This window comes from Mariniluteicoccus flavus (assembly GCF_054776655.1).
The window spans coordinates 1-55893 of the sequence record NZ_BAAHBN010000016.1; the positions used below are offsets into that span (position 1 = coordinate 1).

At 71.2% G+C, this 55893-nt stretch carries 51 protein-coding genes, 4 tRNA genes and 1 pseudogene; 23 read left to right on the forward strand and 33 right to left on the reverse strand.

Annotated elements, in window-relative coordinates:
- Positions 1 to 193: 193 nt before the first annotated feature.
- Both ACYVAG_RS16640 and ACYVAG_RS16645 read left to right on the forward strand, forming a co-directional pair.
- Positions 194 to 784, forward strand: a complete 591-nt coding sequence (locus tag ACYVAG_RS16640) for an NlpC/P60 family protein (protein ID WP_460771529.1) — start codon at positions 194 to 196, stop codon at positions 782 to 784.
- Positions 785 to 983: 199 nt separating this feature from the next.
- The gene (locus tag ACYVAG_RS16645; protein ID WP_460771531.1) at positions 984 to 1757 is read left to right on the forward strand and encodes a C40 family peptidase; all 774 of its coding nucleotides are present in this window, start codon (positions 984 to 986) and stop codon (positions 1755 to 1757) included.
- A gap of 118 nt (positions 1758 to 1875) precedes the next feature.
- On the opposite strand, the gene rplA is transcribed toward ACYVAG_RS16645, so the two are convergent.
- The 5 genes from rplA to ACYVAG_RS16670 all read right to left on the reverse strand — a co-directional run bounded on the left by rplA (position 1876) and on the right by ACYVAG_RS16670 (position 5103).
- Complete coding sequence (gene rplA, locus ACYVAG_RS16650) at positions 1876 to 2577, reverse strand: 50S ribosomal protein L1 (protein ID WP_460771533.1); 702 nt, start codon at positions 2575 to 2577, stop codon at positions 1876 to 1878.
- A gap of 104 nt (positions 2578 to 2681) precedes the next feature.
- Positions 2682 to 3113, reverse strand: a complete 432-nt coding sequence (rplK, locus tag ACYVAG_RS16655; protein ID WP_460771535.1) for a 50S ribosomal protein L11 — start codon at positions 3111 to 3113, stop codon at positions 2682 to 2684.
- A 150-nt stretch (positions 3114 to 3263) separates the two neighbouring features.
- Positions 3264 to 4298: a transcription termination/antitermination protein NusG gene (gene nusG / locus ACYVAG_RS16660; RefSeq protein WP_460771537.1), complete on the reverse strand. Its 1035-nt coding sequence runs from the start codon at positions 4296 to 4298 to the stop codon at positions 3264 to 3266.
- The gene (gene secE / locus ACYVAG_RS16665; protein ID WP_460771539.1) at positions 4298 to 4948 is read right to left on the reverse strand and encodes a preprotein translocase subunit SecE; all 651 of its coding nucleotides are present in this window, start codon (positions 4946 to 4948) and stop codon (positions 4298 to 4300) included. Before secE ends, nusG begins: the two co-directional genes overlap by 1 nt.
- 82 nt (positions 4949 to 5030) lie before the next feature.
- Positions 5031 to 5103, reverse strand: a tRNA-Trp gene (locus tag ACYVAG_RS16670).
- A gap of 308 nt (positions 5104 to 5411) precedes the next feature.
- On the opposite strand from ACYVAG_RS16670, the gene ACYVAG_RS16675 reads away from it, so the two are divergent.
- Complete coding sequence (locus tag ACYVAG_RS16675) at positions 5412 to 6965, forward strand: serine/threonine-protein kinase (RefSeq protein ID WP_460771541.1); 1554 nt, start codon at positions 5412 to 5414, stop codon at positions 6963 to 6965.
- An 18-nt stretch (positions 6966 to 6983) separates the two neighbouring features.
- On the opposite strand, the gene ACYVAG_RS16680 is transcribed toward ACYVAG_RS16675, so the two are convergent.
- The 5 genes from ACYVAG_RS16680 to ACYVAG_RS16700 form a co-directional block, all read right to left on the reverse strand.
- Positions 6984 to 9062, reverse strand: coding sequence for a transglutaminase-like domain-containing protein (locus ACYVAG_RS16680; protein ID WP_460771543.1), 2079 nt, complete (start codon positions 9060 to 9062; stop codon positions 6984 to 6986).
- Positions 9059 to 10339, reverse strand: a complete 1281-nt coding sequence (locus ACYVAG_RS16685; protein WP_460771545.1) for a DUF58 domain-containing protein — start codon at positions 10337 to 10339, stop codon at positions 9059 to 9061. Before ACYVAG_RS16685 ends, ACYVAG_RS16680 begins: the two co-directional genes overlap by 4 nt.
- A gap of 5 nt (positions 10340 to 10344) precedes the next feature.
- Positions 10345 to 11325: an AAA family ATPase gene (locus ACYVAG_RS16690; protein WP_460771547.1), complete on the reverse strand. Its 981-nt coding sequence runs from the start codon at positions 11323 to 11325 to the stop codon at positions 10345 to 10347.
- Positions 11326 to 11358: 33 nt separating this feature from the next.
- Positions 11359 to 14160 (reverse strand): NHL repeat-containing protein, encoded by a 2802-nt coding sequence (locus ACYVAG_RS16695; RefSeq protein WP_460771549.1) that lies wholly within the window; start codon positions 14158 to 14160, stop codon positions 11359 to 11361.
- A gap of 123 nt (positions 14161 to 14283) precedes the next feature.
- The gene (locus ACYVAG_RS16700; RefSeq protein ID WP_460771551.1) at positions 14284 to 15105 is read right to left on the reverse strand and encodes a hypothetical protein; all 822 of its coding nucleotides are present in this window, start codon (positions 15103 to 15105) and stop codon (positions 14284 to 14286) included.
- 168 nt (positions 15106 to 15273) lie between these two features.
- Between ACYVAG_RS16700 and ACYVAG_RS16705 the strand changes: the two genes are divergently transcribed.
- Positions 15274 to 16761 (forward strand): long-chain-fatty-acid--CoA ligase, encoded by a 1488-nt coding sequence (locus ACYVAG_RS16705; RefSeq protein ID WP_460771553.1) that lies wholly within the window; start codon positions 15274 to 15276, stop codon positions 16759 to 16761.
- 24 nt (positions 16762 to 16785) lie between these two features.
- Here the strand turns inward: ACYVAG_RS16705 and treZ are convergent, their stop codons facing one another.
- The 8 genes from treZ to ACYVAG_RS16745 form a co-directional block, all read right to left on the reverse strand.
- Positions 16786 to 18618 carry a malto-oligosyltrehalose trehalohydrolase gene (gene treZ / locus ACYVAG_RS16710; protein WP_460771555.1) on the reverse strand — a complete coding sequence of 611 codons (1833 nt, stop codon included), beginning with the start codon at positions 18616 to 18618 and terminating at the stop codon, positions 16786 to 16788.
- Between the two features lie 18 nt (positions 18619 to 18636).
- Positions 18637 to 19695 (reverse strand): UDP-N-acetylmuramate dehydrogenase, encoded by a 1059-nt coding sequence (locus ACYVAG_RS16715; RefSeq protein WP_460771557.1) that lies wholly within the window; start codon positions 19693 to 19695, stop codon positions 18637 to 18639.
- Positions 19688 to 20065 carry a MaoC/PaaZ C-terminal domain-containing protein gene (locus ACYVAG_RS16720; protein ID WP_460771558.1) on the reverse strand — a complete coding sequence of 126 codons (378 nt, stop codon included), beginning with the start codon at positions 20063 to 20065 and terminating at the stop codon, positions 19688 to 19690. Before ACYVAG_RS16720 ends, ACYVAG_RS16715 begins: the two co-directional genes overlap by 8 nt.
- Complete coding sequence (locus tag ACYVAG_RS16725; protein WP_460771560.1) at positions 20062 to 20487, reverse strand: FAS1-like dehydratase domain-containing protein; 426 nt, start codon at positions 20485 to 20487, stop codon at positions 20062 to 20064. The genes ACYVAG_RS16720 and ACYVAG_RS16725 overlap by 4 nt, the downstream gene beginning before the upstream one ends.
- Positions 20488 to 20497: 10 nt before the next feature.
- Positions 20498 to 22378, reverse strand: a complete 1881-nt coding sequence (locus ACYVAG_RS16730) for a BCCT family transporter (RefSeq protein ID WP_460771561.1) — start codon at positions 22376 to 22378, stop codon at positions 20498 to 20500.
- 163 nt (positions 22379 to 22541) lie between these two features.
- A complete protein-coding gene (rpmG, locus tag ACYVAG_RS16735) occupies positions 22542 to 22709 on the reverse strand; it encodes a 50S ribosomal protein L33 (protein WP_460771563.1) in 168 nt (55 codons plus the stop codon).
- 67 nt (positions 22710 to 22776) lie between these two features.
- Positions 22777 to 22850: transfer RNA gene (locus ACYVAG_RS16740), tRNA-Met, on the reverse strand.
- 38 nt (positions 22851 to 22888) lie between these two features.
- Positions 22889 to 22961, reverse strand: a tRNA-Thr gene (locus tag ACYVAG_RS16745).
- 103 nt (positions 22962 to 23064) lie between these two features.
- Here ACYVAG_RS16745 and ACYVAG_RS16750 point away from each other — a divergent pair.
- Complete coding sequence (locus tag ACYVAG_RS16750) at positions 23065 to 23943, forward strand: alpha/beta hydrolase (RefSeq protein WP_460771565.1); 879 nt, start codon at positions 23065 to 23067, stop codon at positions 23941 to 23943.
- 216 nt (positions 23944 to 24159) lie between these two features.
- On the opposite strand, the gene ACYVAG_RS16755 is transcribed toward ACYVAG_RS16750, so the two are convergent.
- Positions 24160 to 24242, reverse strand: a tRNA-Tyr gene (locus tag ACYVAG_RS16755).
- Between the two features lie 55 nt (positions 24243 to 24297).
- The gene (locus tag ACYVAG_RS16760; RefSeq protein WP_460771566.1) at positions 24298 to 24807 is read right to left on the reverse strand and encodes a helix-turn-helix domain-containing protein; all 510 of its coding nucleotides are present in this window, start codon (positions 24805 to 24807) and stop codon (positions 24298 to 24300) included.
- A gap of 160 nt (positions 24808 to 24967) precedes the next feature.
- Between ACYVAG_RS16760 and ACYVAG_RS16765 the strand changes: the two are divergent.
- The 4 genes and pseudogenes from ACYVAG_RS16765 to ACYVAG_RS16780 form a co-directional block, all read left to right on the forward strand.
- Positions 24968 to 25375 (forward strand): annotated as a pseudogene (locus ACYVAG_RS16765) (ATP-binding cassette domain-containing protein); the annotation flags it as partial.
- A gap of 83 nt (positions 25376 to 25458) precedes the next feature.
- Entirely contained in the window at positions 25459 to 25590 is a 132-nt protein-coding gene (locus tag ACYVAG_RS16770; protein WP_460771569.1) for a hypothetical protein, read from the forward strand.
- Positions 25587 to 26381: an ABC transporter permease gene (locus ACYVAG_RS16775; RefSeq protein ID WP_460771571.1), complete on the forward strand. Its 795-nt coding sequence runs from the start codon at positions 25587 to 25589 to the stop codon at positions 26379 to 26381. The genes ACYVAG_RS16770 and ACYVAG_RS16775 overlap by 4 nt, the downstream gene beginning before the upstream one ends.
- A gap of 42 nt (positions 26382 to 26423) precedes the next feature.
- Complete coding sequence (locus ACYVAG_RS16780) at positions 26424 to 26915, forward strand: YajQ family cyclic di-GMP-binding protein (RefSeq protein ID WP_460771572.1); 492 nt, start codon at positions 26424 to 26426, stop codon at positions 26913 to 26915.
- A 46-nt stretch (positions 26916 to 26961) separates the two neighbouring features.
- Here the strand turns inward: ACYVAG_RS16780 and ACYVAG_RS16785 are convergent, their stop codons facing one another.
- The gene (locus ACYVAG_RS16785; RefSeq protein WP_460771574.1) at positions 26962 to 27732 is read right to left on the reverse strand and encodes an SDR family NAD(P)-dependent oxidoreductase; all 771 of its coding nucleotides are present in this window, start codon (positions 27730 to 27732) and stop codon (positions 26962 to 26964) included.
- Positions 27733 to 27860: 128 nt separating this feature from the next.
- On the opposite strand from ACYVAG_RS16785, the gene ACYVAG_RS16790 reads away from it, so the two are divergent.
- The 3 genes from ACYVAG_RS16790 to ACYVAG_RS16800 all read left to right on the forward strand — a co-directional run bounded on the left by ACYVAG_RS16790 (position 27861) and on the right by ACYVAG_RS16800 (position 31276).
- A complete protein-coding gene (locus ACYVAG_RS16790) occupies positions 27861 to 29306 on the forward strand; it encodes a carboxyl transferase domain-containing protein (RefSeq protein ID WP_460771576.1) in 1446 nt (481 codons plus the stop codon).
- A 112-nt stretch (positions 29307 to 29418) separates the two neighbouring features.
- Positions 29419 to 30255: an exodeoxyribonuclease III gene (locus ACYVAG_RS16795; RefSeq protein ID WP_460771577.1), complete on the forward strand. Its 837-nt coding sequence runs from the start codon at positions 29419 to 29421 to the stop codon at positions 30253 to 30255.
- A 7-nt stretch (positions 30256 to 30262) separates the two neighbouring features.
- Entirely contained in the window at positions 30263 to 31276 is a 1014-nt protein-coding gene (locus ACYVAG_RS16800) for an enoyl-CoA hydratase/isomerase family protein (RefSeq protein WP_460771579.1), read from the forward strand.
- A gap of 92 nt (positions 31277 to 31368) precedes the next feature.
- Here ACYVAG_RS16800 and mptB read toward each other — a convergent pair whose 3' ends face one another.
- Together mptB and ACYVAG_RS16810 are read right to left on the reverse strand one after the other, a co-directional pair.
- Positions 31369 to 32889 (reverse strand): polyprenol phosphomannose-dependent alpha 1,6 mannosyltransferase MptB, encoded by a 1521-nt coding sequence (gene mptB / locus ACYVAG_RS16805; RefSeq protein WP_460771580.1) that lies wholly within the window; start codon positions 32887 to 32889, stop codon positions 31369 to 31371.
- 125 nt (positions 32890 to 33014) lie between these two features.
- A complete protein-coding gene (locus tag ACYVAG_RS16810) occupies positions 33015 to 33581 on the reverse strand; it encodes a GNAT family N-acetyltransferase (protein ID WP_460771582.1) in 567 nt (188 codons plus the stop codon).
- A gap of 51 nt (positions 33582 to 33632) precedes the next feature.
- Here ACYVAG_RS16810 and ACYVAG_RS16815 point away from each other — a divergent pair, with 51 nt between their 5' ends.
- Positions 33633 to 35561: an amylosucrase gene (locus ACYVAG_RS16815; RefSeq protein WP_460771584.1), complete on the forward strand. Its 1929-nt coding sequence runs from the start codon at positions 33633 to 33635 to the stop codon at positions 35559 to 35561.
- Positions 35562 to 35577: 16 nt separating this feature from the next.
- On the opposite strand, the gene ACYVAG_RS16820 is transcribed toward ACYVAG_RS16815, so the two are convergent.
- The 3 genes from ACYVAG_RS16820 to ACYVAG_RS16830 form a co-directional block, all read right to left on the reverse strand.
- Positions 35578 to 35937: a 4Fe-4S binding protein gene (locus ACYVAG_RS16820; RefSeq protein WP_460771620.1), complete on the reverse strand. Its 360-nt coding sequence runs from the start codon at positions 35935 to 35937 to the stop codon at positions 35578 to 35580.
- Between the two features lie 122 nt (positions 35938 to 36059).
- Positions 36060 to 36656 (reverse strand): NADH-quinone oxidoreductase subunit C, encoded by a 597-nt coding sequence (locus ACYVAG_RS16825; RefSeq protein WP_460771586.1) that lies wholly within the window; start codon positions 36654 to 36656, stop codon positions 36060 to 36062.
- Positions 36653 to 37039 carry an NADH-quinone oxidoreductase subunit B gene (locus ACYVAG_RS16830; protein WP_460771588.1) on the reverse strand — a complete coding sequence of 129 codons (387 nt, stop codon included), beginning with the start codon at positions 37037 to 37039 and terminating at the stop codon, positions 36653 to 36655. The genes ACYVAG_RS16825 and ACYVAG_RS16830 overlap by 4 nt, the downstream gene beginning before the upstream one ends.
- Positions 37040 to 37129: 90 nt before the next feature.
- Here ACYVAG_RS16830 and ACYVAG_RS16835 point away from each other — a divergent pair, with 90 nt between their 5' ends.
- The 4 genes from ACYVAG_RS16835 to ACYVAG_RS16850 are packed head-to-tail and all read left to right on the forward strand — an operon-like array spanning position 37130 to position 42450.
- Positions 37130 to 39232 (forward strand): 2-oxoacid:acceptor oxidoreductase subunit alpha, encoded by a 2103-nt coding sequence (locus tag ACYVAG_RS16835; RefSeq protein ID WP_460771590.1) that lies wholly within the window; start codon positions 37130 to 37132, stop codon positions 39230 to 39232.
- Entirely contained in the window at positions 39229 to 40320 is a 1092-nt protein-coding gene (locus ACYVAG_RS16840; RefSeq protein WP_460771592.1) for a 2-oxoacid:ferredoxin oxidoreductase subunit beta, read from the forward strand. Before ACYVAG_RS16835 ends, ACYVAG_RS16840 begins: the two co-directional genes overlap by 4 nt.
- A 20-nt stretch (positions 40321 to 40340) precedes the next feature.
- Positions 40341 to 41258 carry an EamA family transporter RarD gene (gene rarD, locus ACYVAG_RS16845; RefSeq protein ID WP_460771594.1) on the forward strand — a complete coding sequence of 306 codons (918 nt, stop codon included), beginning with the start codon at positions 40341 to 40343 and terminating at the stop codon, positions 41256 to 41258.
- Positions 41259 to 41307: 49 nt separating this feature from the next.
- A complete protein-coding gene (locus ACYVAG_RS16850; protein WP_460771596.1) occupies positions 41308 to 42450 on the forward strand; it encodes a hypothetical protein in 1143 nt (380 codons plus the stop codon).
- Between the two features lie 72 nt (positions 42451 to 42522).
- Here ACYVAG_RS16850 and ACYVAG_RS16855 read toward each other — a convergent pair whose 3' ends face one another.
- From ACYVAG_RS16855 to ACYVAG_RS16870, 4 genes are all read right to left on the reverse strand, one after another.
- Entirely contained in the window at positions 42523 to 42891 is a 369-nt protein-coding gene (locus ACYVAG_RS16855; RefSeq protein WP_460771598.1) for a DoxX family protein, read from the reverse strand.
- Entirely contained in the window at positions 42888 to 44312 is a 1425-nt protein-coding gene (locus ACYVAG_RS16860; RefSeq protein ID WP_460771600.1) for an MFS transporter, read from the reverse strand. The genes ACYVAG_RS16855 and ACYVAG_RS16860 overlap by 4 nt, the downstream gene beginning before the upstream one ends.
- Before the next feature lie 117 nt (positions 44313 to 44429).
- Positions 44430 to 44768: an ArsR/SmtB family transcription factor gene (locus ACYVAG_RS16865; protein WP_460771602.1), complete on the reverse strand. Its 339-nt coding sequence runs from the start codon at positions 44766 to 44768 to the stop codon at positions 44430 to 44432.
- Entirely contained in the window at positions 44765 to 45211 is a 447-nt protein-coding gene (locus ACYVAG_RS16870) for an SRPBCC domain-containing protein (RefSeq protein WP_460771603.1), read from the reverse strand. Before ACYVAG_RS16870 ends, ACYVAG_RS16865 begins: the two co-directional genes overlap by 4 nt.
- 196 nt (positions 45212 to 45407) lie before the next feature.
- On the opposite strand from ACYVAG_RS16870, the gene ACYVAG_RS16875 reads away from it, so the two are divergent.
- The 4 genes from ACYVAG_RS16875 to ACYVAG_RS16890 all read left to right on the forward strand — a co-directional run bounded on the left by ACYVAG_RS16875 (position 45408) and on the right by ACYVAG_RS16890 (position 49700).
- Complete coding sequence (locus tag ACYVAG_RS16875) at positions 45408 to 46442, forward strand: hypothetical protein (RefSeq protein WP_460771605.1); 1035 nt, start codon at positions 45408 to 45410, stop codon at positions 46440 to 46442.
- A gap of 30 nt (positions 46443 to 46472) precedes the next feature.
- On the forward strand, positions 46473 to 48449 hold the full coding sequence (locus ACYVAG_RS16880; RefSeq protein WP_460771606.1) for a M13 family metallopeptidase: 1977 nt from the start codon (positions 46473 to 46475) through the stop codon (positions 48447 to 48449).
- Between the two features lie 64 nt (positions 48450 to 48513).
- Complete coding sequence (locus tag ACYVAG_RS16885) at positions 48514 to 49092, forward strand: hypothetical protein (RefSeq protein ID WP_460771608.1); 579 nt, start codon at positions 48514 to 48516, stop codon at positions 49090 to 49092.
- Positions 49089 to 49700 (forward strand): TetR/AcrR family transcriptional regulator, encoded by a 612-nt coding sequence (locus ACYVAG_RS16890; RefSeq protein ID WP_460771610.1) that lies wholly within the window; start codon positions 49089 to 49091, stop codon positions 49698 to 49700. Before ACYVAG_RS16885 ends, ACYVAG_RS16890 begins: the two co-directional genes overlap by 4 nt.
- Positions 49701 to 49788: 88 nt before the next feature.
- Here ACYVAG_RS16890 and ACYVAG_RS16895 read toward each other — a convergent pair whose 3' ends face one another.
- On the reverse strand, positions 49789 to 50730 hold the full coding sequence (locus ACYVAG_RS16895; RefSeq protein WP_460771612.1) for an NADP-dependent oxidoreductase: 942 nt from the start codon (positions 50728 to 50730) through the stop codon (positions 49789 to 49791).
- A gap of 165 nt (positions 50731 to 50895) precedes the next feature.
- Between ACYVAG_RS16895 and ACYVAG_RS16900 the strand changes: the two genes are divergently transcribed.
- Positions 50896 to 52821, forward strand: a complete 1926-nt coding sequence (locus tag ACYVAG_RS16900) for a PHP domain-containing protein (RefSeq protein WP_460771613.1) — start codon at positions 50896 to 50898, stop codon at positions 52819 to 52821.
- 45 nt (positions 52822 to 52866) lie between these two features.
- Here ACYVAG_RS16900 and ACYVAG_RS16905 read toward each other — a convergent pair whose 3' ends face one another.
- The gene (locus ACYVAG_RS16905; RefSeq protein ID WP_460771615.1) at positions 52867 to 53238 is read right to left on the reverse strand and encodes a hypothetical protein; all 372 of its coding nucleotides are present in this window, start codon (positions 53236 to 53238) and stop codon (positions 52867 to 52869) included.
- A complete protein-coding gene (locus tag ACYVAG_RS16910) occupies positions 53235 to 54611 on the reverse strand; it encodes an amidase (RefSeq protein WP_460771616.1) in 1377 nt (458 codons plus the stop codon). Before ACYVAG_RS16910 ends, ACYVAG_RS16905 begins: the two co-directional genes overlap by 4 nt.
- Positions 54612 to 54815: 204 nt before the next feature.
- On the opposite strand from ACYVAG_RS16910, the gene ACYVAG_RS16915 reads away from it, so the two are divergent.
- Entirely contained in the window at positions 54816 to 55808 is a 993-nt protein-coding gene (locus ACYVAG_RS16915; protein ID WP_460771618.1) for a DUF222 domain-containing protein, read from the forward strand.
- The last annotated feature ends 85 nt before the right edge of the window (positions 55809 to 55893 follow it).

The following is a 55893-nucleotide window of genomic DNA, read 5'->3' on the forward strand; positions in this document are numbered from 1 at the left end:
CCGCATGCCCCCTCGGCATGCATCCCCGGACGGGGCGCTTCGCACGCGGTGCGCGGCGCCCCGTTCTGCGTCTCCCTCCGTACGCCGACCCGGCCGAGACGGAACCTTCCCGGTCCCCAGCCCCTGACACAGGTCCCCGGCGCCCCTAGCGTCGGGCACGTCGACCCACCACCGTCAGCATCACCGTCAGGGAGTGCCCCATGAACCGCAAGATCGCCGCCCTCGTCCTCGCCACGGCCACCGCAGCAAGGGATTGGTCGTCGACGGCATCGTCGGTCCCAGGACCTGGGCGGCGCTGAAGAAGGCCGGCCCCACCAACCCGACGCCGAGGCCGACCAACCCCACCCCCGGCACCATCTCCGAGGCCCGTCAGCGCGTCCTGAACCGCGCGGCGACCTGGCTCACCGCGAACAACGGGAAGCCCGTCCCCTACAGCCAGTCCCGCTATTTCCAGGGCTACCGCACCGATTGCTCCGGCTACACGGCCATGGCCCTCGAACTCAGCAGGCCCGGCACGAACACCGTGGGCCTGGCCTCGTCCAGCGTCTCGCGCCGCATCGCCATGAAGGACCTCAGGCCCGGTGACCTCGTCATCGATGCCGACGGCACCAACAACACCCGCCACGTCGTCATCTTCGAGAAGTGGAACGACGCCGCGAAGACGAGCTACACGGCCTACGAGCAGACCGGCGACGGCGACCGTACGCGCCACCGCACCCTCCGCTATGGGCTCGAGTCGAACTCGCAATACCACGCCTATCGCCCCAACAAGTTCAAGGACTGACCCCGGATCAGCACCAGCGCAAGGGCCCCGCTTCGGCGGGGCCCTTTCCATGCCATCTCCCGCAATCCCTTCCTCGCAAGGAATGTTCCGGCCGCGGACAAGGAAGATTCCGCACGTTTCCGCTGGCTCCGACGGCCCCGGATTCCCTACGTTGAAGGCAATCCCGCAGCACCCAACTGCCACGAGCCAGGAGCCCCCCATGACCGAGATCGCCCCCACCACCACCCGCCGCTTCTCCAAGTCTGCCCGCCTCCTCATCGCCGGCGCCGTTGCCGCCGCCTCGCTCACCGGCGTCGGCGTCACCGCGGCCACCGCCGCCAGCAGCTACAACGGCTGCAGCGTCGCCTCCACGCCGGTGGTGGCGCAGCACACCAACCAGGGCCGCTACAACGCCAACGTGAAGTCGGCCCAGTGCCTGATCAACAAGCACGCGGGTCGCAAGATCATCGCCGAAGACGGCTATTTCGGTCCCGCCACGCGCGGCGCCGTCCTCGACTTCCAGAAGCGCAAGGGTCTCGCGGTCGACGGCGTCGTCGGCCCGAACACCTGGGGAGCGCTCAAGGCCAAGGTCGGCTCCACGCCCAAGCCCCCGACCCAGCCCGGCAACCCGAGCAGCGCCCGCCAGAAGGCCGTCGCGTACGCCGAATCGAAGATCGGCAAGCAGTATGTCTGGGGGGCGACCGGTCCGAACACCTTCGACTGCTCCGGCCTCACCTTCGCCGCCCACAGGGCCGCTGGCAAGACCATCCCCCGCGGATCGGACGCCCAGGGACAGCAGGCGCCCCGCCGCGTGAGCCGCGCCAACCTGCAGCCGGGCGACCTCATCGTCAAGAGCGCAGGCGGCCATGTCGGGATCTACGTCGGCAACGGCATGATGGTTCATGCGACCAACCCCCGCACCGACGTGGTCAAGGAGAAGCTCGACGGCAGCTGGTTCCAGCGCGGCGGCGTGTATTACGTCTCCTACTTCTGATCGATGACGTCGCCTGACCCTCCGGGCTGGTGACACACGAAGGCCCCCGCGCATCGCGCGGGGGCCTTCGTCATGTCCGTGCCCGGTCAGGTGACTGACGTCAGGGCAGGCGTACGCCTCATTCGGCCTCGGGCTTGACCTTCGCCGGGTCGACCGAGAAGCCGGGGCCCATGGTGGAGGACACCGTGATCTTCCTGATGTAGCGACCCTTCGACGAGGCCGGCTTGAGGCGCAGGATCTCGTCGAGGGCGGCGAAGTAGTTCTGCTCGAGCTGCTCGGGCGAGAACGACGCCTTGCCGATGATGAAGTGGAGGTTGGCGTGACGATCGACGCGGAACTCGATCTTGCCGCCCTTGATGTCGGTCACGGCCTTCGCCACGTCGGGCGTCACGGTGCCGGTCTTGGGGTTCGGCATGAGACCACGCGGGCCGAGCACACGGCCCAGGCGGCCGACCTTGCCCATCAGGTCGGGGGTCGCGACGACGGCGTCGAAGTCGAGGTAGCCCTTCATGACCTTCTCGATGAGCTCGTCGGAACCGACCTCGTCGGCGCCAGCGGCCTCGGCGGCGGCAGCCTTCTCACCGGTGGCGAAGACGAGGACCCGAGCCGTCTTGCCAGTGCCGTTGGGAAGGTTGACCGTGCCGCGGACCATCTGGTCGGCCTTGCGGGGGTCGACGCCGAGTCGCATGGCGACATCGATCGTCTCGTCGAACTTGCGCGACGCGCCGTTCTTCACGCTGGTGAACGCCTCGGCCGGCACGTAGAGTTGGTCGAGGTCGCGATCCTGGGCTGCTGCCCGATAAGCCTTGCTGCGCTGCATGTCTGACTCCTGTGTGAGTGTGTGTGTGTCAGTGTGGTGCGCCCCAGCGCGGGGCTCCCACGTGTTTCATTGCCGAGGGGAACGACCCCCTCGAACCACCGGGCTCAGCCCTCGACGGTGATGCCCATCGAGCGCGCGGTGCCCTCGACGATCTTCATGGCCGCGTCGACGTCGTTCGCGTTCAGGTCGGGCATCTTGGTCTCGGCGATCTCCTTGACCTGGGCCTTCGAGATCTTGCCGACCTTCTCCTTGTGGGGAACGCCCGAGCCCGACTTCACGCCGGCGGCCTTCTTGATGAGTTCCGCGGCGGGCGGGGTCTTCGTGATGAACGAGAACGAGCGGTCCTCGTAGATCGTGATCTCGACGGGAACGACGTTCCCGCGCATGGCCTCGGTCGCAGCGTTGTACTGCTTGCAGAAGTCCATGATGTTGACGCCGTGCGGGCCGAGCGCGGTGCCCACGGGGGGCGCCGGGGTGGCCGAGCCGGCCTGGAGGGCGACCTTGACGAGCGCCGCTACCTTCTTCTTGGGAGGCATGTTCGGGTCCTCAGTGTTCGGTGGCCGGGCGCGTGTCGCACGACCTTGGTGGATGCGGCCCCGCGTACGCGGAGCCAAACAGTGATTATCCGCCGCAGGGGGTGCCCGCGACAAATTGTGTGCCTCCCCGCTCGCGCGGGGAGGCGGCTGTCAGACGACCTTCTCGACCTGCGAGAAGGTGAGGTCGACAGGGGTCTCTCGGCCGAGGATCTCGACCATCGCCTTGATGCGCTGGCTGTTGGCGTTGATCTCGGTGATCGTGGCGTGGACGCCCGCGAACGGGCCATCGGTGATCATCACCGAGTCGCCCGCGTCGAAGTCGGCGACCTCGATCTTCTTCTTGCGACCGGCCTTCGGCTTGCCGGCGGCCGCGGCCTCGGCGTTGGCCGCAGCGATGACCGACGGGGTCAACATCTTCTCGACCTCGTCGAGGCTCAGCGGCACCGGCGAGGTGGCGTGGCCGACGAAGCCCGTCACCGACGGCGTGTGGCGCACGGTGGCCCACGACTCGTCGGTCAGCTCCATGCAGACCAGGACATAGCCCGGAAGCACGGTGCGGGTGACGTTCTTCTTGTTGCCGTTGCGGATCTCGGTGACCTCTTCGGTGGGCACGCGGACCTCGAAGATGTAGTCCTCCATGTTCAGCGACTGGGCGCGCTGCTCGAGGTTCTGCTTGACCCGCTTCTCCATGCCGGAATAGGTGTGCACCACATACCAGTCACCCAGCTTGGCGCGGAGTTCGGCGCGGAGGTCCTCGAGCCGCTTCTCGACGAGGTCGGCATGTTCGTCGGTCTCGTCGTCACCCTCGTCGGACTCGTCGTCGGACGCGGTGACCTCACCGGTGGCGGGGTCGACGGAGTCGTCACCGAACGCGAGGTCGATGTCGTCGTCCTCGGTCGGCTCCGATTCGTCATCGGCATCGAAGTTGAGGTTGATCGCGACGTCGTCGTCGTCGCTCGCCGCGGGCTCGTCGTCACCGAACGACAGCTCGACGTCCTCGTCGGCGCTGGCCGAATCGGGCGAGGCCGGCGAGTCGGGAGAGTCCGGCGAGTCGGGAGAGTCCGGCGAATCGGGCGAATCCTTGCCCTCGGCGCTCGACGCGGCCGGAAGCACCGGCTCGCGCTCGTCGAGGGAGTCGTTCTCGAAATCAGTCACGGGGTTGTTGCCTCCAGAGCTAGCGGTCATCAGCCGAACACCTTGAGCAGCGCCCAACCCAGTCCGAGGTCGAGGAGGCTGACGAAGAAGATGATGAAGAGCACGAAGACCAGGACCACCACGAAATATTGCTGGACCTGGTTGGCCGTCGGCCACACGACCTTGCGGAGCTCGCCGACCGCCTCGTTGACGAAGGCCGCCGGCGTCGTGCGACGCTCGGTGTCGGCGCCCCGGCTCGGCGTGGCGTGTCCCTTCTTCTCCACGGTGCGGCGGCGCGAGACGGCGGGCGTCGGCTCGAGTTCGTCGGCCTCGTCAGCCTCCCGCAGCTCCGCCGGCTCCTCGACGTCGGTCTCGACCCGCGAGGCGCGACGGACGGGACGGGAGGAACGCGGGCGGCGCGAGGCGACCGAGGCACCGGACGCGGCGGACGCCGCCGTCCCCTCGGACACCGCGTCGGCGTCACCCACCGGCAGGTCGTCGTGATCGTGGTCGGACACCTCGTCGGTGGCGCGGTCGAGTTTGGCCTCGTTGATGTCGTCGGTCTCGGGGTCGTCGACGTAGCCGTCGCCGGTCTCGCGGTCGTCGATGGGGGCCGTTTCGCTCAGCTCGGGCGCCAGCGGGGTCGACTCGTCCGATTCGTCATGGTTGCCATGGGAATCGGAGAGTTTGTCGTCAGCCACTGTGGGTCCTTCGGTGTCGGCGCCTCGGTCTTTCGGTCGCCGCGGGGGCGTCTTTCGTCTCGTGCAGGGGGCCCCTGCGTCGCACGGCAAGAGGGACTTGAACCCCCAACCTTCGGTTTTGGAGACCGATGCTCTGCCAGTTGAGCTATTGCCGTTCGATGGCCGTCCGACGGGCACGCCCGAAGACTGGTGACAGCCACCAAGACGATGAGTGTACGCGAGCCCCTCGAACGTGTCGAACCGAGACCCCCCGAGGTCCCGGGGGGGCGTCAGCGCGCGGGTCGGGTGAATCCCTGCATGCCGACGAAGGCGATCACGTGGAGCGAAACCATCACGAGGACGAAGATCAGATCGGTCATCATGGCGGTGTGACGTGGGTCGCACCGTCGACGTTCCCACGCCGCTGCGGTCACACCGCGGCGTGATAGAAACGTCCAGACGATCCCCGAGTGAGGAAGCAGGCGTGAACGGCCCCTACGACACCTCCGACGGCACCGAGACCCTCGAGGGCTTCTCGGACTGGTCGGAGATCGGCCGAGGAGGCGACGCCACCGTCTACCGCGCGATCCAGGATGCCCTGCAGCGCGAGGTCGCCATCAAGGTGCTGATGGTCGACGACGAGGAGTCCGTCCGCCGCTTCACCCGCGAGGTCCAGCTCATGGTCTCGCTGGGGCGCCAGCACCCCAACATCGCGAAGGTGCTGCAGATCGGCACCTCGAGTCGGGGACGTCCCTGCATCGTCATGGACTTCTATGAGCTGGGATCGCTCGACCAACGGCTGGCTGCGTACGGCCAGCTGGCCGCCGACGAGGTGGTGCAGGTCGGCACCGTCGTCGCCGACGCCCTGGCCTTCGCCCACGGCAAGGGCGTCCTCCACCGCGACGTGAAGCCGCAGAACATCCTGATCCTGCCCACGTCGTACGTGTTGTCCGACTTCGGCATCGCCCGCCTGATCGACTCGGCCCACACGGCCTCCACCGATCGGTTCTCCTATCGGCATGCCTCGCCGCAGGTGCTGGAAGGCGCCCCGCCGTCCGAGGCCGACGACGTGTTCTCGCTCGGTGCGACCCTGTTCCACCTGCTCGACGGCAAGCCCCCATTCACCCTGTTGTCGGACGAACCCGACTCGGCGCTGGCCTACATCAGGCGGGTCCAGACCCAGGCACCCCGCCAGCTGCGGCGCACCGACCTGCCCCCCGGCCTGGTCGCGATCATCGACACGGCCCTGCAGAAGGATCCCGCGTACCGCTTCCAGAGCGCCGCCGACCTGCGCGACGCGCTGGCCGACGTCCGCACGGAGGCGCGCGCCTGGGCGTCGGGAGGGCCAAGCATGCCCCACCTGCCCGCGAACCCCACCCCGACCAGCGCGAACACCGGGTCCTGGGGTGGCGTGCCGGGGCGTACGCATGACCCGGTGGACCTGACCTCCATGAGGTTGATGGGCAGCGCCGCCGAACCCACCAACGCCGGGTACGCCCCCACCGGGTACGCGGCCGCACTCCCGGGTCACGGCCATGCGGGCGTCTCGGCCCGATCGGCCCTGTCGGCGAGCGCTCCCCCGGCGGGCTCGCACCCCTACGGGGCCGAGCCGGACCAGCCCAGGGGGATGCCGCTGCTCGCCTTCGCCCTGGCCGGCACGACCGTGGGCGTGATCGTCGTCCTGGTCTGGTTCGTGCTGCAGCGCACCGCCACGCAGGCGACCCCGCCCCCGACCGCGACGCCGACCGCCGTCGCCGCGAGACACGACCCCAACCTCACGCCCCGCAACATCAGCGTCACCGACCGCGGCTCGTCGGTGGAGGTCAAGTGGGACTTCCCGATCAAGACGCCGGAGTGGTATTCGGTCGGCAGGGGCAGGTCGCGCGCCCAGATCCAGCCGGTGGGAAAGGTCAGTCACCCGGAGCGGTCGCGGGTCGTCGCCGTGGACCCCAAGGAGCGCAACCTCTGCTTCTCGGTCACCGGGGTGGGCAGCGACGGCGGGTTGGGCCCGTCGGCGCCCACCTGCATCCGCGAGTGAGCGCCGGACGGCCCGGCCTCAGCGCCCGCGGCCCCCGAACGCCCGCCAGAACACCACGGGGCTGAGGAACCACAGCGTCCGCCGCCACCACGGCGCCCCTCGACGCAGGTCGCGCGCGGCGAGCACGGCGTCATCCCAGACCTCGCCGGCGGCCGGAGACCCCGGGGGCGCGAAGGTCGCGCGTTCGGCCGCGGCGGCCACCGTCGATGCGGGCGTCGATCCGGTCTCGGCCGCCGCACTGACCGCGGCCTGGTGGGGGTGCGTACGCCGGCCCGCGAGCCGGAGCGCATCGGCCACGTGCCGCCACGCCCCGAGCGCGCCGTCGCGGGCCTGGGCGCGCGTGCGCGCCAGACGGGCCAGGGCGAGGCCGCCGACCAGCGCGACCGCGAGGACGGCACCGATGATGGGGCCCCACGGGACCTCGTCGCGGCGCGCCGGGGGCGGCTCGACCCGAGGCGGCACCGGCGGCTCCGCCGTCGGGGTGGGACGCGGGCTGGGGGCCGTACGCGGCGCGTTCTGACTGGCCGCGCTGACCTCCTCGACCGCCGGGGTCGGGTTGAACGGCACCCAGCCGAACCCCTCGAAATAGACCTCGGGCCACGCCAGCGCGTCGCGGCCGCGGACGACGTGGGTGCCGCTCGCCGGGTCGAGCGGCTGACCGGACCCGAAGCCCACCGCGAGGCGCGTGGGCATGCCGAGCGAGCGCGCCAAGACGACGAACGACGCGGCGAACTGCTCGGACGTCCCCTGGCGTCCCCCCTTGTCGACCGGGTCGAACAGGAAGGCCCGGAGCCGGCCGATCGAGGTGCCGGAGATCGAGGTCGCGGTGAACTGCCGGTCGGCCTTCAGCGCCCGTTCGAGGCCCTGGGCCTGTTCGAGATAGGTCGCCGTCCCGCGGGTGACCTCCTCGGCGTACGCCCTGAACTGATCGGGCAGTTCCGGGACCTGGGTGTAGCGGCCGCTCGGCCCGACGTTCGCGCCGGCGATCTCGTGGAGGCGCGGCGCATCGATCGTGCCGGTGACGGTGTAGCTGAAGATGCCCTTAGGATATTCGGGGAGCACGAGGGTGCCCGTCTCCGGGTCGAGTTGGGCATCGGGCACCGAGACCGTCTTCGGCAGCCCGGGGGCGGGCAGCCACCGCGACATCGGCTGCCAGGTGACGGTCACCGTCTGGTCGACCTGGAAGCGTCCGCCCGGGAGCGAGGGCTGCTGGGTGCCGCCGAGCGGGAAGTACCGGCTCGACGAATAGAACCCGCGCCCGTCGTATTCGGGCAGGACGGCGAGGTGGAGCGCAAAGGGGTCGCCCCGGCGACGCAGGATCTCACGATCGGGTTGTTCGGCCCATTCCGAGAGGTGTTGCAACGGGTTGGGCTCCACGCTGGGGCGCACCTCGGGTCGCACCAGGTCGCGCGGCTGGAACGGCAGGCCGAGCGGCACGAACCCGACCGCCAGGGCCACGGCCCCGAGCAGCGCCGCGGCCCCCAGCCCGCGCGGCGTCTCCCCGGGCTGACGGCCCCAGGTCGCCCAGTAGGCCAGCACCACCGCCACGATGCCGAACGAGAGCCACCCCCGCATGTCGGACCCGCCGCGCGTGAGGAGGTCACCCACGACGATGAGTGAGACCCCCGCCAGGAGCGGCTCGGCCCAGAAGTCCTTGCGGTGGAGGCCCAGCCCGATGATGGCCCCGGCGGCCCAGGCCACCACCAGGCCCGGGATGAGCAGCGGCAACGTGATGGGGGCGCGATAGGTGGTTGTCAGCAGCACCGGGAGCGGCCGGGTGATGGACTCGAGCGGACTGAGCTGGGTCTGGGCGCCGATCGCGACCATCGCGGCGAGGGGGACCGCCGCCGCGACCAGCACCACCACGAAGAACGCGCCCCCGATGCGTCGGAGGAACGCCACCAGGAGCATGGCCCCCAGGGCCGCGACCGAGAAGGGCCACCAGGCGAGCGAGCCCACCCAGGCCTGGCTCAGCGCGCCGCACCCCAGGAGGAGCACGGCGGTGCCGACCGCAAGTCTGGCCCACGGGTCGGGCGCCGTTGTGAGCCACGACAGCGGCCCCCGCGCGGGCGCGGCGGGACTGGTCGCCGTCGTCATGAGACCGCCCGGTCCCACAGCTGGGTGAGGTCGATCGACCGGGGGCCGCGCAGGATCGTGGCGGAACCACCCGACGGAGGTGACACCGACGTCGTGTGATCGACGATGAGGATGACGCCGGTGGCACCACGGGACGCCGACATCTCCAGCGAGTTCAGCGTCGCCTCGGAGCCGGAGACCACGGCGACACAGTCCAGGGCCCGCTTGGGCAGCCGCATCGACCCGCTGCCACCCTCGGAGGCCTGGACCTCGGCGAGGGCCGCGTACAGCCGTTGGGCGTCGACCTCGGCGGCGCCGATGCGCTCGCTGACCACGACGTCGACGGCCCCCGAGGTCGAGAGCAGGTGGACGGGCTGGTTCTGGCGCAGGGCGGCGCGGCAGAGGGCGAACGCCACCTCGACGGCGTCCTCGAAGTCGGTGTCGGTGGTTCCGTGATCCGCATAGCTGGCGCCGGCGTCGTCCAGGACGACGGTCAGGTGAGGTGTCGACGGCTCGGCGTCATCGCGGACCATGAGGATGCCGGAACGCGCCGAGGTCGCCCAGTGGAGGCGACGGAGGTCGTCGCCGGGGACATATTCGTGCAGCCCGACCAGGTCGGTCCCGCCGTGCTCGAGCGACTCGTCGGCCCCGACGGCGGATCGTCGACGGCCCCGCATCACTCCACGCGCGGGCACCGACCGGGGCAGCACCCGGACGTGGGTGATCCCGCCGCGCTCGCCGCTGCGCGCGGCGAGGCCGAAGGTTCCGGCCAGGTTGACGCTGAGGGGGCCCACCTCCATCAATCCGCGCCGGAGCGTCGGCACGCGATAGCGGACGGTGGGCTCATCCATCGAGACCACGATGCGATGCCGGCCGACGCGGTCGTTCACGGTCGAGCGGACGAGCCGCGGAGGGCGGCCGCTGAGCGTGACCGTGGCCATGCACTCGGCGTGGCGCTCGACGACCGGAGGGGTCACGACGCGCTCGGCGGTCAGGCGTACGCGCCGGGAGACCAGGACGACCTCCACCACCAGGGCCAGCAGGAGGGCCACAGCGATGCCGAGCAGGGTCGAATAGCGCCAGACCAGACCGAGCACCAGCAGCACCACACCCACGACGAGGGCGCCGATGCCGCGCGGGGTGAGGACCCACCAGACGGGGCGTACGCCGGGTTCCTCGCGGGCGGCGCGGACAGGCGTCGGCCGCGGCGGGGGCGGGACCGCCGGAGCGGTCCCGGTCGCCGACGGCACCGGTCCCGGCGTCCCCGTGGGCCGGACGGAGGTCGCGTCGATCGACACGTCGGTCAGCGCTCTCCGGGCTGGGGCACCTCGACCCGCTGCAGCAGGTCACCGATCACGCGGTCGCCGCTCTCGCCCGCGAGGTCGGCCTCGCGCGTGGTGATGAGGCGGTGGGCCAGCACCGGGCCGGCGAGGGTCTGGACGTCGGTGGGGATGACGAAGTTGCGGCCCTGGGCCGCGGCCTGGACCTGGCAGGCCCGCACGAGCGCGCGCAGGCCGCGCGTCGAGGCGCCGAGGCGGAGCCGCGGGTCGTTGCGGGCAGCGTCACCCAGGCGGTGGACGTAGCGCAGGATGGGGTCGGCGATGTGGACCTGCGCCAGGGCGCGCTGGAGCGCGGCGACCTGCTCGGGCGTGGTCACCGGCTGGATCTCGTCGGTGCGGCCCGCCCGCGAACCGGGGCGAAGGATGTTCATCTCGTGGTCGGCCGCCGGATAGCCGATCGCGATGCGGATGAGGAAGCGGTCGAGCTGCGCCTCGGGCAGGCGATAGGTGCCGTCCAGGTCGACCGGGTTCTGGGTGGCGACGACGAGGAACGGCGCGGGCACGTGGTGGCCCACGCCGTCGACGGTCACGGTGTGCTCCTCCATGACCTCGAGCAGCGCCGACTGGGTCTTGGCGGCGGCGCGGTTGATCTCGTCGGCCAGGAGGACGTTGGTGAACACCGGCCCGGAGCGGAAGCGCACCTGTCCGTCACCGGGGTTGAACACCGAGGTGCCGGTGACGTCGGCGGGCAGCAGGTCCGGCGTGAACTGGATGCGCCGCGAATCGCCGCCGAGCGCCCTCGCGAGGGCGCGGGCGAGGGTGGTCTTGCCGGTGCCGGGGACGTCCTCCAGCAGCACGTGGCCGCCCGCGAACATCGCGACCAGCACGAGGTCGATGACGTCGCGCTTGCCGTGAAGCACCGACTCGACGGCGTCACCCACCCGGCTGTGCAGGACGCGGAACTCGGCGATCGCCTGGTCGGGCACGGTCATGACGTCAGCCATCGTCAGGGACTCCTCGGGTCGGCGCACGGTCGGTCAGCTGGCACTCAGCCTGCCGAACTGTACGCCAGAGTCCTGCGACCCCTTGACCGCCTTCACGCCGACCTGGACCCAGCCGTCGTTGCTGGAGCTGGTGCCGCAGCTGACGGACCCGGATCGTGCGGCGCCGCCGAGCGTCCTCGTGCCGACGTCGTTGCAGTAGATGATGAAGTTGTCCGGGGTGGCCCCCGAATAGCTCCAGCTGAATGTCGCCGTCGTGCCCTTCCACGTGCCGCCCTTGACGCTGGGCGTCCCGATCTTGGCGGGGGCGGTGGTCGCGGGCCTGGTGGTCGCGGGCCTGGTGGTGGTGGGCGCCTTCGTGGTCGGCGACACCCTGCTGACCACCGTCACCTGAGTGGCCGCACTGGCCTGCGCCGACCCCTTGACCGCGGTCACGGTGACCGTATGGGTGCCTGCGGCCAGGGAGTTGATCGTCGCGGTCCGGCCCGTCACCGTCGTCGACTTGGCGCCGACCTTGACCAGGAACCTGTCGGCGCCGGGGTGGGACCAGGTGACGGTGACGCTCATGCCGTCGGCCGCGTTCTGCTTGGCCGAGAGGTTCGTGGGCTTCACGACGGTCGCCGGCGGGGTGGGCGTCTGCGACGGCCTCGGGGTCTGTGACGGCGTGCGCGTCGGGGTCGGCGCCTTGGTCGTCGTGGGCGGCTTGCTGGTCGTCGGCGCCTTGGTCGGCGTCGCGGACCTCGTGGGGGTCGCCGACCTGGTCGTCGGGGTGTCGGTCCACGGCGCCGGCGTGACCGACGGCCCACGGTTGGTGGGCGGCCGGGACGTGGTGGGTGCCGGGGTCGACGACGGGGTGGTGGTCGGCGCCGTCGTCGTCGGCGGCTTGGTGGTGGGCGCCGCGGTGGTCGGCGGAATGGGCTGCGTCGCGAACCTGGTGGGTCGCGGCGTGTTCGTGCCACCCGGGTCGGTCGGGCCGTTGGTCGGCTGGCCGGTCGGGACCGGCGCCGTGGGCAGGCCTGTGGGCGCCGGAGCGGTGGGCTGGCCGGTGGGGACAGGAGCCGTTGGCTGACCCGTCGGGACCGGCACCGTGGGCTGACCCGTGGGGACCGGCGCCGTGGGCTGGTCGGTCGGGACGGGCGCCGGCACGTCGGTGGGCACCGGATTGGTGGGCTGGTCGGTCGGCACGGGAGCCGGCGGCACGTCGGTCGGCCCCGGGTTCTCCGGCCGCCCCGGATCGTCGGGGCGCCCGGGCCTGTCGGGGTTGCCCGGATCGGAGGGCTGGGCCTCCGGGGCACGCGTCTCGCGGGGGTCGGCCGGAACCGGCACGGGCGGCTGCTCCGAAGGGACCGGTGCGGCGCCGCCCTCGTTGCCGCGGTCGCTGCCCCCTCGCGGGGCGGTGGTGTTCTCGTCGGCCTTCGGAGCGGGCGTCGCCCACGGATTCGTGTCGCGGTTCTGCGCCTCCTCGGTGGGGCGCGGACGGTGCTGCGGCGCGGGCTGGGGTCGCTGGCCGACATCGGAGTGTTCTGGTCGGTCGGGCGCGGCCTCGGTGACCGTCGTCTCCTGACGACTGCCGCCGCCGTTGACGACCTCATTTCGGCCGGGGACGTTGTTCAGGTCGAGGCTGGGACCGCCCGAGCCACCGCCGGAGTTGGGGTTCTGGCCCTGGCCCTCGGCCGCGGGACCGTTGCCGATGGTCATCTCGTCGCCCGCATCGCCCAGGTCCTGGGTCTCGCGGGGAGCCCGCCGATCGAACGGCACCTCCTCGCCGGAGCGGTCGATCTCCACGCCCTTGTCGGAGCCGGGGACGTTGAGGATGAGGCGCCCCTCGTCGACCACGGGCTGGGCGTCCTCGGCCCCGGGCATCGCGATGGCAGGCCCGGCGGGACGGCCGTCACGGTTGAACCGCATGACCTTGTTCTCGCCCCTGCAGATCACGAAGATCTGGTTGTTGAAGACGGTCGGATCGATCGGGACGCGGCAGCCGTGCTGAGCGGCCGGGATGTGGCGTACGCGACCCTGGTCCATCACCACCAGTCCACCGCGGCCCGGGACGGTCGCGGGCACGAGGTCGGACGGGGCGGCGGTCGCCGGATCGAGCCCGATCAGGTCGTTGCTCTGCTGGTAGCCCTCGACCGGTGTCCCGATCTGGGCGATGACGCCGGCCGACGGGCTGAAGACGGTCACCCCTTCTCGGTGGGGGGTGAGCACTCCGTCGTCACCGAGCTTCTCGACGTGCTTGGTGCGGCCGACCGTGAACGCGCTCGTGCGCGAGTCCCACTCGAGCTGTTTCACCGCCCCGGTGCGGTCGACGATCCACACGTTGCCGCGCTCGTCGGCGGCGACGTCGATGATGCCGTCGGGGTTCGTGTAGGGGGCGCCGAGGTCGATGGCCTGCACCGGGTCGACCGCCGAGACGCGGCCGTCCCCCAGGTCGGCCACGAACATGCGCCCGCCCGCCATCACGACCTTGGAACGGCTGCCCTCCCGCTTGCCGCCGCGGGTCATGGTGGACATGTCGATGGTCGTCACCTGGCCGGTGCGCTCGTCGGTGACGGCGACCATGCCGTTGTCCTGGGTGACCTTGACCGGGGAGCCCGGCGACGCGACGCGGAAGGCCTGCTCGATCTTGCGGGTCGCGGGGTTGTAGACGAGGAGTTCACCCTTGGCGGCATCGGCCAGCCAGGTGACGCCGTCCGTCACGCCGATGGCGGTCGAGGCCACACCGGTTCCCAGCATCACACCAGCCACGCCCAGCGCCACGGCGGACAGCGCCGACGCGTTGGCGACCGTCTGGCGCTTCGGCGCCTGACGGATGGTGCGGGTCAGTCGGGAGCTCACGCGTTCTCCTCAGATCAGTGCGGCTGGGGGCGGCCTTGTCCCATGCTCGCAAATCGCGGGGTCGAGCTCAACCAAGCCCCCGGCCAGATCGACCGGAAACTTCCACATCGTGCCGCCACGCCGTCAGTCCCGCTTGCGCGCCTTCGCGTACACCTCGGCCAGGTCCTCGGCCGTGACGATGCGCACCTCCGCCGCCCGGCGGCCGATGGCGAACCGGACGTTCTGGACCCGTTTGGTGCCGGACCCGGCGAACGGGTCGTCACGCGGGCCGAACGCGATGCGGGAGATCGTGCGGATCGAGTCGTCCACGCGCTGCGGACGATCCAGGTTCCAGGCGTAGCCGTGCCAGCCGAGCACGCGCTCGTAGATCTCGCGGTTCGACGGGGGGCGCGGATAGGAGTCGTCGCCCACGAGCCAGGGCTCGGCCAGCGCGAGCGCGACGAACCACTCCTTGGTGCCCTTCGCCAGGTTGGGCGCGGGCGCCGTCATGTCTTCGGAGTCCTCGGCCTGCGGGGAGTTGTACGCCGCCGTCTCGGCGCTCTCCACGTTGACCTCGAGGGTCAGGTCGTCAAACTGGTTCGCGGCGGCCCCCTGGCGACCGCGCAGCACCGTGATCGCGTTCTCGCCCTCGTCGAGCAGCGCGGTCATGCCCTTGACCAGGGTCACGCGGCGCGCGCCGCCGGGCGCCTCGAACAGGCTCGCGAGCTGGGCCTCGGTCGAGCCGTGCCACCTCAGCCGCACGATGTCCTCCCCCACGACGAGCTCGCCGAGGATGCGGGACGTGTGCGGCGTGCTCTGGTCGAGCGCGAGCGTGGTGACCTGGAGCGTGGAGTCGGCCTCCTCCTCCGGCAGGGTCGCGTGGGGGGCGCGCCCGAAGACGAGCGACTCCCGCGATCCGAGGACGACGGTCGGCTGACCAGCGGTGCGCAATTCGACGCGAAGCACAGGTGACCTCCTGATCGGTGGCACAGGCCCGGGCGGCCGTGATCCCGGCACACGTTAGCGGCTGCCCGGTCCGGTTCGAGGCGCGGCCCTCGCTGCGGAGTGGACCGATTGACCCAATCGTGACCGAGAGCCATTCCCCTGGGGCCGATCGCTCACTACGCTTCGCCCATGACGAACATCGCCGTTTGGCTGACCGACCGCGCCGCGTCCAATCCCGAGGACATCGCCGTGAAGCAGGGGGACACGACCCTCACCTACGCCGCCCTGAACCACGCCGCCGGCTGTGTCGCGGCACTGCTGGCGGAGAAGGGCGTACGCGCGGGCGACCACGTCGCCCTCACCATGCCCAACGTGGCGTACTTCCCCGTCGTCTACTACGGCATCCTGCGCCTGGGCGCCGTCGTCGTGCCGATGAACCCGCTGCTGGTGGGGCGCGAGATCGCCTACACCTGGACCGACGCGCAGGCGAAGGTCGCCGTCGTGTTCGCGCTGTTCGCCGAGGAGGCCGCGAAGGCCGCCGCCGAGACCGGCACCGAGGTCGTGGTGGTCGTGCCGGGCGAGTTCGAACGCACGCTCGGCGCGCAGGACCCGGTCTCCGAGGTCGCCGGCCGGACCGACGACGACACCGCGGTGATCCTCTACACCTCCGGCACGACGGGTCGCCCGAAGGGGGCCGAACTCACGCACGCCAACCTGCGTACCAACGTGATGACGACGCGCGAGACGCTGTTCACCATGGGCCCGGGCGACGTGGTCTTCGGCGGACTGCCGCTGTTCCACTCGTTCGGCCAGACCTGCGCGATGAACGCGTCGATCGCCTCCGGCGCCACCCTGGACCTCCTTCCCCGCTTCGACGCCGCCGAGGCCCTGCGCATGGTGCAGGACGACAAGGTGACGCTGTTCATGGGCGTGCCGACCATGTACATGGGGCTGCTGGGGGCCCCGGACCGCGAGAAGTACGACACGTCGTCGGTGCGCCTGGGCGCCTCCGGTGGCGCGTCGCTGCCCGTGGAGGTGCTCCGTGGGGTCGAGGAGGCGTTCGGGTTCCCGGTGCTCGAGGGCTATGGCCTGTCGGAGACCTCACCGGTCGCCTCCTTCAACCACCCCGACGTGCCCACCAAGCCGGGCTCGGTCGGCACGCCGGTCCGCGGCGTCGAGTTCTGCCTGATGAACCTCGACGGGAACGTGGTCGACGAGGTCGACACGATCGGCGAGATCTGCATCCGCGGCGAGAACGTCATGAAGGGCTATTGGCAGAAGCCCGACGCGACGGCCGAGGCCATGGCGGGCGGCTGGTTCCACTCCGGCGACCTCGCCACGCGCGACGCCGACGGCTTCTATTTCATCGTCGACCGCAAGAAGGACCTCATCATCCGCAACGGGTTCAACGTCTATCCGCGCGATGTCGAGGAGGTGCTGTACAGCCACCCCGACGTCGCCGAGGCCGCCGTGCTCGGCGTCAAGGACCCGGCCGTCGGCGAGGAGATCGCGGCGCTGGTGAAGCTGAAGGACGGCGCGACCACGACGCCCGACGAGCTCCGCGACTGGGTCAAGGAGCGGGTGGCCGCGTACAAATATCCGCGGAAGGTGCGCTTCGGCGAGCTGCCGAAGGGACCGACCGGCAAGATCCTGAAGCGGGAGATCGCCTTCGACTGAGGCGCTCGCGACCCGCGAGTCGGATCAGCGGTCGGCGCCGACCGCCTCGAGCAGAGCGAAGGCGTGGGGGCCCAGGGTGAGGGCGGTCGCACCCTGGGTCCCCTCGTCGTTCCCGTGGTCGCCGTCCTTCGCCGCGAAGTCGAGCTGACCGCGGCCGAACAGCACCGCGTGGTCGCCCTCGAGCGGCACCGTCGCGCCGTCGGCGCCGAAGTTGACCACGATCGTCAGCGCCTCGCCGCGCTGGACCATGAACCACTGGTCGTCGGCGTCGTGCTCGACCGACGTCCAGTCGAAGCGCGGGTCGGTGAGCTCGGGGTGGGTGCGGCGGAGGGTGAGCAGCTCCTTGTAGAGCCCGAACAGCTCGCCGTGGGAGTCGGTCTCGACCTCGCGCCAGTCGAGCATCGAGCCGGTGAACGTCGCCGGGTCCTGGGGGTCAGGGACCTCGACGTCGCCCCACTCCATCTTCGCGAACTCCTCGCGCCGGCCCTTCGAGACGGCCTCGCCGAGCTCCTTCTCGGGATGGGACGTGAAGAACGCCCACGGCGTCGACGCGCCCCACTCCTCGCCCATGAAGATCATCGGCGTGCAGGGACCCAGCAGGATCAGGGCCGCCGCGATGGCGAGCTGGTCGGTCGAGAGCGTCGCCGACAGGCGGCGACCGTCGGCGCGGTTGCCGATCTGGTCGTGGTTGTCGGAGCACACGACGAGGCGCCAGGTCGGCGTACGCGAGGTGTCCACGCGGCGGCCGTGGCGGCGGCCGCGGAAGGTCGACAGCGTGCCGTCGTGGAAGAAGCCCGTCTCGAACACCTTGCCGAGGGCCTCCATCGACGCGAAGTCGGCGTAGTAGCCCGTAGAGTCGCCCGTGAGGTTGGCCAGCAGCGCGTGGTGGAAGTCGTCGGACCACTGGCCGGTCAGGCCATAGCCGCCGGCCTCGCGCGGCATGATCAGCCGCGGGTCGTTGAGGTCGGACTCGGCGATCAGCGACAGCGGACGCCCCAGGAACGTTGACAGCGCGTCGACCTCCTCGGCAAGTTCCTCGAGGACGTGCAGCGCGCGGGTGTCGACCAGGGCGTGGACGGCGTCGAGGCGGAGGCCGTCGACGTGGAAGTCGCGCAGCCACGACAGGACGTTGTCGATGATGAACCGGCGTACTTCGTCGGACTCCTCGCCGTCGAGGTTGATCGCCGAGCCCCAGGGGTTGTTGACGCCCTCCTGGAGGTAGGGCCCGAAGGCGGGCAGGTAATTGCCGGACGGGCCCAGGTGGTTGTAGACGACGTCCTGGATGACGCCGAGGCCGCGCGCGTGGCACGCGTCGACGAAGCGCTGGTAGGCCGCGGGACCGCCGTAGGCGTGGTGGACGGCGAACCAGTGGACGCCGTCATAGCCCCAGCCATGTTCGCCGTTGAACTCGTTGACCGGCATCAGCTCGACGAGGTCGACGCCGAGGTCGACGAGGTGGTCGAGCCGCTCGATGGCGGAGTCGAGGGTGCCGCCCGTGCCGTCCGGGCCCGGGGTGAACGTGCCGACGTGGAGCTCGTAGATCACGCCGCCGGCGAGCTGGCGGCCGGTCCAGGCGTCGTCGCCCCAGGCGTACGCGGAGCGGTCGAACGTCCGCGACAGCCCGTGGACGCCTGCAGGCTGCCATCGCGTACGCGGGTCGGGCAGCGGCTCGTCGGCACCGTCGAGCAGGTAGCCGTAGTCGACGCCGGACGTGAGCAGGCGCTCGGGCAGGTCACCCGCGGGGCGCCACCAGCCGTGGTCGACGCGCTCCATGGCGTGGCGCTCACCGTCGGCGAGCAGGACCACGTCGTCGGCGCGGGGGGCCCAGACGTCGAAGCGGATCTCGGGAGTGGTCATGGTTCCTCCGGGGTGGGGTCAGAGATCGATGCCGACGAAGACCGGCTCGGGGACGAGGGTGATCGCGAACTTCTCGCGGACGCCGTCGCGCACCTCGCGCGCCAGGGCGACCACGTCGGCCGCCGTCGCGTCGCCGCGGTTGGTCAGGGCGAGCGTGTGCTTGGTCGACAGGGTGGCCGGGCGGCCGGCGCCGTGGCCCTTGGCGAACCCGGCGTGGTCGATGAGCCAGGCGGCGCTGGTCTTGACCAGCCCCTCGCCCGCCGGATAGCGGGGCGCGCCCTCGGGGAGCGCGTCGGCCACCGCGGCCGGCACGATGGGGTTGGTGAAGAACGAGCCGGCGCTCCAGGTGTCGTGGTCGGCCTCGTCGAGGACCATGCCCTTGCCGGCGCGCAGCCCGAGGACGGCCTCGCGGACAGCGGTCGCCGGGGCTCGCTCGCCGATCTCGACGCCGAGGGTTCGGGCCAGCTCCGCGTACCGGATGGGGGCGGACAGGTCGCCCAGCGGCAGCTGGAACTCGACCGACAGCACCACGTGGCGGCCCGGCTCGGCCTTGAAGCGCGAGTGGCGGTACGCGAACCCGCACTCGGCCGCGGTGAAGGTCTGGACGCGGGCCTCGGCGCGGTCGAACGTGCGGACGCGGGCGATCGTGTCGGCGACCTCCGCACCGTAGGCCCCCACGTTCTGGATGGGTGAGGCACCAACCAGGCCCGGGATGCCGGACAACGACTCGAGCCCCACCCACCCCTGCTCGACGGTGTGGGCGACGAACGGGTCCCACGGCTCGCCGGCGGCGACGGTCACCGTGGCGCCGGAGCACGACGAGACGTCGGCGACGATGCCGCGGGTGGCGATCAGGACGACCGTGCCGTCGAAGCCGGCGTCGCCGATCACGACGTTGGAACCGCCGCCGAGGACGAGGACGGGCTCGCCGGCGTCATCGGCCTCGCGGACGGCGTCGACCAGGGCCTGCTCGGACTCCGCCACGACGAGCCTCCGGGCGGGTCCGCCGACGCGGAGGGTGGTGTGGGGGGCGAGGAGGGTCTCGGTGTCGTGGTTCGGGCCGGGCGCCTCAGGCATCGCGGACCTCGGCCTTCCCCCTGCCGACCACGACGTCGCCGCAGCGGGCGACGATCGTCAGCGGGGTCACCCCATCGGCCGGCTCCCCCGCCTCCGCGGTGGCGACGACCTCGGCACCCTCGGCGTCGTCGGGCACCGGCACCGGCTTGCTGAACCGGAACGAGCACGACACCACGCGTGCGGGGTCGCCCGCGTACGCCGTCGCCGCCCGCATCGCCACGCCCATCGTCAGCATGCCGTGGGCGATCACCGAGTCGAGGCCGAGCGCGGCCGCGTAGTGGTCGGAGAAGTGGATGGGGTTGAAGTCGCCGGACGCGCCGGCGTACTTCACCAGTTGCTGGCGGGTGAACCGCATCGTCACTTCGGTCATCGCCCCTCCTCGCGGGTGTGGAAGACGAGCGACGTCACGGTGCAGACCGGCTCGCCCGCCGTCGTCGCGATGTCGACGCCCAGGGTGACCATGTCGACCTGGCCGCGGACGCGGACGCCGGTGATCGTCAACGTCGCGGTCACCTCGTCGCCGGCCCACAGGGGCCGGGCGTGGGCGAACGACTGGTCGACGTGGATCGTGCGGCTCAGCTCGAGGCCGAGCTCGGCGTCGGCGAAGACCTGTTCCCAGGCCTTCGACGACACCACGATCGCGAAGGTCGGCGGCGCGATCGGGTCGGCCCCCGCGTACGCCGGGTCGTCGTCGCCGAGCGCCGCCGCGAACTCCTGGATCTTGCCGCGCGTGACGGCGTACGCCGGCGTGGCCGGGTAGGTCCGGCCGACGTGGTCGCTGCTGATGGGCATGGCGCCCAACCTATCGCGGGTCGGTGACAGTCTTCGCGGCGTCTGTGGGCTGACGCCTGCTGTCGGCGGGCGTCGACACCGGCACCACGCCGGTGACAGTCGGCGCGCGCGGGTCGTCCGTCGTCGGCACCACCGCGATCTCGAACTCGTCGCCGTGCTCCAGCAGGCCCGTCACCACCGCGCTGCGGACGGCGTCGAGCGCCATGTCGCGCCGGATCATCAGGGGGTCCTGGCCGAGGTCGCGCACGAGGGCGACGGCCAGGCCGATGAGGACGAGCGCGAACGGCGCGGCCGCGATGATGGTGATGGTCTGGAGACCCTGGAGCGCGTCGTCCCCGCCGGACAGCAGGGCGACGATGGCGACCAGACCGGTCGCGACGCCCCAGAAGATGACCGTCTGCTTGCGCGGGTGGATGGCGCCACGCTCCGTCATCGATCCCATGACGATGGAGGCCGCGTCGGCACCGGAGACGAAGAAGATCGCCACGAGCACCATGACCAGCACGCCCGTCACCGAGGCCAGCGGCATCGTCTGCAGGAGGCCGAAGAACTGGGCCTCCACCCCGTCGGCGCCGGCGAGGTCGGTGCCGGCGCGCTGGGCCGCGATGCCGGCGCCGCCGAAGATCGCGAACCAGACCAGGGACACGAGGCTGGGGACCAGCAGCACGCCGCTGACGAACTGGCGGATCGTGCGCCCGCGCGAGATCTGGGCGATGAAGTGGCCGACGAACGGCGTCCAGGAGAGCCACCAGGCCCAATAGAAGATGGTCCACGAGCCGAGCCACTCGGCGACCGCCGGGCCGGCGACGCCGGTGCGGGCCGCCATGGTCGGCAGGTCTGCGAGGTAGGTGCCGAGCGTCACCGGCAGCAGGTTGAGGATGAACACCGTCGGGCCGAAGACGAAGACGAAGACGGCGAGGGCCAGCGCGAGATACATGTTGATGTTCGACAGCAGCTGGATGCCCCTGGCGATGCCGGAGACGGCGCTCAGCACGAAGGCGACGGTGAGCGTGGCGATGATGATGACGAGCATCGTGTTGCCGGGCTTGCCGATGCCGGCGACGATCTCGAGCCCGGAGGCGATCTGGAGGGCGCCGAGCCCGAGCGAGGTGGCGGAGCCGAACAGGGTGGCGAACACGGCGAGGGTGTCGATCAGCCTGCCTCCCACGCCCTCGGACGCGCGGCGGCCGATCAGCGGCACGAAGGCGGCGGAGAACAGGGAGCGGCGGCCCTTGCGATACATGCCGTAGGCCAGGGAGACGCCGACCAGGGCGTACATGGCCCAGGGGTGGAGCGCCCAGTGGAACATCGTGGTGGCCATGGCCTTGTTGATGGCCGGGCCGGACATGGCCTCGGCGGTGCCGGACAGCGGCTTCGCGAAGTGGGACAGGGGCTCGCTGACGCCGAAGAACATGAGGCCGATGCCCATGCCGGCGGAGAACATCATGGCGATCCACGAGGCGGTGGAATATTCGGGCTTCTCCCCGTCCTGGCCCAGCGGGATGCTGCCGTAGCGGCTGGCCGCCAGCCACAGCACGAAGACCACGAAGCCGGAGGCGACCAGGACGAACAGCCACCCGGCGTACTTCACGACCTCGGTGAGGCCGGCCGTCGCGGCCGAACCGAGCCCCTTGGGGCTGACCAGACCCCATGTCACGAAGGCCAGGGAGACCACGGCGGCGATGCCGAAGACCACCCAGTCGAGGCGGGGCTGGTCGTGGCGGTCCCTCCCCCGCGCGACCACATCGGCCAGGGCGGGGTGGGCCACGCCGGACGGATTCGCCCGTCGGAGCCGGCGCCGCTGTCGGGCGGCGGTCTCGTCGGCCGAGGTCTTGTCGGCCGAGGTCTTCTCGGCCGAAGTCTTCTCGGCCGTCGTCGATTCATCTGTCATCGGTCATCACCACATTCACACGAGTTTCGTTCGTTGCACGAGACATCGTCGTCCCTTGAAGGGGGCCGACTTTACCGATGCCTGGGTCGCGTGTCCCAATCCGGGAACGACGAAGGCCGCCCCGAGGGGGCGGCCTTCGTGTGGTTCTCGGTCGTGCGCGAGGTCAGCGGGTCTCGCGGTGAGCCGTGTGGGAGTGGCACTTGGGGCAGAACTTCTTCATCTCCAGACGATCCGGGTCGTTGCGCCGGTTCTTCTTGGTGATGTAGTTGCGGTCCTTGCACTCGGTGCACGCCAGCGTGATCTTGGGGCGTACGTCAGAGCTCTTGGCCATCTCGGAATCCTTGTTCGTCGGTTGTCATCGGGTCGTGCCTGTCAGCTGGGTACGCAGCGCACCGTTGTAGCGAGAGAGGGATTCGAACCCTCGACCTCACGATTATGAGTCGTGCGCTCTCACCAACTGAGCTACCTCGCCATGATCTCTCGCCGGACAAAACGTCCGACAAAGATCAGAGCCCCCAAGCAGAATCGAACTGCTGACCTTCTCCTTACCATGGAGACGCTCTACCTACTGAGCTATAGGGGCCCGGCACCCGGGGTGCCGACGGTCAAAGATACACACCGGTGCGTACGGCTCGCAAATCCACGGCTCGCGAGTCCACAGTGGCGGGCGGCCCTAAGCTGCGTACATGAGCACCGTACGCACCCTCGCGCGCCTCGGCGCCCTCGCCGTGACCGCAGCTTCCGGGCTGGGCATGGGGGCGCTCGTGGCCGCCCGCCAGATCAGCGGGCCTCAGCGCCCCGACCTGCCCTACGGCTTCACGCCGTTCGAGGTGGGCGTGGACGCCGAGGACGTGACGTTCACGGCGAGCGACGGCGTACGCCTGGCGGGCTGGTGGCTGCCGCACCCCGAGGCGGACCGGGTGGTGATCGTCTGCCACGGACACCGGGGCAACAAGGCCGACATGCTCGGCATCGGGCCGGGGCTGTGGCGGGCCGGGTTCGGCGTACTGCTCTTCGACTTCCGCGGCAACGGCGACTCCGATGACGGCCCGCAGTCGCTGGCGCACTATGAGCAGCGCGACCTCGAGGCGGCGATCGACTGGGTGGTCTCGCGGTTCCCCGGGGTCGAGGTCGACCTGGTGGGGTTCTCGATGGGGGCGGCGACGGCGATCCAGGTTGCGGCGCGCGACCCGCGGGTGGCGAAGGTTGTTGCGGACTCGTCGTTCGCCGACGTGCACGGCGTGGTCGCGGCGGCGGCGACGTCGATGCGGCTGCCGCCGATGCCGCTGGTGCCGCTGGTCGATCGGGTGACGCGCCTGAGGTATGGCTATGGGTTCGGCGAGGTCCAGCCCGTCGGGGTCGTGGGCGCGATCGCGCCGCGACCGCTGTTGCTGCTCCACGGAACCCAGGACGGGGTGATCCCCGTCGAGCACGCGCATCGGCTGGCCGAGGCGGCGGGCGAGGGAGCGGAGCTGCGGATCATCGAGGGGGTCGACCACTGCGGGGCGTACTTCGCGGACCGGCAGGGGTATATCGCGGCGGTGGCGGAGTTCCTGCGGGGGTGAGGCGGGCCGCCATTGGCTTGGCAGGCCGCCATTCGAGGCCGTCATTCGGATGACGGCCGCGTACGCATGTGGCTCCCTGCATGCGGGCCGTCATCGACACCTCGGGCCGCCATTCGAATGACGGCCCGGAATGACGGCCTCGCAGGCGGATGACGGCCCGCGTACGCCGCCCAGAAACACTCGAGGGCCCCGGATCTCTCCGGGGCCCTCGTGCTGTGGCAGGTGCAGGATTCGAACCTGCGAAGGCGTAAGCCGACGGATTTACAGTCCGCTCCCATTGGCCGCTCGGGCAACCTGCCGTGCGTTGTTCACGCGAGGAAGTACTCTAGCGGGTCCTCGCCGAGGGGAGCAATTTCAATCCACGGACGGCACGAGCACGAGGCCGAGGGCAAGCGGACGCGTGCCCTCCGCCGGCGCGACCAGGGGGCCCACCAGGCCCTGCAAGCCCTCCTGCAGGCGCGCCAGTCCGGCGTCGTCCACGTGCACCAGCGTGCGCGTGAGCGAGAGCCCGTCGCGCGCGGGGTCACCGGGGACGCCGTCGAGGTAGGCGTCGAGGTCGGCCTGGAGCTGCGCCAGCAGGAACAGGCCGACCCGCCGGTAGTCCTCGAGATCAGCCAGGTCGTCGGCGGTCAGCCCCCGCCCCAGGGCATACGTGCGCTCCACCGCGCCACGCACCGGCGTCTCGTCGACCACCCGGACCAGCCCGGCATCGACCAGCGGGCCGATCTGGCGGTAGAGCGTCGCCTGTGCGACGTCGGGGAGGCGCTCGTGCAGGTCCCGCGTGGACATCGGCCCGGCGGTGAGCACCTGGACCACGCGCCAGCGGACGGGGTGCAGCAGGGCGTCGAGCGATGAGGAAGCCATGGATTGACCTTTCTCACTATTGAGAGCATTATCAATTATAAGAACAGTCTAGCTCCCGGAGGAACCCTTGTCCCCCAGCATCGAGGTCTGCGACCTCCACAAACGATTCGCCGGCCCGCCGGTCCTCGCCGGGGTGTCGCTGCGCGCGCTGCCAGGGCGCGTGACCGGCTTCCTCGGCGCCAACGGCGCCGGCAAGAGCACGACCCTGAAGATCCTCCTGGGCCTGGTGCGCGCCGACCGCGGCACGGCCCTGGTGAACGGCGTGCCGTACGCCGAGCTCGCCTCCCCCACCGGCACCGTCGGCGCCGTGCTCGACCCGCTCACCGTCGACCCGGCCATGAGCGGCCGCAACCACCTGCGGGTGTACGCCGCCCTTGGGGGTCACCCCGATCGACGCGTCGACGAGCTCGTCGACGACCTGGGCATGGCCGCGTACGCCCGGCGCCGCGTCGAGGGCTGGTCGACCGGCATGCGCCAGCGCCTCAGCATCGCCACGGCCCTGCTGGGCGCCCCCGAGGTCGTGGTGCTGGACGAGCCCACCAACGGCCTCGACCCGCGCGGCATCGTCTGGGTCCGCGACCTCATGCGCCGGCTCGCGGACGAGGGGCGCACGGTCCTGGTCTCGAGCACGTGCTCGCCGAGGTGGAACCCGTGCTGGACGACGTCACGATCATCGACGGCGGGCGCACGGTCGTCGCCGGGCCACTGGCAGACCTCAAGGAGGACGCCGGGGCACCGTCCCTGGAACGGCTCTACCTCGACTTCACCGGGAGCGCCGCATGAGCACCCTGCGCGCCGAGACCCGCCGCCTGCTCTCAACACCTGCCTGGTGGCGCTTCGCCCTCGCCGGCCTGGCCATCGGCCTGCTGCTGACCGGCGGCATCACGCTCCTGGGCCCCGAGCACATGAACCCGCCGATGCCGGGCCCCGACTCCCCCGACGGCGTACGCGGGCTCCTGGGCCTGCTCGTCCTGGCCGCGCCCGTCCCCGTGGTGCTCGGCTCACGCACCATGACCAACGAGTACGCGCACCGCACCATCGTGCCGACGCTGCTCGGCCACCCGCACCGGCTGCGGCTGGTGACCGCGAAACTCGTCGTGCACCTGCTCGCGGGGTCGGCGTACGGGCTCCTGCTGGCGACCGGCGCCGTCGTCGGCACGCTCGGCGCGTGCGCGGCTCTCGGCCTCACCCCCGGCCTGCCCGCCGGCGAGGTCGTGACCCTCAGCCTGCGGCTGGGCGGCTCGATGGCGCTCTACACCGTCATCGGCGTCGGGATCGGCGCCTTGGTGGCCAACCCACAGGCCTGTCTGGTCATCGCGGTCGGCTGGTTCTACCTGCTGGAGTCGATGCTCAGCGCGGTGCCTGGTCTGGCCCGGGCGTACCCCTGGCTGCCAGGCGGTGCGGCGAGCGCCCTCACCGGACAGAGCTTCGTGCTCGACGCGATCATGCGCACGACCAGCGGTACGCCACCGCGCCTGCTGCCGGCGTGGGGTGGTGCGGCGGTGCTGCTGGCATACGCGGCGGTGCTCGCGGCGGCGGCGCTGGTGACGACCCTGCGACGCGACGTCCGGTGACTGGCAGGATGGCCGTACGCACCATCTGAGAGGACACACGCCATGGCATCCGAGAGCTCGTTCGACGTCGTCAGCAAGGTCGACCGCCAGGAGGTCGACAACGCGCTGAACCAGGCCGCCAAGGAGGTCAGCCAGCGCTTCGACTTCAAGGGCACCGAGTCGACGATCAAGTGGTCGGGCGAGACGATCGCCATGGAGTCGTCGTCCGAGGACAAGGTCAAGCAGATCTGGGACGTCTTCCAGTCGAAGCTCGTCAAGCGCGGCATCTCCCTCAAGGCCGTCAAGGCCAACGAGCCCCACATCAGCGGCAAGATGTGGAAGATGGAGGCCGACACCGAGGAGGGCATCTCGCAGGATAACGCCAAGAAGGTCTCGAAGCTCGTCCGCGACGAGGGGCCCAAGGGCGTGAAGTGCCAGATCCAGGGCGACGAGCTGCGTATCTCGTCGAAGTCGCGGGACGACCTGCAGGTCGTGCAGCGGCTGATCAAGGAGCAGGACTACGACTTCGCGGTGCAGTACACGAACTATCGCTGACGCGAGCGGCCGGATCGCGGTCGGCGGGGAGCGCACAGCCCTGCCTTCAGGACCGCCGCGCCATCTGCGTGAAGGCGATCCTTGTCAGGGGGCGAGGGACGAGGTCCATCGCCCGCATGAGCAGGCCGTACGGTCGACCTGGATAGACGATGGGCGCCCCGCGCTCCATCCCGCGTACGGCCTGTTCCGCGCACTCCTGCGCGCTGATCTCCATGGAGGCGGGCAGGCCGGTGCCAAGTCCGTCATCAGCACCGGCGGCCGCGTCGAACCCGGTCGGAACCGGCCCGGGAGCGATTTCGGTGACGGTGACGCCCGTGTCCAACAGGTCGAGGCGCAGCGACTCGCAGAATCCGTGGAGCGCCCATTTTGTCGTGGCGTACGCGGTCGACCCCCGCATCGCGGTGTGTCCGGCACCAGATCCGACGACCATCACCCGGCCCTGACGGCGTTCGACCATGCCGGGCAGGACGCCGTGGACGAGTTGCATCACTCCGGCCACGTTCACGTCGAGCATGCGGCTGACGGTTGCCCAGTCGGCCTGCTGGAACGACCCGACACCGCCGAAGCCGGCCGCCGCCACCATCACGTCCACCGGGCCCGTGTCCGCCAATCGGCCGACAAGAGCCGCCCGCGCTTCGTCGTCACCGAGGTCGCAGGGCATGATCTCCACATTGCCGCCCAGCTCCGCGGCCAAGGCGTCCAACTCATCGACCCTGCGAGCGACGACGACCACGTCATGTCCGCGACGAGACAGCAGCGAGGCGATCTCGCGTCCGATGCCTGACGATGCGCCCGTGACCACGGCTCTGGATCCCATGTGATCATCTGACCACGTCGATTGCTCCCCGGCCACCCCGCGGGCGGATGTTCACGAATGTGTCAGGACATTGACACCGACCCGTCGACCAGATTGGCTGGGCCAATCGACGTCCAACGGAGGACCCCATGAGCGAACGCCTCGGAGCCCGCGCCCTGCTCGACCTCGCCCTCGACGACGGCTCGTGGGAGTCGTGGGACTCCCCGATCGACCTCACGGGCTTCGACGAGACCTATCGCGCCACACTCACCCGCGCCGCGGAGCGCTCCGGCACCGATGAGGCCGTCATCACCGGCCGCGGACTCATCGACGGGCTGCCGGTCGCGGTGATCGCGGGCGAGTTCCGGTTCCTCGGCGGGTCGATCGGCCACCGTACGGCCCAGCGCATCGAGGCTGGAGTCCGTCGCGCCACAGCCGAGGGGCTGCCCCTGTTCGCCGCGACCTCGTCGGGCGGAACCCGCATGCAGGAAGGGACGCCGGCGTTCGTCGAGATGGTGTCGATCAGCCGCGCGATCGTCGACCACAAGGCCGCACGACTCCCCTATCTGGTCTATCTGCGCCACCCCACCACCGGCGGCGTCTTCGCGTCGTGGGGCTCGCTCGGCCACGTGTCGGTCGCCGAGCCGGGCTCCCTGATCGGGTTCCTCGGCCCGAAGGTCTATGAGGCCCTGCACGGCCGCGAGTTCCCCCAGGGCGTGCAGCTCGCCGAGAACCTCGTCGACCACGGCATCATCGACGCCGTCGTCCCCATCGACCAGGTCGCCTCCGTCGCCGCCCGCGTCGTGCGCCTGCTCCACCCGGCCGCGCGCACGTCGACACGGCGCTCGCGCCTCGACGGTGTGCTGGTCGAGGACGCGGCCGCAACGACCGACGTGGATGTGTGGGACTCAGTGCTGCGCACGCGGTCGCCGAAGCGTCCCGGCGTACGCGAACTCCTGAAGCACGCCGCCGACGACGTGATCCCCCTGTCGGGGACCGGGCACGGCGAGCACGACTCGGGGCTGATGCTGGCGCTGGCCCGCCTCGACGGGATCGCGTGCGTCGTCGTCGGGCAGGACCGGCGCTACCAGGCCGAGAAGTCGATGGGGCCGGCGGCGCTGCGGTCGGCGCGGCGCGGCATGCGGCTGGCGGCCGAGCTGGACCTGCCGCTGGTGTCGGTCATCGACACCCCCGGCGCCGACCTGTCGGCGAACGCCGAGGAGGGTGCCCTGGCCGGGGAGATCGCGCGCTGCATCGCCGACATGACCCAGCTGACGGTGCCCAGCGTCGCGCTGGTGTTGGGTCAGGGCTGCGGCGGCGGCGCGCTGGCCATCCTGCCAGCCCGGCGCGTGATCGCCGCCGAGCACGCGTGGCTGTCGCCGCTGCCGCCGGAGGGCGCGTCGGTGATCCTCCACGACACCCCCGACCGGGCGCCCGAGATGACGCGCCGACAGGGCGTGAGCTCGCGGGCGCTGCTCGCGTCCGGGATCGTGCACCGGGTCATCGCCGAGGGAGCGACCGACGATGACCCGGTGTCGTTCTGCCAGGCGATGGCGGCGGCGTGCGCGCAGGAGCTGCGCGGCCAGCTGGGGTGAGTGTCACGAAACGTCCACTCGATGCGTGAATACGGCCTCGCGAGCCGTTCTGGGCCATCGAGTGGCCATTTCGTGACACGTCCTGTCGGACCCGCTGGCTAGGCTCCCCTCCATGCGCATCGCCACCTTCAACGTCAATGGCATCCGCGCCGCCGAGCGCCGCGGGTTCCGCGCCTGGCTCGACGCCGCCGACCTCGACGTCGTCGCGCTGCAGGAGGTGCGCTGCCCGCCCGAACTCGTGCCGCAGGAGGCCATCGCGGGCTATCACTGGTCCTACGACCCCGGGTCGATCGCCGGGCGCAACGGTGTCGCTATCATGTCCCGCGTCACCCCGGACGCGGTCCGCGTCGGCTTCGGCAATCGCGAGTTCGACCCCGAGGGGCGCTACATCGAGGTCGACCTGCCCGGGCTGACCGTCGCCTCGCTCTATCTCCCCAAGGGCGGCACGCCGTTCTCCGACGAGGCGTCCGAGGCCCGCTTCCAGCGCAAGCTGCGGTTCCTCGCGAGCTTCCGTCGTCACCTCACGAAGGCCCGCCGCGCGGCCGCATCCGAGGGCCGCGAGTTCCTCGTCATGGGCGACTTCAACATCGCCCACACCGAGCTCGACCTCAAGGCGTCGAAGACCAACAAGAAGTCCGAGGGCTTCCTCCCCGAGGAGCGGAAGTGGTTCGGCGAGATCCTGACCCCGCGTACGCTCGTCGACGTCGTCCGGGGCCTCCACCCCGACACGCCGGGCCCCTATTCGTGGTGGTCGTGGCGCGGCCAGTCGTGGACGATCGACGCGGGCTGGCGCATCGACTACCACCTCGCCTCCCCGGGCCTCGCCCGCCGCGCGACCGCGGGTGGCACGATGAGGGCGGACACCTACGAGGCCCGCATCTCCGACCACGCCCCCGTCTTCGTGGAGTACGCGGGGCTGGTCGAGAACGTGCTCGTCGCCGAGGAATGAGGGAGACATGGAACTGGCGTACGCACCCGGGACCCACGGCACCGACGAGGTGCTCTTCGCGACCGGCGACGGGCTCGGCCACGTGCTGCTCAACCGGCCGAAGGCGATCAACTCGCTGACGACGGCCATGTGCCGGTCGATGTTCACCGAGCTGGAGCGGTGGGCCGACGACGACACCGTCGGCGCGGTGGTCATCCGCGGCGCGGGCGAGCGCGGGCTGTGCGCGGGCGGCGACGTGAAGGCCGTGCGCCAGGCGATCGTGGACGATCCGGGCACGACCGCGCCGATGGAATTCTTCGAGACCGAATATCGGCTGAACCAGCTCATCGCGGAATACCCGAAGCCCTACGTCGCGGTCATGGACGGCGTCTGCATGGGCGGCGGCCTCGGCGTCTCGGCCCACGGCTCCCACCGCCTGGTCACCGAGCGTTCGAAGCTCGCGATGCCCGAGACGATCATCGGCTTCTTCCCCGACGTCGGCATGACCCACCTGCTGGCCCACGCGCCGGGTGAGTTCGGCACAATGCTGGCCCTGACCGGCCGCACCATCGGCGCGGGCGACGCGATCGCCGCCGGCCTGGCCGACACCGTCGCGAGCGATCCCGAGGCGTACGCGCGGGCCGTCGCGGAGGGCGCCGAGGGGCGCCGCGAGCCCGTGCCCGCGCCCGAGCTGGCCGGGGCGTCGTGGATCGACGAGTGCTTCTCCGGCGACTCGGCGACCGACATCGTCGCGCGCCTCGCCGCCCACCCCGACCCGGCCGCGAACGAGGCGGCCGACCAGATCGCGCAGCGGTCGCCGCTGTCGGTGGCGGTCACGCTCCGGGCCGTACGCGAGGCCGCGCTGATGAGCGTCGAGGAGGTCCTGGCCCAGGACCTGAGGCTGGCCGACCACTTCCGCCGCGAGCCGGACTTCCTCGAGGGCGTGCGCTGTCAGCTGGTCGACCGGGGCGATACGCCGACGTGGCGTCACGCGTCGCTGGCGGAGGTGAGCGACGCGGAGGTGGAGGGGTTCTGGGGGTGACTCCTCGACTCGCTGGCGCTCGCTCGGAGAACGTTCAGGGGCGCGGCGCTCGCTCGGAGAGCGTCAGGGGCGCGGCGCTCGCTCGGAGAGCGTCAGGGGCGCGTGCGTCGGCGCCGCAGCTGGTAGTTCTCTCGGTCGTGGCCCCAGATGACCCACGCGAACGCGGCCACGGCCGCGACGCCGAGGGCCAGGGACTCGTTGCGCCACGAGAAGCTCACCGACGAATAGGCCAGCAGCAGGATCGTGCCCCAGCAGGCGATGCGCATCAGCAGCGCCGACGGTCGGGCAAAGGCGAAGACGATGGCGGGCCAGGAGAAATACCAGGGGTGGAGCGCGGGGCTGCCGAGGATCACGGCGGTCCACGCGAAGCACAGGAACGTCAACGGGTGGCGCGGGGCCAGCTTCACCAGCAGCCACAGCACGACGAGCACCGTGATGCCCATCGCGACCTGGCGGAAGAGGCGCACGACACCGAGGCCGGCGCGGTAGTTGCCGGTCCAGTTGAGGATCGCCCGGGTGATCTCGCCCAGCATGGTGGGCGGTGAGATCGTCACGACCTGGCCGGGCACGTTGATCGCCTCGATCCAGCCGAAGCCGACCCCGCACGCCAGGGAGATGAACAGGAAGCAGATCAGCGACACCACCGTGCCGAGTGCGACCCGCCAGCCGGCCTGCCACAGTCGCCCGAACGCCGAGGCCATCGGCCGGTCGACCGGGAGCGCGAGCACCGCAACGGGCACGATCGCGATGATCGCCGGCATCTTCACCGCGGCGGCGGCCGCGACGAGGAGGCAGCCCAGCAGGAACCGGCGGTTGACGGCCGCGTACAGGGCAAGGGCGACGAAGCCGAGCATCCAGGCGTCGTTGTGGGCGCCGCCGATCAGGTGGGTGATGGTGAGCGGGTTGACCAGGCCGAACCACATGGCGCGGCGCTCGTCGACCTTCACGTGGCGCGCGACGTGGGGGATGGCGAAGGCGACGGCGATCATGCCGAGGACCGACAGCAGGCGCATGCCGACCGAGGCCGACCAATAGGGGGACTGGCCGCAGACGAGCACCATGAGATGGGACAGCTGGAGGCTCAGTGGGCCGTAGGGAGCGCGGGTGAAGCGCCAGACCTCGACGACCTGCTCGCCCCAGCGGTTGTTGAGGGTGCCGGCGCCCATCTCGTACGGGTTCATGCCGACGTGGAGCATGTAGCCCTCGGCCGCGTACGCGTAGGCGTCGTGGGAGAAGATCGGCGGCGCGAGCAGCATCGGGAAGGACCACAGGACCAGCACGGCGCGGAAGTCGACCTGGCGGACGGCACGGTCGGGCCGGAGGCGGAGCCAGGCCTCCATGACGAGGACGATGCCGACCAGCGTGACGAGCGTGCCGATGGACGGGGCGAGCCAGGAGGCGCGGCGGAAGATGCCGAGGACCTTCCACCAGGGGCTGTTCGCGGGGAGGAAGGCCGGGGTGACACTGCCGAGGGCGATGAGGAACGTGCCGATCATGCCCCGGCGCACCCAGCGCACGGAGAAGGCCTCGACGAGGGCATCGATGATGCTCGCGCGGAGTCCGCGTACGCGCGCGACCGGCGCGAAGACCGGCCGGTCCAACAGTTCCCGCATCACGCTCCTAGGACGTCGACAGACGTCTAAGAGTATGCGGAGCGGCCGTGACCGTGACAGATCGCTCATCAGTGACGATCTCGCGGTCGGAATTGGCCTCGAGATCGCCACTGGTGAGCGATCTGTCACACCCTGCGGCTCATGATCCACGCGTGCTTGCCGACCTGGCGCAAGCGTGAGAACCCCAGGTCCTCCAGCAGCTCCGCCGTGGCCGTGAACAGGAACCGTCCCTGCGCCTCGCGCCCCGTCGTGACCTCCGAGATCGCCTCGACGAGTCCCCCACCGCGCCCGGTGATCTGCTCCAGCGCGGCCTCGAGCGCGAGCCGGGCTATCCCCTGCCCGCGATGGTGCTTGTCCACGAAGATGCAGGTGACGCGCCAGTCCGGCTCCGTCGGGGGCTCCTTGTCATAGGCCCGCCGGTGCTTGATACCGGACAGCTCCTCGGGGTCGCCCCACTGGCACCAGCCCTGCGCGAGCCCGGCGGCGTCGAACACCAACGACGCGTGGGCAGCGTCGTCCATCACACGCTGCCGCTTCACGTCGTGGTGGGAGACCCGCTGGCCGCACTCGGGGTGGAACCCGATGCACCAACACCCGCCATAGACCCCGTTGTTGCGCTCGACCAGCTCCGCGAACGCGTCCCACGTGTCGGGCCCGAGCGTGCCGGTCGTGAATCCCGTCGTCGTCGACATGGCGCCACGCTAACCCGCCCCGGGTCCTCCGACCCGCGCGCCCTCGGCAAGATGGACTCTATGCACGACCCCACGTACGCGGCCCGCCGCGCCGCCCTCCTGCCCGACGTGCTCCGGCCCCTGCGCGGCCTCTACGGCGACCGCCCCGACTTCGAGGCCGTCGTCGAGCGCCTGCTCACCACCGTCGAGGAGGCGTACGCCGCGCGGCCGACCGAACTCAGGGCCCTCGACGAGCGCCGCCTGGTCACGCCGGACTGGTTCCAGCGCTCCGACATGGTCGGCTACGTCGCGTACGCCGACCTGTTCGCCGGATCCCTCGCGGGGGTGAGCGAACGGCTCGGCCACCTCGAACAGCTCGGCGTCAGCTATCTCCACCTGATGCCGCTGCTCGAGCCCCGCCCCGGCCCCAACGACGGCGGGTACGCCGTGGCCGACTATCGCCGCGTCGACCCCCGGCTCGGCACCATGGCCGACCTGCACACCCTCGCCGATCGCCTGCGGGGCAAGGGAATCTCCCTCGTGGTTGACCTCGTCTGCAACCACACCGCCGCCGAGCACGCGTGGGCGAAGGCGGCGCGCGCGGGCGACGAGCGCTATCGCGACTACTACTGGTTCTATGCCGATCGCGACGGCGACGGCGTCGAGGGGCCCGACCGGTGGGAGGAGACCCTGCCCGAGGTGTTCCCCGACTTCGCGCCCGGCAACTTCACCTGGCTCGACGACGCGGTGAACCCCGACGGCACGACCGGCGCCTGGGTCTGGACCACCTTCAACGAGTGGCAGTGGGACCTGAACTACCGCAACCCCGAGGTCCTGCGGGAGATGCTCGAGACGATCCTCTTCCTCGCCAACCAGGGCGTCGAGGTCGTGCGGCTCGACGCCGTCGCGTTCATGTGGAAGCGGCTCGGCACGAACTGCCAGAACGAGGCCGAGGCCCACCTCATCCTGCAGGCTTTCCGTGCCCTGACACGGATCGCGGCCCCCGGCGTGCTCCTGCTCGCCGAGGCGATCGTCGCCCCCGAGAAGCTGGTTCCCTATCTGGGCACGGGTCCCGGCACGAACAAGGAGTGCGAGCTCGCCTACCACAACGTGTTCATGGTGACGCTGTGGTCGGCGCTGGCCGAGCAGAGCGCGAAGCTGATGTCGTCGGTGATCCGTTCCATGCCGGCGATTCCGTCGGGTGCGGCCTGGCTGACGTACGCCCGGCTCCACGACGACATCGGCTGGACCATCTCCGACGAGGCCGCCGCGGCGGTGGGCTTCGACGGGTTCGGCCACCGCGCCTTCCTCTCCGATTTCTACGCCGGCGACTTCCCCGGCTCGTTCGCCGCCGGAGAGGTGTTCCAGTCCAACCCCCGCACGGGCGATCGCCGCATCTCCGGGACGCTCGCATCGCTGGCAGGCTTGGAGAAGGCGCAGCTCGAGCCCGTCGGCGAGGCGCGCGACCGGGCTGTCGACCTCGCCGTCCGCCGCATCGTCCTCCTGCACTCGCTGGTGCTGGCGTTCGGCGGCGTACCGCTGATCTACATGGGCGACGAGATGGGCCTGCTCAACGACCGCAGCTATCTCGCCGACCCCGACAAGCGGGACGACAACCGCTGGATCCACCGCCCCGCCATGGATTGGGACGCCGCCGGGCGCCGCTTCGACCCCGACACGGTCGAGTGCCGCATTTTCTCCGCAATCGCCAACCTCACCGAAACGAGGAGGCGTACGCCGGAGCTGCACGCGCAGGCCGCCGCGATCCCTGTGGACACGGGCAATGACAAGATCTTCGGCCTGCTGCGGACGTCCGCGCGCGGCACCGTGCTCGTGCTGGCGAACGTGTCGCCGGAACCGTTCTCGGTCGGGCTGCACGACTCGCCGTGGTTCACGCCTGGCGCGCAGCTCCGCGACCTCGTGTCGGGCCACCCGGAGGAGCGCACCGTACGCATGGATCCCTACCAGGTCAGGTGGATGGCGGAGGTGCCGACCGACTGACCCGGCGTACGCGCCCTCAGGCCAGCTCGTCGACCCCGTGCACCAGCGTCGCCAACGAGTCGGCGGGCGGCACGTGGGCGCCGTTCCACTCCAGCGCGTCGAAGGGGCACTCCTCGACGCAGATGCCGCAGTACATGCACAGCGACCAGTCGATCTCGAACCGGTCGAGGACGTTCTTGGTGCGGTCCCGCATGCCGCGGCCCGTCAACTGCGCCGGCGCGTCCGGGTCGACCTCGGTGTGGGAGTCGATCTGGATGCACCACACCGGGCACTCCCGCGCGCAGATCATGCAGGACGTGCACTTGTCCTCGATGAGGCGGATCTTGCCGTGGGGGGCTTCGGAGGAGGCTTCGACTCGCTGCGCTCGCTCAGCCAACGTGGGGTCGGGCGCTCGCTCAGCCAACGTGGGGTCGGGCGCTCGCTCAGCCAACGTGGGGTCGGGCGCTCGCTCAGCCAACGTGGGGTCGGGCGCTCGCTCAGCCAACGTGGGGTCGTTGTTCATCGCGTACGCCTCCTCACGCGGCCGCCGATCGCGCTCGCCGCGACCTCGGCCGGGTCGGCCGGTCCTGCTTCGGGGTCGCGGTCGCCCCACACCGCCGAGTCCGGTACGCCGGGCGGGACCATCCGCCGGCGGCCCGCCGTCGCTCCCGACTCACCCGGCTCCTTCGCGCCGGGCCACCCGACCGCCGCGCGGGCGCCGAGCACCTCGTCCTTGCGCAGCGGGTGGGCCCCGAACCGGCGCGGGATCAGCAGCGGGCGGTCGTCGCCACCGGTGAACACCACGCCGAAGAGGTCGTGCAGCTCGCGCTCGGCCCAGGCGGCGCCGGCGTACAGGTCGGCGATCGACGCGACCTCAGGCGAGTCCCGCGGCGTACGGGTCTCGACCTGCCGTGCCTCGCCGGTGCTGCGGTCGACGGCGCGCAGCACCACGCGCAGCTCGTCGGAACGGCCGATCTCGTCGACGCAGTCGAGCCACTCGAACCAGGTGAAGCCGGCGTCGCGGAGGGCGGCGACGTCGTCGCGCCAGCTTGTGCTGAGCGAGGCCGCCCGCGGCCGAGACGAAGTGCTCGCTCGGAGAACGTTCGGATCGCTCATGCCACCCTCAACCCCTCCAGCGCGTCCGCCAGCGCCCCCGGCGGCGGCGGGCAGCCCGGCACGAACACGTCCACCGGCACCAGCTGGCCCACGCCCTTGGTGACCGCGTACGAGTCCCAGTAGGGCCCGCCCGAGCTCGCGCACGCCCCGAAGCTCACGACCCGCGCGTCGCCCGACTCCCCCGCCGCGTCGACGATCTCCCGCACCACCGGCGCCAGCGCGTCGGTCACCGTCCCCGACACCACCACGGCCACGCGGTCGCCCGGGCGCACCTCGGTCGCCCCCGCGGCCCCGCCCGCCGCGTCGAACTCCAGCACGCAGCACGCCAGGCCGATGTCGACCACGACGAGCGAGCGGTCGCCGAACCAGTCCAGTGCGCGCATGGCCCGAAGGTTACCCGCGTACGCCCCACCGCGGGCCGACCCGAGTTGACCTCAACCCGGCTTCAGGTCGCACGATGGGCGACGCACGGCTTGGCTAGACTGGTTCGAGCCCCCGGCACGACCGCGGGGCCAAAGACTCGACAAGAAAGAGGCGACGTGCCCGACGTCCAGACCCTCGACCGAGTGGTCATCCGCTTCGCCGGCGACTCCGGTGACGGCATGCAGTTGACCGGCGACCGCTTCACCGCCGACTCGGCGACCTTCGGCAACGACATCTCGACGCTCCCCAACTTCCCCGCGGAGATCCGCGCCCCCCAGGGCACGCTCCCGGGGGTGTCGAGCTTCCAGCTCCACTTCGCGAACTACGACATCATGACGCCGGGCGACCGCCCCGACGTGCTCGTCGCGATGAACCCCGCCGCGCTGAAGGCGAACCTCGCCGACCTGCTGCCGGGCGGCGTGATCATCGCCGACACCGCCGAGTTCACGAAGCGCAACCTGACCAAGGTCGCGTACGCGGCCAACCCGCTCGAGGACGGCTCGCTGGAGGACTACCAGGTCCACGCGCTCGACCTGTCCGGCATGACGGTCGCCGCGGTCAAGGAGTTCGGCCTCACCCGCAAGGACGCGACGCGCGCGAAGAACATGTTCGCGCTGGGCCTGCTCTGCTGGCTCTACAACCGCCCGACCGAGGGCACGATCGCCTTCCTGGGCGAGAAGTTCGCGAAGAAGGCCGAGATCCGCGACGCCAACATCACGGCGTTCCGCACCGGCTATGCGTTCGGCGAGACCACCGAGACGTTCGCCCACACCTACGAGGTCGCGCCCGCGAAGATGCCCGAGGGCCTCTATCGCCAGATCTCCGGCAACGTGGCCACGGCGTACGGGCTCGTCACCGGCGCCCACAAGGCCGGCCTCCCGCTGTTCCTGGGCGCCTACCCGATCACGCCGGCGTCCGACGTGCTCCACGAGCTCACCAAGCACAAGCGCTTCGGCGTCACCGCGTTCCAGGCCGAGGACGAGATCGCCGCCGTCGGCGCCGCGCTCGGCGCGAGCTTCGCCGGCCACCTCGGCGTCACCACGAGCTCCGGCCCCGGCATCGCCCTGAAGGCCGAGACCATCGGCCTCGGCGTGATGACCGAGCTGCCGCTCGTCGTCGTCGACGTGCAGCGCGCCGGCCCCTCGACCGGCATGCCGACCAAGACCGAGCAGGCCGACCTGCTGCAGGTCATGTTCGGCCGCAACGGTGAGGCCCCCGTGCCCGTCATCGCCGCCCAGTCGCCGAGCGACTGCTTCGAGACAGCGGTCGAGGCGATCCGCTGGGCGGTCAAATACCGGACGCCGGTGGTCATGCTGTCCGACGGCTACCTCGCCAACGGCGCCGAGCCCTGGCGTACGCCCGACCTCGGCGAGATCGCGCCGATCGAACCGGGCTTCGCGACCGGGCCGAACTCCGGGGAGGATTTCCTTCCCTACAAGCGTGATCCCGAGACCCTCGCCCGCCCCTGGGCCATCCCCGGCACGCCCGGCCTCGAGCACCGCATCGGCGGCATCGAGAAGGCCGCCGACACCGGCAACGTCTCCTACGACCCCGCCAACCACGACGCGATGGTCCGCACGCGCCAGGCCAAGGTCGACGGCATCGTCCGCGACATCCCCGACACCGTCGTCGACGACCCGACCGGCGACGCGCGCGTGCTGGTGCTCGGCTGGGGCTCGACCTACGGCCCCATCACCGCGGCCGTACGCCGGGTCCGGTCGGCTGGCGGCAGGGTCGCCCAGGCCCACCTGCGCCACCTCAACCCGTTCCCGGCGAACCTCGGCGAGGTGCTGCGGGCGTACGACAAGGTCATCGTGCCCGAGATGAACCTCGGCCAGCTCGCGATGCTGCTGCGCGCGAAATATCTGGTCGACATCCAGTCCTACAGCCGCGTACGCGGCCTCCCGATCTCGCTCGCCGAGCTCGCCCACGACCTGCTCGAGGTCGTCGGCGTCGACGGCGTGTCCGACGACGACCTGAACGACGAGCTCGAGCCCGACGGCTCGGAGCCCCGCCACGAGGGCCACGGCGAGCACGGCCACGAGGGCGTGCCGAGCCTGCCCGGGCGCGAGGACGCGCGCGCCGACGGCGAGGGCGCCGAGCCCCGCCCCGACGGCCACAGCGACCACGGCCACGAAGGAGCCACCCGATGACCACCACCCCCGAGCGCCCCACGCTCGACGGCCTGCGCGGCGTACCCCTGTCGGTCGAGCCGCTGAACCGCAAGGACTTCACGTCCGACCAGGAGGTGCGCTGGTGCCCGGGCTGCGGCGACTACGCGATCCTTGCGGCGTTCCAGGGCTTCATGCCGGAGCTCGGCATCAAGCGCGAGAACACCGTGATCATCTCCGGCATCGGCTGCGCGAGCCGGTTCCCTTACTACGTCGACTCCTACGGCATGCACTCGATCCACGGCCGCGCGCCGGCGATCGCGACCGGCGTCGCGACCGCGCGCGAGGACCTCGCGGTCTTCGTCGTGACCGGTGACGGCGACGCGCTGTCGATCGGCGGCAACCACCTGATCCACGCGCTGCGCCGCAATGTGAACCTGACGATCCTGCTGTTCAACAACCGCATCTACGGGCTCACCAAGGGGCAATACTCGCCCACGTCCGAGGTCGGCAAGGTCACCAAGAGCTCCCCGATGGGCTCGCTCGACACCCCGTTCAACCCCGTCAGCGTCGCGCTCGGCGCCGAGGCCGGCTTCGTCGCCCGCACCATCGACTCCGACCGCAAGCACCTGTCGGAGGTGCTGCGCGCGGCGGCGGCCTACCGCGGGTCGAGCTTCGTCGAGATCTATCAGAACTGCCCGATCTTCAACGACGGCGCGTTCGACGCGGTCAAGGGCGGCGACACGGCCGAGGCGATCATCCCGCTCCGCCACGGCGAGCCGATCCGGTTCGGCCGCGTCGACGAGACCGGCCAGGGCCACCTGGGCGTTGTCCGCAGCGCCGACAACACCTTCGAGATCGCCGAGGTCGCCGAGGTCGGCGCCGACGCGCTCGTCGTCCACGACGCCCACCACCGCGACCCCGCGTACGCGTTCGGGCTGTCGCGCCTGACCGATGCCGGCGTGCTGCAGCGCTCGCCGATCGGCATCTTCCGCGACGTCTCGCGGCCGGCGTACGACGACCTCGCCCGCGAACAGGTACGCCAGGCCCAGGGCACCGACCCGTCCGCCTACGACGAGTCGGCGCTGCAGCAGATGATCAACGGACGGGACACGTGGTCGGTCGAGTGATCCGGGAGTAGCCTCCAGCGGTGACCACCCCCGAGCCGGGCACCGCCCCCGACCGTGGCGTCCTCGCCGCCGGCGGCGCCTACCTGATCTGGGGGCTGTTCCCGCTCTATTGGCCCCTGCTGGCCCGCAGCGGCGCGGTCGAGATCCTCGCCCACCGCATCGCCTGGTCGGCCGTCGTCGGCGCCCTCCTGCTGGCGATCCTCGCCCGCGGCTGGCGTGCCAAGGTCGCCGCCCGGCGCACGCGAGCCCTCGTCGGCGCCGCGTCGGTGCTGATCGCGATCAACTGGGGCGTCTACATCTGGGCGGTCAACAACGGCCACGTCACCGAGGCGGCGCTGGGCTACTACATCAACCCGATCTTCTCGATCCTGCTCGGCGTGGTGTTCCTCGGCGAGCGCCTCGCCGCCGTCCAGTGGGCAGCGATCGCGCTGGCGGCCGCGGCGGTCGTCGTCCTCACCGTCGACCTCGGCCGGCCCCCGTGGATCGCGCTGGCGCTCGCGACGTCGTTCGGCTGCTACGGCCTGATCAAGAAGCAGGTCGGCCTCGACGGCATCGTGTCGTTCTCGCTCGAGTCGCTGGCACTCGGCCTGCCCGCGGCCGCGTACCTCATCTGGCTGGGGGTCCAGGGCCACGGCGACTTCGGCCGCGCCGGACCCGCGTACTCCGGCCTGCTCGTCACCACCGGCGTCATCACCGCGGTGCCGCTGCTCCTGTTCGCGTACGCCGCCCCGCGCATCGCCCTGTCGACGATGGGGATGATGCAGTACATCGCGCCGACGCTGCAGTTCGCGCTCGGCGTGTGGTGGTTCGGTGAGCCGATGCCGGCGGCGCGCTGGGTCGGGTTCGTCCTGGTCTGGATCGCGCTGGTCGTCCTGACCGCCTACGCCCTCACCCGGGCCCACCGCGCTCGGCGTGCCCGTCGCCTGACAACGGGTTAGAGTCTCCCTGCGCGCCCGAGCGGCGGCGCGCACCAACCAGGGGGAACTCATGTCCGACAGCCAGCGCAGCCCGTTCGCGCGGCCGACCGACGACCCCACCGATCCCGCACCCGCCGCCGAGCGGCCCGCCCGCGCGTACGCCGACGAGCCCGACCCGGAGATCCGCCGCCCGCGCCGGTCCGTGCCCGTACGCTCCCCCGAGCGCGTCGCCGACGACCCCGTCGACCGCCGCCCGCGCCGCTCCCGCACGCCGCTGTGGGTCGCGATCGGCATCGGCCTGGTGGCCGTGGCGACTGTCGTCGCGTTCGTCGTCCGCTCCCAGCTGACGACGCCGGCCGCCCCACCCGCGGGCCCGGGTGACGTGGCCCAGAGCTACCTCGCGGCCGTCGCCGCCGCCGACGCCAAGAAGGCCCAGGGACTCTCCGCGATCAAGGTCGACTCCCCCACGTTCACCAACGAGGCGCTGGCCGCGTCGATGAAGCTCGCACCGATCTCCGACATCAAGGTCGAGGCGGTCAACGGGCAGGACGTCGTGCTGGCCTACCGGCGCGGCGACCGGACCGTACGCGGCACCTTCCCCATGGTCCACGTGGCCGAGGGCTGGCGCGTGAAGCGGCCGACGGTGCGTACGCGGGTGGCGCCCTCACCGCAGATGATCGCCCCGCTGCTCGACGGGCAGAAGCTCCAGAGCGGCTCCTACACCTACGACGTCGAGCTCGCGCCGGGTCTCCACCGGCTGTCGCTCGACGGCGGATTCCTCGAGTTCGACCAGCCCGACATCGTGGTGTCCGGCCTGAACGACCAGCCCCAGGTGAACGGGAAGACCCGCACGACGCAGGCCTATCCGGCGGAGTTGAAGAAGCGCCTCCAGGCGCGCATCTCCGAGTGCGTGAAGAGCCAGGAACTGGCCCCGAAGGGCTGCCCGTGGTCGTTCCGCGCGGCGTCCGGCGACACGATCGAGGTGGGCTCGGTGCGCTACACCATGGGGTCCGACCCGTTCGCGACCTTCCGGGCGCCCGCGCCCCGCACGGCCGACGCGATCGTGAAGGGCGAGCTGCGGTTCCCGCTGACCATCGACGCGAGGACGAAGCAGGGCGGCCGCAGCGGGACGCTGAACGACGAGAAGCTCGTGATCGCGCGCTATGAGGCCGACCTGGCGCTGGCCGAGCTGCCCTTCATCTGGGTGAACTGACGCCCCTGCCAACCACGCACAGGCGCCGCGCAGCGGTGAGCTGCGCGGCGCCGGCGTACTCGCGGGAATCGTTCAGAGGGCCCAGGTCCCGAACCTGCCCGCAGCGACATAGACCGCACCGGCGATCATGGCGACGATGCCCGCGATGCGCGGGCCCTCGTCGCTGCGGTCCCTGCGGACGAGCGCCAGGACCATGAGGACGACCACGCCGCACGCGGCGACCGGCACGAGCACCGGGACGATCTTCAACAGGCCCGGCAGGACGAGCAGTGCGGCGACGGCCAGTTCGACGCCGCCGATGCGGTGGGCGGAGTCGAGCGCGGGGCCGTCGGCGGCGAACTCCGCATCGGGGGTGGCCCCGCGCGTGATCCTCACCCGGGCGTCGATCACGAGGGCGACCGCGATGAACGAGGTGATGATCCACAGGCTGATGTTGTTCATGATGCTCCTTCGATGGAGGGGGTGAAGACGGTCCCCCGGGCGGCGGACGCCACCGCGGGGTCGTGCGAGGGACATGAGCGCGGCCGCAGGCCGTGCCAGACGGCGATGCCGCCGAGGACGACCACGACGCCGGCCACCCCGAGCGCCAGCCGGAGGCCCGGCAGGGCGCCCGTCTGACCGGCGGCCACGGCGCTGAGGATCGGGATGCCGATCGTGACCGCGACCTGCTGGGTCATGGAGGTGAGGCCGGTGGCGAGCCCCTGCTGGTCATTCGGCAGGCCCGAGGTCCCCGCGACGTTGTAGGCGACGATCGCCGTGACATGGCCGAAGAAGCTGACGAACAGCGCCGGGACCATCACCAACAGCGACAGGCGATCGGGGCCCAGGAGCACCATCGAGAACGTCGCGATCCCCTGGACCACCATGGCGACCAGGAGCACCCGGCGGGTGCCGAACCGGCCGAGGAAGCGCCCGGCGAGGACCCCGGCGGACACCGCGGCCAGGCCCGGGACACCGAAGACCAGCCCGGTGACGACCGCGGACAGCGCCAGCGACTGCTGCATATAGAGGGTGAGCAGGAAGATCGCCCCGGTCTCCATGGAGAAGATGACGAGCCCCGCAGCATTGCCCCACCGCACGGTGGGACGGGTGAGGATGCGCAACGGGACGAGCGGGGCACCGGCGCGCATCTCGACGAGCACGAAGGCCACGAGGAGCAGGACGCCCGCCGCCGCCCAGCGCCAGTCGCCCTCGATGACCGCGTACACGCCGGCGAGCAGCCCGGCGGTGACGGTCAGGGCACCCGGGAGGTCGAGCGCCGAACGCTCGGGCAGCCGTGAGGCGGCGATCAGACCCGGCGTACACACCAGGACGGCGGCGGCGACGGGGACGTTGATCAGGAAGGCCGCGCGCCCGCTGAGGAAGGTGACGAGCGTGCCGCCCACCAGCGCACCGACGGTGAACCCGCCCGACAGGATGGCCCCGTTGAAGCCGAGCACGCGGTCGCGCGCGGCCCCCTCGCTGAACTCCGTGGTGAGGAGGGACAGGGAGGCGGGGACCGACATGGCCGCGGACAGCCCCTGCAGGACGCGGGCGGTGAGGAGCACCTCGGGCGATGTGGCCAGGCCGCCCATCACCGAGGCGGCGATCAGGAGCACCATGCCCCCGAGGAACAGTCGGCGCCGCCCGAACAGGTCGGCCAGGCGGCCGAACAGGAGCGAGAAACCGGCGGCAGGGAGGGCGTACGCGGCCGCGATCCACGGCAGGGCCGCGTTGCTGAGTCCGACGCCCGCGCCGATCTCGGGGAGCGCCACGTTGAGGATGGAGAAGTCGACGGAGAGCAGGAAGCCCGCGCCGAGGAGGACGAGAAGAACCAGGGATTGGTGACGGGTGAAGGCGTGCGGAGGCACAGTGGTGGACATCAGGGTCCTAGCGATCTGGGTGGTCGCCCGCGCGGGACGGCGGGCGGGGCCGGCAGGGCCGGGCGTACGCGGGTCCGAGCCGGACCCGGGATGGCGAGGGAGACCGGCCCCGGAGGGCTAGTCGATCTCCGCGCGCTGCTTGAGTTTCGCGAGGCGTGAATCCCAGGCCGAGGCGAGGGAGGCGAGTCGGGTGCCGGTGGCGTCCAGGGTTTCGGGACGCACCGAGAAGCGCACCTCGCGGCCGGCGCGCCGGCTGGTGACCAGGCCGGCCTGGTCAAGGACCGCGAGGTGCTTGACCACCGCCTGTCTGGACACCGACACGTGGGCCGCGAGGGTGGTGGCCGTGGCCTCGCCGAGCGAGCCCACGAGGTCGAGCAGCTGGCGGCGGGTGGGGTCGGCCAGCGCCATGAGAACGCTGTCGGCCCCTCCGTCGACCAGCGGTGACGTGTCGCTCACGCCAGCGTGGCCTCGACCCGCGTACGGAAGTCTGCGAGCACGTGGCCCCAGCCGTCCGCGTTCTGGTCCATCGCCTTGTCGCGGTGGTCTTCGGGACCGGTCAGCGAACCGAAGCCGCTCTCGACGACGCGGAGGCGGGTGGCGTCGCCCTCGATGCTGAGGAGGAACTCCACGAGCGTGCTGTTGTCGTCGCGCAGCTCGGCTCCGGGGAAGGCGCTGGCCCAGCGGTAGGCGAGATACGACGGCGGGTCGACCTTCTCCACGCGCACCGGGAACTCGCCGTACGTGCTGTTCTTCGCCACCATCGATTGCCCCTCCTCGGCGAGCTGTTGGGTCAGCGTACCTTCATCGGCCACCCACCAACCGGGCTGGGCGACCATCGCCCAGACGCGGTCCAGGGGGGCGGCGATCAAGGTTTCGCGTTCGATGCGGTCAGTGGTCATGACGGTCACGCTTTCTGTTGACGGGTGCCGTGTCGGCGGTTGATGTGCAACTCGAGTGTTGCACCTCCTTGCGTCATCCGCAACCCTCGAGTTGCAGTTTATTCCGCGTCCGTCCGCGCCGGCGCCGGTGGCGCCCCCGACGGCTATCCTTGCGAGCGCCCCGCCCACGCGCCCCGACCAGTCCCAGGAGCCCCCCGTGAGCCACCCGGCGTACGGCAGCCGCTTCGCCCCCGGCGCCGCACCCCCGCCCCCCGCTCCGCCGCCGCCCCCCAAGCGGTCGATGCGGCCGGTCATCCTCGGCGTCGGCGCCATCGCCGTCATCGCGCTCGCGGTCGTCGTGGCCCTGGCCATCACGCTGGGCAACGCCCCGAAGAAGGGCCCCAACTCCAACGCCCGGCCGTCCGACGCGGCTCTGGCCTTCCTCGACGCCGTGGCGTCCGGCGACGCGGCGAAGGCCCTGTCGCTCCAGACCCACCAGCCCGCCGACCGCCTCCTGTTGACCGACGAGTCCCTGGCCGCCTCGCGCAGGGTCGCCCCGATCACCGACATCGCCGTCGTCACCGACACCGAGACCGTCACCGAGGTCAGCTATCGCCTCGGCAGCGAGACCAAGCGCGCCCTGTTCAAGCCGGTGCGCCAGCCCGACGGCACCTGGCGCATCGAGCGCGGCACCACCACCCTGCAGATCAACAGGCGCAAGGGCCTGCCGGTGCTGGTGGACGGGGTCGAGATCGACAAGACCGAGGTCGAGATCTTCCCCGGCGCCCACGGCGTCACGACCGGCAAGCGATACGTGGCGTACGCGGAGCCCACGTTCACCGCCGCCGACGGCCAGGCCTTCCCGCGCCTCGCCCCCGCGCCCCGCATCACCGAGGAGGGGCGAACGGCCTTCCTCGCCGCGGCGAAGGCGGCGCTGGATGCCTGCGTGCAGCAGAAGTCCATCGATCCGCCCGACTGCCCCCAGCACGTCGGCACCGCGCCTGATCTCAGGCCCGACCTGAACACCCTGCGGTGGCGCCTCGAGGGCCCCAACCCGGCCGACGGGCTGCAGCCGAGGATCAGCGGTTCCGACGACACCATCGCCGAGGCCGGGTTCACCGTGGACATGTCCATCGTCGTGAAGGTGACCCAGGGCAAGACCTCCGGCGAGGTGACCGGCAAGTGGCCCTTCAAGGCCACTGCCGTCGCGTCCCTGATGACCGAGCCGATGCAGGTGAAGTTCCGCCGCTGACGGCTGTGGGGCGGGCGCTAGGGTGGCTTGGTGACCACTGCTCCCGCCCTGAACCTCGCTGATTTCGACCGCTCCGTGCGCCCGGCCGACGACCTGTTCCGCTTCGTCAACGGCACGTGGCTGAAGACCGCGACCATCGATGACGACAAGCCCGGCGCGGGCGCGTTCGTCGAGCTGCGCGACGCGGCGGAGGCCGCTGTCCGCGACATCATCACCGGGCTGCCGGGCGGCGAGCCCGGCAGCGACGAGGCGCGCATCGCCGACCTGTACGCCTCCTTCATGGACGTCGACCACGCCGAGGCCGCGGGGCTCGACCCGTTGCGCGAACGGCTCGCGGCGATCGACGCCGTGGGCTCCCCCGCCGACCTGCTCCGGCTGTGCGGCGAGCACGCCGCGATCGGCGCGCGGTCCCTCATCGGGCTCGACGCCGACTCCGACCCGGGCGACCCGGACCGCTGCGTACTGTTCGTCGCGCAGGGCGGCATCGGGCTGCCGGACGAGGCCTATTACCGCGACGAGAAGTCGGCGGCGATCCGGGCCGAATATGTCGCCCACATCGAGCGGACCCTCGCCCTCGCCGGGTTCGAGGCCGACGCCGCCGAGGCCGCCGAGCGCGTCATGGAGCTCGAGACCGCGATCGCCGCCCACCACTGGGACAAGGTGCGCTGCCGCGACATGGTGCAGATGTACAACCTGCAGTCGTGGGCCGACTTCACCGCCGCCGGCTCCGTGGACTGGGACGCGTTCCTCGCTGGAGCGGGCATCCCGGCCGACGCCGTGGCGGAGGTCGTGAACTGCCAGCCCTCGTTCTTCTCCGAGGTGGCCGACCTCGTGACCGCCGACCGCCTCGACGCGTGGCGCTGGTGGGCGCGCTTCGCACTGGTGTCGTCGTTCTCCCCCTATCTGGCGTCGGCGTTCGTCGACGAGCGCTTCCGCTTCTACGGCACGGTCCTGAGCGGTACGCCGACCAATCGCGAGCGTTGGAAGCGCGGCGTCGGTCTGGTGGAGGGCGCGCTGGGCGAGGCCGTGGGACGGCTCTATGTCGAGCGCTACTTCTCTCCCGACGCCAAGACCCGCATGGACGAGTTGGTCGCGAACCTCATCGAGGCCTACCGCCGCTCGATCTCGGGCCTGGAGTGGATGACCGACGAGACCCGGGCGCAGGCGCTCGAGAAGTTGGAGCGCTTCACGCCGAAGATCGGCTTCCCGGCGAAGTGGCGGGACTATGCGGCGCTGGAGGTCTCCCGTGACGACCTGGTCGGCAACGTCGTGCGGGCGAACCGGTTCGAGCTCGACCGCGCCATCGCGAAGGTGTCGGAGCCCGTCGACCGCGACGAGTGGTTCATGACGCCCCAGACCGTGAACGCGTACTATCACCCGCTCCGCAACGAGATCGTGTTCCCCGCGGCGATCCTGCAGCCGCCGTTCTTCAACGTCGACGCCGACGACGCGGTGAACTACGGCGGTATCGGGGCGGTCATCGGCCACGAGATCGGCCACGGCTTCGACGACCAGGGCTCGACGTGCGACGGCGACGGGCGCCTGCGGGACTGGTGGACCGACGCCGACCGCGAGGCGTTCGAGGCCCGCACGAAGTCTCTGATCGACCAGTACGCGGCCCTGTCCCCCGAGGGCGCCGACGGCCAGACGGTGAACGGCGAGCTGACGATCGGCGAGAACATCGGTGACCTCGGCGGGCTGAGCATCGCGTACAAGGCGTGGGAGATCGCGCAGGAGCGAGACGAGGAGCCGCTCTCCGAGCGAGCGCAGCGAGACGAGGAGGGCTTCACCCCAGCCCAGCGCCTCTTCCTCTCCTGGGGGGCCGTCTGGCAGGCCAAGTTCCGTCCGGAGGCGGTCAAGCAGCGGCTGGCCACCGATCCGCATTCGCCGAACGAGTTCCGCTGCAACCAGATCGTGCGGAACGTGGACGCGTTCTATGCGGCGTTCGAGGTGACCGAGGACGACGCGTTGTGGCTGGATCCGCAGGAGCGGGTGTCGATCTGGTGATTTTCACTTGACTTGAATCAAGTGAATGTCTAGCGTGATCGATACCTCCTCGAAAGGATTGATCATGTCGGGTCGCCTCATCGGATCACTCGTCGGCGCCAGCTTCGGGCTCGTGTTCCTGCTGGTCAACAGCGGGGGCCTGCCCGCCCTCTGGCCGCTGGTCGTGCGCGTGGTCGCGGCCGCCGCGGCGGTCGCCTTCGTCGCGCTGGTCGTCCGCGGGCGCCGGCGCCTCTTCAGCCGCGGCGACGAAGACTCGGCCAAGCCGTTCGGCGGCTGGTTCTGGCTGATCCTCGCGGTCGAGGTCGTCGCGCTGTTCGGCGGCCGCCTGGTGCTCGGGCGCTTCGTCGACCTCGCCGTCGCCGGAGTGGCGTGGACGACACTGGTGGTCGGGGCCCACTTCTTCCCGATGGCGCGGGTGACCGGCATGCGCATGTTCCTCGCCCTGGCCGCGGCCCTCACGCCGCTTGGCGTGATCGGCCTCGCCCTCGCCTTCGCGGGGTCTGCCGCGTGGCCGGTCGCGCTGATCTCTGGCGTGGGCGCTGGGCTCGTGCTGCTGGTCTTCGCGATCCGGGGGGTGGCGATCGGCGAGGGCGCCACCGGACAGGCCGCTGGCCAGGTCGAGCCCGGGGTGGGCGTGCGGTGACGCGCGCGTACAACTCGCCGGCCCGCGCCCGCCGGGCCGAGGAGACCCGGGATCGCATCGCAGCTGCGGCGCGCGAGTGCTTCCTCGCCGACGGGTTCCACGCCACGAGCGTGGCGCAGGTCGCCCGGCTCGCCGGCACCAGCGCGCAGACCGTCCACACCCACTTCGGCAGCAAGGGGGCGCTTGTCGCGGCCGTGCTGGCGGGGCTGGAGGCGGACGCCGGGGCGGATGAGTGGCGCGAGCGCATCTCCGCCAGCCCCACCGCCGCGGAGCGCCTCGACGCCTGGGCCCGCTGGACCGCGACCATCCTCGGGCCGGCGCGATCGATGGCCCCGGTGGTCCGCGACGCAGCATCGGAGCCGGCGCTCGTCGAGCTGAAGCAGGCGGGCGATGGCCAGCGCCGGGCGGCGGTCGACGACCTGGCCTCCGGTCTCGCGGCGTCGGGCGACCTTCGCGCGGGGGTCAGCCAGGAGGCCGCGGCCGACCAGCTCTGGATGTTGTGCGGTCTCGAGGTGTATCTGCTCGGGGTCGACTGCGGCTGGACCGATGACGCCTACGCGGACTGGCTGAGCGAGACGCTGCGGCGCACGCTGCTGGAGACCGACTGAACGTGACACATCGCTCATCAGTGACGATCTCACGGCTCAGAACGAGCTCGAGATCGTCACTGACGAGCGAAAAGTCACACCCAGGGCCTCAGCCGCGCAGGTCCAGCACGATCTTGCCGCGCGCGTGGCCCGACTCCAGCTCGCGGTGGGCGTCGGCCACCCGCTCCAGGGGCAGCACCTGCGACACCTCGAAGCTCACCGCGCCCTCGTGGACGCGCAGCGCCAGCTGCTCCATCTCGCGCGGCAGGTCATGGATGGCGGGGATGTGCGCCTCGATGCCCCGCTCCTGCGCCGGCGTGAGGTCGGCCAGGGTCGGGAGCACGACGATGCGCCCGCCGTCGACGAGCTGGTCGAGGGACTTCTCGAACGTGTCGAAATAGACCCCGTCGAGCACGACGTCGACCTTGGGTGCCGCCTCGCGGAAGTCCGTCGTGGTGTAGTCGATCGGCGTCGCGCCCAGCTCGCGGAGCCGATCCTGGTTGCGCGTCGAGGCCGTCGCCCACACCTCGGCCCCCGCGGCCACGCAGAGCTGCACCATCAGCTGGCCCACCCCGCCGGCCGCGCCGTGGACCAGCACCTTCTCCCCCGAGCGCACCCGAGCCAGTTCGTGGACCGCCACCCAGGCGGTGGTGCCGACGAGCGCCAGCCCACCCAGGACGACCGGGTCAGCTCCCTCCGGCGCCTGCGCGAGACAGGTCGCGGGGAGCGCGGCGTACTCCGCATAGCAGCGCCCGCGATGACTCAGCGGCGTCACGCCGAACACGAGCTGGCCGGGGGCGAAGTCGTTGACGCCCTCGCCGCACCGCTCGACGACACCGCACGCCTCGCGCCCGAGGACGACCGGGAAGTCGTCGGGGCCGATGCGTTTGGCGAGGCCCGATGAGCCGTCGCGGATCTTGTAGTCCAGCGGGTTGGTGCCGGCCGCGAGGACGCGGACGAGGACCTCGCCCGCCTCGGGCTCGGGGACAGGGGCCTCGACGACGTGCAGCTCGTCGGGCCCACCGAATCGGTCGATCTGTGCCTGGCGCATGAGGCCATTGTGGCCTCCCCCAGCCTCGGCAGCCGACCTCCCCCTCGGTCACGCCATGGACAGACGACCAACATGTCACCCAGTCGTCACCCTTCACCCCCCGATTGGTCGCCGACCCGTGCCAGCCTCCCCCAGAACGATCCGACCACCGAAAGAGGTCCCCCCATGTGCCAGGGCTGCAGCCACGACACCACATCCACCGCACAGGTCGAGGCCTTCCGCGTCCAGGCCGACGCGGAGCTCGCCGCCATGGGCTTCTCCCGGCGGCAGATCCTGCGCGCGGGCGCGATGCTGGCCGCCGCGGCCGGGCTGGGCGCCGCCGGCGTCGTCGGCACGACCCGCCCGCCCCGGGCGTACGCCGAGGACCCGCGCCTCACGTGGCTGGTCGGCGACCACCACGTGCACACGCAATACAGCCATGACGCGAAATACCTGATCCGCCAACAGCTCGACAACGCCCAGCGCTACGGCGTGGACTGGCTCGCGTTCACCGAGCACTCCAACTTCGCCCACGCCGAGAAGGGCGTGTTCTCGTCGCTGAAGGAGATCCAGGCCGAGCGGGCCCGTCGGAAGATGCTGATCTTCCAGGGCATCGAGTGGTACATCCCGGCCGCCGAGCACTGCACCGTCCTGGTCACGCCCGGCGCCAACGAGGCCACGACGTTGCGCGCGTTCGAGCTCGCCTGGGACGGCAAGCTCAACGGCTGGGAGAAGCCGGCCAACGCGGCGCAGGCGGCCGAGTGGGAGCAGAAGGCCGCGCAGGCCATCGCCTGGCTGGGTGGCGAGCGCCGCGCCGGTCGCGTCGACGACGCGCTGATCATCGCCAACCATCCGATGCGGCTCGGCATCGACTCCCCCCACGAGATGCGCCTGTGGCGCGACGCCGACCGCGACATCATGATCGGCATGGAGGGCGCGCCCGGCGCGCAGGGCTACGGTGCCGGCAAGAACGTCGACATGGGCGACCAGCGCGGCGAATACACCAATCGCCCGCGGCCCGACTCCCACCCCGCGTACACCGAGGACATGTATCGCCCCTACGGCGGCTTCGACTGGATGACCGCGACCGTCGGCGGCCTGTGGGACTCGATGCTGGCCGAGGGCCTGCCGTTCTTCATCACGTCCAACTCCGACAACCACCTGACGGTGAAGGACACCTGGCGCATCGGCGACTACCCCGCGAGCGAGCCCTACACCTCGCTGCCGAAGGAGTTCGACCGCTGGGCCGTGCTCGGCAAGCGCCCCGACCCGGTCGACTCGGGCCAGCCGCAGGGCGGGTCCGACTACTGGCCCGGCCAGTTCTCGCGTACGCACACCGGCGTCACCGACCGCTCGTACTCCGGGGTCATGGCCGCCCTCCGCGCCGGCCGCGTGTGGGTCGACCACGGCCACCTGCTGCAGGGCCTCGACGTACGCGTCCGCGCGACCACGGCCGGCACGGCGGCCCCGCGTGCGGCGGGGGTCGGCACCACGCTCGGCGGCCGCGTCGCCGCCGTCCGCGGCCAGGACGTGACGGTCGAGATCACGGTGACCACGACCGACTACGTGAACTTCGCCGGCATCCGGCCCGACCTCGCCCACGTCGACATCATCGGCGGGCCGGTCACCGGCCCGGTGGCGGACAGGGACACCATGCGCGCACCCGGCACCAAGGTGCTACACCGGTTCGAGACGAAGGGGCGCCGCGGGACCTACACGCTGACCCACGTCTTCCGCGACGTCCAGGAGTCGTTCTACGTCCGATTCCGCGGGTCCGACGGCCGCCGCTCCGGTCCCGGCTACCACGGCGCGGCGGTCGACCCCGCCGGACCGATCCGCCACGGCGACATGATCGGCGACGCCGACCCGTGGATCGACACGTGGTTCTATGCCAACCCCGTGTTCGTGAACGTACGCGCGGCCGCACCCACCCCGAGCGCGTCGCCGACGCCGAGCCAGTCCCCCAGCCCCTCGGAATCGCCCAGCCCGTCGGCATCGCCGAGCCCGTCCGGTTCGCCCACTCCCAGCGGTACACCCGGCCGTCCAGGCACTCCGGCCCCGACGAAGCCCCCGAAGGACGCCACCGGCGGCCTCGCCAACACCGGTCACTGACGCGCGCCGGCGGTCCCGGCTCGCAGGGAGCCGGGGCCGTCGGTGTCATTCCTCCGTCTGGTCGTCCTCCGCGGGCGCCCACGGTCGGTGGCGCCAGGTGGCGAGCCAGATGGCATAGAGCAGGGCCAGGCCCAGCAGCGTCGTCAGGTGGCCCCCCTCGTCGACCGGCGCGCCCGCCCAGCCAGCGAGCATCGGCGCAACCGCCATGCCGGCCGCGCCGACGCCGACCGCGACCTTCGACGACTTCCACAGGCCGATGAACACGATGGCCGCGACCGCGGCGAACGCGAGTCCCAGCGGGAGCGAACGGTTGGCCAGGATGCCGCCGGTCATCAGCGTGATCACCCCGGCCACGGCCAACACCGACAGCGCCACGATGTGAGCCATCGTGAACACGAACTTGCCCTGACGGTTCATCGGTCCTCCTCCAGCTCGAGCCCGAGGGCCAGCAACAGGTCGTCACGGAACGCCCCGGCGGCCAGCATCACGCCGAACGGCAGGCGTACGCCGTCCACGTCCTCGGCGTGCACCGGAAGCGAGATCGCCGGCCGCCCGGTGATGTTGAAGACGCTCGTCCACGGGGTGAACGCGGTCTGGGCGGCGAAGTCGGCCTCCGGGTCGGCGTCGTCGCGCAGCGACCCGTGCCGGGCGGGTGGCTGCGCCAGCGTCGGCATCACCACCACGTCACACCGGTCCTCCCACGCCCGGGCCAGCTCGCGTGTCACGCGCTGCTGGGTGGCGATCGCGGCCGCGTACGCCTCCCCGCTCACCTGGCGCCCCACCTCCCGCAACCAGCGGGTCAGGGGCCGCAGGTCGCCCTCCCGGCCCGCCGGGACCGGGGCGCCCACCGCGCCCACCGACCAGACCGAACGGAAGGCCTGCCAGCGCTCGGCGAGGTCGGGCACCGGCACGTCGACCACCTCGTGGCCGAGCGCCACCAGCCGCGCGACCGTCCGCTCGACCGCGCGCAGCGCACCAGGGTGGACCGGCGCGTCGGGATCAATCAGCGGCCGCGTGGTCACGCCGACCCGCAGCCGCGGCACCGGCCGCTCGAGCCTGGCCAGGAACGAGGCCTCCGGGGCCGCGTACGTGTCCCCTGGCCACCGCTGCGCCAGCACGTCCAGGGCCGCGGCGGTGTCGCGCACGTCCCGGGTCAGCACGCCGTGGCTGGACAACGCCGGGCCGTCGACGCGGTGGGGGCCGGGCGAGATGAGGCCGCGGCTGGGCTTGAGGCCGACAAGCCCGCAGGCGGCCGCGGGGATGCGGATCGAGCCGCCGCCGTCGGACCCGTGCGCCAGCGGCACGATGCCTCCGGCGACCGCCGCTGCCGCGCCGCCCGACGACCCGCCTGCAGACCGCGAAGGGTCGAAGGGCGTCGACGCGGGCCGGTGGCCCTCCGGCTCGGTGTAGCACGGCAGCCCGAACTCCGGCGTCGCCGTCTTGCCGATCATCACCGTGCCAGCGGCACGCAGCAGCGTGACGACGCCGTCGTCGACGCGCGCGATGTTGCCGCGCTGCGTGGCCGAGCCGGCCTCATGGGGCAGCCCGGCGACAGCCGTCAGGTCCTTGATCGGGCACGGCACGCCGAACAGTGGGCCGGGCTCGAACTCGGGCTCGCGCAACCGGGCATCGAGCGCTCGGGCCTGCTCGAGCGCCGACTCCTCGGCGACGTGGACGAACGCACCGAGTTCGTCCGCGTACGCCCGCCCGATCGCCTCGCGGGTGACCTCGGCGACGGATACCTCGCGGGCCCGGATGCGGGCGGCGAGCTGAAGGGCGGTGGGGTCCACGCTGTGATCCTAGGCGTGGGGGTGCGGGTCGGCGACATTCCTTTACATTTATTAGAACACATGTTTGCTTTTAGTGTCATTGTGGGATACCCTTGACTCATGACTTCGGGGGAAGTGATCGACACGCGTGAGGCGCTCGTACGCGCCGCTGCGGCGTTGGACGCGCTCTGCGAAGACCGGGCTGGGTTGGGTGACGGGGCGCGGTTGGAGCTGGTCGAGCTGTCGCGGGTTGTGTCGCGGCGGGTGGGCGCGTTGGCGGTGGTGCTGGTCGCGGAGGCTGACGCGGCGAAATCGGCGGAGACCGCCAAAGGCACACCCTTGGCGACGTTGTTGATGACCGACCCGTCGGTGTCGAAGGCGGAGGCGATGGGCGCGGTCTACACCGGCCGGGAGCTGGCGGAGAGCCAAGCCGTACGCGAGGCCGCGCTCGCCGGTGAACTGCCGGTGGACCGGGCCGAAGTGGTGCTGAAAGCGGTACGCCAACTCCCCGACGGGCTGAGCACCGACGAGCGGGCGGCGGCGGAGGCCGACCTCGTCGCGCACGCCGCCGAGGTGACCGGCACGACCGTCGCGAAGGCGGTCCGGGACTGCCTGGGGCGGGTCGCACCGTCGCAGATTCCGTCGGCGGAGACCGAACAGCAACGGCTGGAAGCGCAGAGGAAACGCGCGTACGCCCGCCGCCACCTGCGGTTGCTGGACGACGGTGATGGTGGCCTCGACATCCGCGGCAACCTCCCCGCACTGGAGGCCGCACCCCTGGTCTCGATGATCAACGGGTTGGTCGCGGCAGGGCGACGGGAACAACGCGAATCCCGCGACCGGTTGGACCCGCTGCACGAGGTGACCCACGAACAACGGAGCGCCGACGCCCTCATCCAGCTCGTTGCGCAAGCAGCAGGCGCGACCACCGGGCCAAGACCTGTCTGCGGATCCGACTCAACGACTGGATGCGGTCCACTGGGTGGACAGAGGCAGGCGCCAACCTCGTCCTCCTCTGCCCCCACCACCACGCCCTCGTCGAACCCCTCCGCCTCCACCGCGCCAGCCGACCGGACCGCTGGGAAATCGAGATCGACCCCGCCGGGATGCCGGTCGTCATCCCACCCACCAGAGTCGACAAACACCGCCGCCCCATCACCAGAGGCCCCACCCACGAAGCCGCCGGATAACCCGGCCCGAAGTCGCGGGCCGGAATGAATCAGCGGCGGGGCCGCCGGATGACCGACACCAACTCCCCGACCTCCAGGGTTCGGGCCGGGCTGGTCCGCGTCAACGGGATCGT

What these genes read in the sequence shown, in the direction of transcription:
- ACYVAG_RS16645 (WP_460771531.1), top strand. Translation starts at nt 984, where the DNA reads ATGACCGAGATCGCCCCCACCACCACCCGCCGCTTCTCCAAGTCTGCC.
- rplA (WP_460771533.1), bottom strand. Translation starts at nt 2,577, where the DNA reads ATGCAGCGCAGCAAGGCTTATCGGGCAGCAGCCCAGGATCGCGACCTC.
- rplK (WP_460771535.1), bottom strand. Translation starts at nt 3,113, where the DNA reads ATGCCTCCCAAGAAGAAGGTAGCGGCGCTCGTCAAGGTCGCCCTCCAG.
- nusG (WP_460771537.1), bottom strand. Translation starts at nt 4,298, where the DNA reads ATGACCGCTAGCTCTGGAGGCAACAACCCCGTGACTGATTTCGAGAAC.
- ACYVAG_RS16680 (WP_460771543.1), bottom strand. Translation starts at nt 9,062, where the DNA reads ATGACGACGGCGACCAGTCCCGCCGCGCCCGCGCGGGGGCCGCTGTCG.
- ACYVAG_RS16690 (WP_460771547.1), bottom strand. Translation starts at nt 11,325, where the DNA reads ATGGCTGACGTCATGACCGTGCCCGACCAGGCGATCGCCGAGTTCCGC.
- ACYVAG_RS16705 (WP_460771553.1), top strand. Translation starts at nt 15,274, where the DNA reads ATGACGAACATCGCCGTTTGGCTGACCGACCGCGCCGCGTCCAATCCC.
- treZ (WP_460771555.1), bottom strand. Translation starts at nt 18,618, where the DNA reads ATGACCACTCCCGAGATCCGCTTCGACGTCTGGGCCCCCCGCGCCGAC.
- ACYVAG_RS16715 (WP_460771557.1), bottom strand. Translation starts at nt 19,695, where the DNA reads ATGCCTGAGGCGCCCGGCCCGAACCACGACACCGAGACCCTCCTCGCC.
- ACYVAG_RS16720 (WP_460771558.1), bottom strand. Translation starts at nt 20,065, where the DNA reads ATGACCGAAGTGACGATGCGGTTCACCCGCCAGCAACTGGTGAAGTAC.
- ACYVAG_RS16725 (WP_460771560.1), bottom strand. Translation starts at nt 20,487, where the DNA reads ATGCCCATCAGCAGCGACCACGTCGGCCGGACCTACCCGGCCACGCCG.
- ACYVAG_RS16730 (WP_460771561.1), bottom strand. Translation starts at nt 22,378, where the DNA reads ATGACAGATGAATCGACGACGGCCGAGAAGACTTCGGCCGAGAAGACC.
- rpmG (WP_460771563.1), bottom strand. Translation starts at nt 22,709, where the DNA reads ATGGCCAAGAGCTCTGACGTACGCCCCAAGATCACGCTGGCGTGCACC.
- ACYVAG_RS16750 (WP_460771565.1), top strand. Translation starts at nt 23,065, where the DNA reads ATGAGCACCGTACGCACCCTCGCGCGCCTCGGCGCCCTCGCCGTGACC.
- ACYVAG_RS16760 (WP_460771566.1), bottom strand. Translation starts at nt 24,807, where the DNA reads ATGGCTTCCTCATCGCTCGACGCCCTGCTGCACCCCGTCCGCTGGCGC.
- ACYVAG_RS16775 (WP_460771571.1), top strand. Translation starts at nt 25,587, where the DNA reads ATGAGCACCCTGCGCGCCGAGACCCGCCGCCTGCTCTCAACACCTGCC.
- ACYVAG_RS16780 (WP_460771572.1), top strand. Translation starts at nt 26,424, where the DNA reads ATGGCATCCGAGAGCTCGTTCGACGTCGTCAGCAAGGTCGACCGCCAG.
- ACYVAG_RS16785 (WP_460771574.1), bottom strand. Translation starts at nt 27,732, where the DNA reads ATGGGATCCAGAGCCGTGGTCACGGGCGCATCGTCAGGCATCGGACGC.
- ACYVAG_RS16790 (WP_460771576.1), top strand. Translation starts at nt 27,861, where the DNA reads ATGAGCGAACGCCTCGGAGCCCGCGCCCTGCTCGACCTCGCCCTCGAC.
- ACYVAG_RS16795 (WP_460771577.1), top strand. Translation starts at nt 29,419, where the DNA reads ATGCGCATCGCCACCTTCAACGTCAATGGCATCCGCGCCGCCGAGCGC.
- ACYVAG_RS16800 (WP_460771579.1), top strand. Translation starts at nt 30,263, where the DNA reads ATGGAACTGGCGTACGCACCCGGGACCCACGGCACCGACGAGGTGCTC.
- mptB (WP_460771580.1), bottom strand. Translation starts at nt 32,889, where the DNA reads ATGCGGGAACTGTTGGACCGGCCGGTCTTCGCGCCGGTCGCGCGCGTA.
- ACYVAG_RS16810 (WP_460771582.1), bottom strand. Translation starts at nt 33,581, where the DNA reads ATGTCGACGACGACGGGATTCACGACCGGCACGCTCGGGCCCGACACG.
- ACYVAG_RS16815 (WP_460771584.1), top strand. Translation starts at nt 33,633, where the DNA reads ATGGACTCTATGCACGACCCCACGTACGCGGCCCGCCGCGCCGCCCTC.
- ACYVAG_RS16825 (WP_460771586.1), bottom strand. Translation starts at nt 36,656, where the DNA reads ATGAGCGATCCGAACGTTCTCCGAGCGAGCACTTCGTCTCGGCCGCGG.
- ACYVAG_RS16830 (WP_460771588.1), bottom strand. Translation starts at nt 37,039, where the DNA reads ATGCGCGCACTGGACTGGTTCGGCGACCGCTCGCTCGTCGTGGTCGAC.
- ACYVAG_RS16840 (WP_460771592.1), top strand. Translation starts at nt 39,229, where the DNA reads ATGACCACCACCCCCGAGCGCCCCACGCTCGACGGCCTGCGCGGCGTA.
- ACYVAG_RS16850 (WP_460771596.1), top strand. Translation starts at nt 41,308, where the DNA reads ATGTCCGACAGCCAGCGCAGCCCGTTCGCGCGGCCGACCGACGACCCC.
- ACYVAG_RS16855 (WP_460771598.1), bottom strand. Translation starts at nt 42,891, where the DNA reads ATGAACAACATCAGCCTGTGGATCATCACCTCGTTCATCGCGGTCGCC.
- ACYVAG_RS16860 (WP_460771600.1), bottom strand. Translation starts at nt 44,312, where the DNA reads ATGTCCACCACTGTGCCTCCGCACGCCTTCACCCGTCACCAATCCCTG.
- ACYVAG_RS16870 (WP_460771603.1), bottom strand. Translation starts at nt 45,211, where the DNA reads ATGACCACTGACCGCATCGAACGCGAAACCTTGATCGCCGCCCCCCTG.
- ACYVAG_RS16885 (WP_460771608.1), top strand. Translation starts at nt 48,514, where the DNA reads ATGTCGGGTCGCCTCATCGGATCACTCGTCGGCGCCAGCTTCGGGCTC.
- ACYVAG_RS16895 (WP_460771612.1), bottom strand. Translation starts at nt 50,730, where the DNA reads ATGCGCCAGGCACAGATCGACCGATTCGGTGGGCCCGACGAGCTGCAC.
- ACYVAG_RS16900 (WP_460771613.1), top strand. Translation starts at nt 50,896, where the DNA reads ATGTGCCAGGGCTGCAGCCACGACACCACATCCACCGCACAGGTCGAG.
- ACYVAG_RS16905 (WP_460771615.1), bottom strand. Translation starts at nt 53,238, where the DNA reads ATGAACCGTCAGGGCAAGTTCGTGTTCACGATGGCTCACATCGTGGCG.